Annotated in this window: 51 protein-coding genes, 1 pseudogene and 1 riboswitch (1 of these 53 running past the window's edge); of the genes and pseudogenes, 19 read left to right on the top strand and 33 right to left on the bottom strand. The window is 45.1% G+C overall.

Annotated elements, in window-relative coordinates:
• The 3 genes from ACFO4R_RS02675 to ACFO4R_RS02665 form a co-directional block, all read left to right on the top strand.
• A protein-coding gene (locus ACFO4R_RS02675) for a heavy metal translocating P-type ATPase (protein WP_379787455.1) crosses the window boundary here: on the top strand, nucleotides 1-614 show its final stretch. Its footprint begins 1,477 nt before the window's first position; only the last 614 of its 2,091 coding nucleotides appear in the window; the start codon falls outside the window, past its left edge; it ends in the stop codon at nucleotides 612-614.
• 9 nt (nucleotides 615-623) lie between these two features.
• Nucleotides 624-1,148 carry a transcription repressor NadR gene (locus tag ACFO4R_RS02670; protein WP_379787454.1) on the top strand — a complete coding sequence of 175 codons (525 nt, stop codon included), beginning with the start codon at nucleotides 624-626 and terminating at the stop codon, nucleotides 1,146-1,148.
• A gap of 71 nt (nucleotides 1,149-1,219) precedes the next feature.
• Complete coding sequence (locus tag ACFO4R_RS02665; RefSeq protein ID WP_379787453.1) at nucleotides 1,220-1,690, top strand: DUF4259 domain-containing protein; 471 nt, start codon at nucleotides 1,220-1,222, stop codon at nucleotides 1,688-1,690.
• A gap of 508 nt (nucleotides 1,691-2,198) precedes the next feature.
• Here the strand turns inward: ACFO4R_RS02665 and ACFO4R_RS02660 are convergent.
• The 13 genes from ACFO4R_RS02660 to kal all read right to left on the bottom strand — a co-directional run bounded on the left by ACFO4R_RS02660 (nucleotide 2,199) and on the right by kal (nucleotide 18,080).
• Entirely contained in the window at nucleotides 2,199-3,701 is a 1,503-nt protein-coding gene (locus ACFO4R_RS02660) for a 4Fe-4S dicluster domain-containing protein (protein ID WP_379787452.1), read from the bottom strand.
• Between the two features lie 156 nt (nucleotides 3,702-3,857).
• Entirely contained in the window at nucleotides 3,858-4,103 is a 246-nt protein-coding gene (locus ACFO4R_RS02655) for a (2Fe-2S) ferredoxin domain-containing protein (RefSeq protein WP_379787451.1), read from the bottom strand.
• 46 nt (nucleotides 4,104-4,149) lie between these two features.
• Nucleotides 4,150-5,748 carry a CTP synthase gene (locus tag ACFO4R_RS02650; RefSeq protein WP_379787450.1) on the bottom strand — a complete coding sequence of 533 codons (1,599 nt, stop codon included), beginning with the start codon at nucleotides 5,746-5,748 and terminating at the stop codon, nucleotides 4,150-4,152.
• Nucleotides 5,749-6,315: 567 nt separating this feature from the next.
• Nucleotides 6,316-6,474: a hypothetical protein gene (locus tag ACFO4R_RS02645; RefSeq protein WP_379787449.1), complete on the bottom strand. Its 159-nt coding sequence runs from the start codon at nucleotides 6,472-6,474 to the stop codon at nucleotides 6,316-6,318.
• Nucleotides 6,475-6,800: 326 nt separating this feature from the next.
• The gene (locus tag ACFO4R_RS02640; RefSeq protein WP_379787448.1) at nucleotides 6,801-8,246 is read right to left on the bottom strand and encodes a Na+/H+ antiporter NhaC family protein; all 1,446 of its coding nucleotides are present in this window, start codon (nucleotides 8,244-8,246) and stop codon (nucleotides 6,801-6,803) included.
• 1,177 nt (nucleotides 8,247-9,423) lie between these two features.
• Nucleotides 9,424-10,212, bottom strand: a complete 789-nt coding sequence (kamE, locus tag ACFO4R_RS02635) for a lysine 5,6-aminomutase subunit beta (RefSeq protein ID WP_379787447.1) — start codon at nucleotides 10,210-10,212, stop codon at nucleotides 9,424-9,426.
• Nucleotides 10,213-10,222: 10 nt separating this feature from the next.
• The gene (gene kamD / locus ACFO4R_RS02630) at nucleotides 10,223-11,773 is read right to left on the bottom strand and encodes a lysine 5,6-aminomutase subunit alpha (protein ID WP_379787446.1); all 1,551 of its coding nucleotides are present in this window, start codon (nucleotides 11,771-11,773) and stop codon (nucleotides 10,223-10,225) included.
• A 4-nt stretch (nucleotides 11,774-11,777) separates the two neighbouring features.
• Nucleotides 11,778-13,238, bottom strand: a complete 1,461-nt coding sequence (kamC, locus tag ACFO4R_RS02625; protein WP_379787445.1) for a lysine 5,6-aminomutase reactivase ATPase KamC — start codon at nucleotides 13,236-13,238, stop codon at nucleotides 11,778-11,780.
• The gene (kamB, locus tag ACFO4R_RS02620) at nucleotides 13,235-14,248 is read right to left on the bottom strand and encodes a lysine 5,6-aminomutase reactivase subunit KamB (RefSeq protein ID WP_379787444.1); all 1,014 of its coding nucleotides are present in this window, start codon (nucleotides 14,246-14,248) and stop codon (nucleotides 13,235-13,237) included. Before kamB ends, kamC begins: the two co-directional genes overlap by 4 nt.
• Nucleotide 14,249: 1 nt before the next feature.
• Nucleotides 14,250-15,497, bottom strand: a complete 1,248-nt coding sequence (gene kamA, locus ACFO4R_RS02615; protein ID WP_379787443.1) for a lysine 2,3-aminomutase — start codon at nucleotides 15,495-15,497, stop codon at nucleotides 14,250-14,252.
• Nucleotides 15,498-15,751: 254 nt separating this feature from the next.
• Nucleotides 15,752-16,792, bottom strand: coding sequence for an L-erythro-3,5-diaminohexanoate dehydrogenase (gene kdd, locus ACFO4R_RS02610; RefSeq protein WP_379787442.1), 1,041 nt, complete (start codon nucleotides 16,790-16,792; stop codon nucleotides 15,752-15,754).
• Nucleotides 16,793-16,857: 65 nt separating this feature from the next.
• Nucleotides 16,858-17,679, bottom strand: coding sequence for a 3-keto-5-aminohexanoate cleavage enzyme (kce, locus tag ACFO4R_RS02605; RefSeq protein WP_379787441.1), 822 nt, complete (start codon nucleotides 17,677-17,679; stop codon nucleotides 16,858-16,860).
• Between the two features lie 17 nt (nucleotides 17,680-17,696).
• Nucleotides 17,697-18,080: a 3-aminobutyryl-CoA ammonia lyase gene (gene kal / locus ACFO4R_RS02600; protein ID WP_379787440.1), complete on the bottom strand. Its 384-nt coding sequence runs from the start codon at nucleotides 18,078-18,080 to the stop codon at nucleotides 17,697-17,699.
• Between the two features lie 91 nt (nucleotides 18,081-18,171).
• A riboswitch (Lysine riboswitch) is annotated at nucleotides 18,172-18,348 on the bottom strand.
• A 664-nt stretch (nucleotides 18,349-19,012) separates the two neighbouring features.
• Here kal and ACFO4R_RS02595 point away from each other — a divergent pair.
• The 4 genes from ACFO4R_RS02595 (at nucleotide 19,013) to ACFO4R_RS02580 (ending at nucleotide 22,079) form a co-directional block, all read left to right on the top strand.
• Entirely contained in the window at nucleotides 19,013-19,384 is a 372-nt protein-coding gene (locus ACFO4R_RS02595; protein ID WP_379787439.1) for a GntR family transcriptional regulator, read from the top strand.
• Between the two features lie 376 nt (nucleotides 19,385-19,760).
• Nucleotides 19,761-20,618: an ABC transporter ATP-binding protein gene (locus tag ACFO4R_RS02590; RefSeq protein WP_379787438.1), complete on the top strand. Its 858-nt coding sequence runs from the start codon at nucleotides 19,761-19,763 to the stop codon at nucleotides 20,616-20,618.
• Nucleotides 20,618-21,217 (top strand): ABC-2 transporter permease, encoded by a 600-nt coding sequence (locus ACFO4R_RS02585; protein WP_379787437.1) that lies wholly within the window; start codon nucleotides 20,618-20,620, stop codon nucleotides 21,215-21,217. The genes ACFO4R_RS02590 and ACFO4R_RS02585 overlap by 1 nt, the downstream gene beginning before the upstream one ends.
• A 217-nt stretch (nucleotides 21,218-21,434) precedes the next feature.
• Nucleotides 21,435-22,079 carry an ABC-2 transporter permease gene (locus tag ACFO4R_RS02580; protein ID WP_379787436.1) on the top strand — a complete coding sequence of 215 codons (645 nt, stop codon included), beginning with the start codon at nucleotides 21,435-21,437 and terminating at the stop codon, nucleotides 22,077-22,079.
• A gap of 287 nt (nucleotides 22,080-22,366) precedes the next feature.
• On the opposite strand, the gene ACFO4R_RS02575 is transcribed toward ACFO4R_RS02580, so the two are convergent.
• The gene (locus ACFO4R_RS02575) at nucleotides 22,367-23,329 is read right to left on the bottom strand and encodes a sugar phosphate isomerase/epimerase family protein (RefSeq protein WP_379787434.1); all 963 of its coding nucleotides are present in this window, start codon (nucleotides 23,327-23,329) and stop codon (nucleotides 22,367-22,369) included.
• A gap of 180 nt (nucleotides 23,330-23,509) precedes the next feature.
• Here ACFO4R_RS02575 and ACFO4R_RS02570 point away from each other — a divergent pair, with 180 nt between their 5' ends.
• Entirely contained in the window at nucleotides 23,510-24,973 is a 1,464-nt protein-coding gene (locus ACFO4R_RS02570) for a flotillin family protein (protein ID WP_379787433.1), read from the top strand.
• A 316-nt stretch (nucleotides 24,974-25,289) separates the two neighbouring features.
• Here the strand turns inward: ACFO4R_RS02570 and ACFO4R_RS02565 are convergent, their stop codons facing one another.
• The 9 genes from ACFO4R_RS02565 to ACFO4R_RS02525 form a co-directional block, all read right to left on the bottom strand.
• A complete protein-coding gene (locus ACFO4R_RS02565; RefSeq protein ID WP_379787432.1) occupies nucleotides 25,290-25,475 on the bottom strand; it encodes a ferredoxin in 186 nt (61 codons plus the stop codon).
• Nucleotides 25,476-26,133: 658 nt separating this feature from the next.
• Nucleotides 26,134-27,084: a DMT family transporter gene (locus ACFO4R_RS02560; protein ID WP_379787431.1), complete on the bottom strand. Its 951-nt coding sequence runs from the start codon at nucleotides 27,082-27,084 to the stop codon at nucleotides 26,134-26,136.
• Between the two features lie 299 nt (nucleotides 27,085-27,383).
• Complete coding sequence (locus ACFO4R_RS02555; RefSeq protein WP_379787430.1) at nucleotides 27,384-28,250, bottom strand: metallophosphoesterase; 867 nt, start codon at nucleotides 28,248-28,250, stop codon at nucleotides 27,384-27,386.
• Between the two features lie 164 nt (nucleotides 28,251-28,414).
• Nucleotides 28,415-29,311, bottom strand: a complete 897-nt coding sequence (locus ACFO4R_RS02550) for a DUF4846 domain-containing protein (RefSeq protein WP_379787429.1) — start codon at nucleotides 29,309-29,311, stop codon at nucleotides 28,415-28,417.
• 59 nt (nucleotides 29,312-29,370) lie between these two features.
• Entirely contained in the window at nucleotides 29,371-30,102 is a 732-nt protein-coding gene (gene ymfI / locus ACFO4R_RS02545) for an elongation factor P 5-aminopentanone reductase (protein ID WP_379787428.1), read from the bottom strand.
• 69 nt (nucleotides 30,103-30,171) lie between these two features.
• Complete coding sequence (locus ACFO4R_RS02540) at nucleotides 30,172-30,312, bottom strand: hypothetical protein (protein WP_379787427.1); 141 nt, start codon at nucleotides 30,310-30,312, stop codon at nucleotides 30,172-30,174.
• A gap of 366 nt (nucleotides 30,313-30,678) precedes the next feature.
• Nucleotides 30,679-31,194: a dihydrofolate reductase gene (locus ACFO4R_RS02535; RefSeq protein WP_379787426.1), complete on the bottom strand. Its 516-nt coding sequence runs from the start codon at nucleotides 31,192-31,194 to the stop codon at nucleotides 30,679-30,681.
• A gap of 188 nt (nucleotides 31,195-31,382) precedes the next feature.
• Nucleotides 31,383-32,216, bottom strand: a complete 834-nt coding sequence (locus ACFO4R_RS02530; RefSeq protein WP_379787425.1) for a thymidylate synthase — start codon at nucleotides 32,214-32,216, stop codon at nucleotides 31,383-31,385.
• 112 nt (nucleotides 32,217-32,328) lie between these two features.
• Nucleotides 32,329-33,000: a hypothetical protein gene (locus tag ACFO4R_RS02525; RefSeq protein WP_379787424.1), complete on the bottom strand. Its 672-nt coding sequence runs from the start codon at nucleotides 32,998-33,000 to the stop codon at nucleotides 32,329-32,331.
• Between the two features lie 370 nt (nucleotides 33,001-33,370).
• On the opposite strand from ACFO4R_RS02525, the gene ACFO4R_RS02520 reads away from it, so the two are divergent.
• The 4 genes from ACFO4R_RS02520 to ACFO4R_RS02505 all read left to right on the top strand — a co-directional run bounded on the left by ACFO4R_RS02520 (nucleotide 33,371) and on the right by ACFO4R_RS02505 (nucleotide 39,101).
• A complete protein-coding gene (locus ACFO4R_RS02520) occupies nucleotides 33,371-34,216 on the top strand; it encodes an NAD(P)H-hydrate dehydratase (RefSeq protein WP_379787423.1) in 846 nt (281 codons plus the stop codon).
• Nucleotides 34,217-34,949: 733 nt separating this feature from the next.
• Complete coding sequence (locus ACFO4R_RS02515; protein ID WP_379787422.1) at nucleotides 34,950-35,327, top strand: BlaI/MecI/CopY family transcriptional regulator; 378 nt, start codon at nucleotides 34,950-34,952, stop codon at nucleotides 35,325-35,327.
• A 5-nt stretch (nucleotides 35,328-35,332) separates the two neighbouring features.
• A complete protein-coding gene (locus ACFO4R_RS02510; RefSeq protein WP_379787421.1) occupies nucleotides 35,333-37,399 on the top strand; it encodes a M56 family metallopeptidase in 2,067 nt (688 codons plus the stop codon).
• 334 nt (nucleotides 37,400-37,733) lie between these two features.
• Entirely contained in the window at nucleotides 37,734-39,101 is a 1,368-nt protein-coding gene (locus ACFO4R_RS02505) for an MATE family efflux transporter (RefSeq protein WP_379787420.1), read from the top strand.
• A gap of 185 nt (nucleotides 39,102-39,286) precedes the next feature.
• Here the strand turns inward: ACFO4R_RS02505 and ACFO4R_RS02500 are convergent, their stop codons facing one another.
• From ACFO4R_RS02500 to ACFO4R_RS02455, 10 genes are all read right to left on the bottom strand, one after another.
• A complete protein-coding gene (locus tag ACFO4R_RS02500) occupies nucleotides 39,287-39,523 on the bottom strand; it encodes a hypothetical protein (protein WP_379787419.1) in 237 nt (78 codons plus the stop codon).
• A gap of 185 nt (nucleotides 39,524-39,708) precedes the next feature.
• A complete protein-coding gene (locus ACFO4R_RS02495; protein ID WP_379787418.1) occupies nucleotides 39,709-40,299 on the bottom strand; it encodes an L-2-amino-thiazoline-4-carboxylic acid hydrolase in 591 nt (196 codons plus the stop codon).
• Nucleotides 40,300-40,626: 327 nt separating this feature from the next.
• On the bottom strand, nucleotides 40,627-41,118 hold the full coding sequence (locus tag ACFO4R_RS02490) for a DJ-1/PfpI family protein (RefSeq protein ID WP_379787417.1): 492 nt from the start codon (nucleotides 41,116-41,118) through the stop codon (nucleotides 40,627-40,629).
• 174 nt (nucleotides 41,119-41,292) lie between these two features.
• Nucleotides 41,293-42,000, bottom strand: a complete 708-nt coding sequence (locus ACFO4R_RS02485) for a ComF family protein (RefSeq protein ID WP_379787416.1) — start codon at nucleotides 41,998-42,000, stop codon at nucleotides 41,293-41,295.
• Between the two features lie 616 nt (nucleotides 42,001-42,616).
• Nucleotides 42,617-43,633, bottom strand: a complete 1,017-nt coding sequence (tsaD, locus tag ACFO4R_RS02480; protein ID WP_379787415.1) for a tRNA (adenosine(37)-N6)-threonylcarbamoyltransferase complex transferase subunit TsaD — start codon at nucleotides 43,631-43,633, stop codon at nucleotides 42,617-42,619.
• Nucleotides 43,620-44,078, bottom strand: a complete 459-nt coding sequence (gene rimI / locus ACFO4R_RS02475) for a ribosomal protein S18-alanine N-acetyltransferase (RefSeq protein WP_379787414.1) — start codon at nucleotides 44,076-44,078, stop codon at nucleotides 43,620-43,622. Before rimI ends, tsaD begins: the two co-directional genes overlap by 14 nt.
• Nucleotides 44,075-44,758 carry a tRNA (adenosine(37)-N6)-threonylcarbamoyltransferase complex dimerization subunit type 1 TsaB gene (tsaB, locus tag ACFO4R_RS02470; RefSeq protein WP_379787412.1) on the bottom strand — a complete coding sequence of 228 codons (684 nt, stop codon included), beginning with the start codon at nucleotides 44,756-44,758 and terminating at the stop codon, nucleotides 44,075-44,077. Before tsaB ends, rimI begins: the two co-directional genes overlap by 4 nt.
• A gap of 402 nt (nucleotides 44,759-45,160) precedes the next feature.
• Nucleotides 45,161-45,487: a hypothetical protein gene (locus ACFO4R_RS02465; protein ID WP_379787410.1), complete on the bottom strand. Its 327-nt coding sequence runs from the start codon at nucleotides 45,485-45,487 to the stop codon at nucleotides 45,161-45,163.
• A 170-nt stretch (nucleotides 45,488-45,657) separates the two neighbouring features.
• Complete coding sequence (locus ACFO4R_RS02460; RefSeq protein ID WP_379787409.1) at nucleotides 45,658-46,851, bottom strand: pyridoxal phosphate-dependent aminotransferase; 1,194 nt, start codon at nucleotides 46,849-46,851, stop codon at nucleotides 45,658-45,660.
• A gap of 1,237 nt (nucleotides 46,852-48,088) precedes the next feature.
• Nucleotides 48,089-49,096, bottom strand: coding sequence for a YhdH/YhfP family quinone oxidoreductase (locus ACFO4R_RS02455; protein ID WP_379787408.1), 1,008 nt, complete (start codon nucleotides 49,094-49,096; stop codon nucleotides 48,089-48,091).
• A gap of 636 nt (nucleotides 49,097-49,732) precedes the next feature.
• Between ACFO4R_RS02455 and ACFO4R_RS02450 the strand changes: the two genes are divergently transcribed.
• The 7 genes and pseudogenes from ACFO4R_RS02450 to ACFO4R_RS02420 all read left to right on the top strand — a co-directional run.
• Complete coding sequence (locus ACFO4R_RS02450) at nucleotides 49,733-51,181, top strand: tryptophanase (RefSeq protein WP_379787407.1); 1,449 nt, start codon at nucleotides 49,733-49,735, stop codon at nucleotides 51,179-51,181.
• A 195-nt stretch (nucleotides 51,182-51,376) separates the two neighbouring features.
• Nucleotides 51,377-52,120, top strand: coding sequence for a peroxide stress protein YaaA (gene yaaA / locus ACFO4R_RS02445; protein WP_379787406.1), 744 nt, complete (start codon nucleotides 51,377-51,379; stop codon nucleotides 52,118-52,120).
• Nucleotides 52,121-52,993: 873 nt separating this feature from the next.
• Nucleotides 52,994-53,926 (top strand): NUDIX domain-containing protein, encoded by a 933-nt coding sequence (locus ACFO4R_RS02440; protein WP_379787405.1) that lies wholly within the window; start codon nucleotides 52,994-52,996, stop codon nucleotides 53,924-53,926.
• A gap of 635 nt (nucleotides 53,927-54,561) precedes the next feature.
• Entirely contained in the window at nucleotides 54,562-55,572 is a 1,011-nt protein-coding gene (locus tag ACFO4R_RS02435) for an SPFH domain-containing protein (RefSeq protein ID WP_379787404.1), read from the top strand.
• A 274-nt stretch (nucleotides 55,573-55,846) separates the two neighbouring features.
• Entirely contained in the window at nucleotides 55,847-56,794 is a 948-nt protein-coding gene (locus ACFO4R_RS02430) for an NAD(+)/NADH kinase (RefSeq protein WP_379787403.1), read from the top strand.
• Between the two features lie 88 nt (nucleotides 56,795-56,882).
• Nucleotides 56,883-57,248, top strand: a pseudogene (locus ACFO4R_RS02425) (thioredoxin family protein); the annotation flags it as partial.
• A 155-nt stretch (nucleotides 57,249-57,403) separates the two neighbouring features.
• Nucleotides 57,404-57,671 (top strand): transposase (locus tag ACFO4R_RS02420; protein ID WP_379787402.1); only part of this gene is annotated, 268 nt, incomplete at its 3' end.

Below are 57,671 nucleotides of genomic sequence, written 5' to 3'. Positions count from 1 at the left end.
AACACCAGTCACATTCCTCCCTAATCTACCTCGGTATCGACGGAGTTCTTGCCGGTTTTATCTGTATCGACGATCCTCCTCGACCCGAGGCCGAGAATATGATCGCTTCCCTAAAAGATGACGGAATCAGCAAGACATGGATGATTACGGGAGATGGAAAAAATGCGGCAAGTTATGTAGCCTCTCTTTTGAGGATCGATGATTTTAAGTATCAAGTCCTTCCCGAGCACAAGGTCGAACTCATCGAGACTCTGCGCAGACAATATCCGTCCATCATTATGGTCGGAGATGGGATCAATGACTCTCCCGCCCTCTCGGCGGCGGATGTATCGATCACTTTAAAAGATGCTTCGGACATTGCAAGAGAAGTCTCGGACATCGTTATTTTGTCCAACCGGCTCAACGACATCCTCTTTGTTCGAAAACTCGGAAAAAGTATGCTTCAACGTATTCATTCCAATTTCAGAACGATTATTTTTGCAAACACATTATTTTTAGGTCTGGGAATTTTTCATTTGATTTCTCCAAGAACCGTTGCCCTTCTTCATAATGCAAGTACAACGCTCATAGCCTTGGATTCGACCAAACGTTACTTCCCTGCCGAAAAACAGTAAGGAGATTTTATGGACGGGAACAAACGGCGAAATCAAATTCTATCTTACCTATCTAATTCATCGTCTCCTGTCAACGGAACGGAATTGGCACAACTCTTTTCCATTTCGAGACAGGTCATTGTTCAGGATATTGCTATTTTGCGGGCGGAAAGCCACCCCATCCTGTCTACAAACAAGGGCTATCTCATCCAGAAAATGCCCTACGCTCATCACAGGACCTTCTGCGTAAAGCACGACTATGAAGAGATGGAAGAGGAACTCAACACCATTGTGGACTATGGAGGTTGTGTGCGAAACACTACCATTGAGCACGAAATTTATGGACAGATCACGGTTGAGATGTACTTGAAATCCAGGCGCGATGTCAAAGAGTTTTTAGACTTGTTCCGAAGTACGAACGCTTTGCCCCTCACTTCGCTGACAGGAGGCGTTCACTTCCACACCGTAACTGCAGATTCACAGGAAGAGCTCTCTCAAATCGAGCAGGCTCTGATCGAACTGGGTGTCTATGTCGATCTCAACAAAGATAAATAAGAAATAGAAGTGTCGATCTCCAAGTGAAAGCGGGAGATGGCATATGAAATCAATTTGAATGGAGGAAAGTTATGGGAGCATGGGGTATTAAAAGTTGTGAAAGCGACGAAGGTTTGGATCTGCTTTATTCTTTAGAAGAAGATTACCTTGCTCAACGCAAGGAAATCTCTCTATCCGAGATCATCGAGTTCCTCAAAGAAGAGGATTATTTGGGTGAAACCCTTGAAGATATTGATTTTTCATATGATAACAATGCCATTGCCATTGCAGAACTGTACACATCCTGGTCCAAAGAATCGGGATTTATCGGAACGGACTATGATGACAGTGATGAAGAAGGTCCTTGGAGCAAGGTCAAGGTATTTTCGACAGATCCATCCTCTCTTCGTCTTCTTCTGCAATATCTCTACGACATCAAAAACGAGGTCCCCGACGAAGACGGAGAACGCGAAATCGTTGAGTTGTGGAAGGACAGCAATTCTTATGAAGAGTGGTCGGAACATATCAACACTCTGATCGAAAGGATGGAAGCCTTGTTATAGTCTTCCATTTACGGCAATTCGAACATATGACGCTATCTCTTTGATTGTCCGTTATCGGCGCAAGTGTTTGTTATGCTGTCCTGCGTTATACTCTTCTCCGTTTAAAACGCAGGGTAAACAGAACATATATTTGTCGAAAACATTGAGAGTAATCGTAGAATTCAAACTTCACGACCGGACAATTTTAAATAGATAATAGTATTAACATTCATAAGTTGAACTACATTGTTTTTCCGTAATCCTGTACGTCTCGTACCCGACTCTTCAAACGAAGAGCGACATTAATACTATTCTTCTTTTGAGTTGTGGATATAAACGACCTGCGACCATAAAAGATAAACCAATTTTTCATAGATTGAAAAACAGATATATCCATACTTCTATTGAAAAATAGTATAAGCGGAGAATAGTATCAACGGTATTTTGGCAAATAAAGAGCTCCGACGATCCGTCGGAGCTTTTTTGTTGTTTCTTCAAAGAAGTCGATATTCTCTCGAACTTCCCTCCTTTATTTGTCGTTGCTTACCAGAGGATTTACCGTAGGTGTCCGGTACTGTGCCTGATCCTTGAAGGCCTTTAAAGCCTTTTGTGCTCGAGCCAAAGATGCAAGGGTTCCCGGACCTCCGATGCAACCTCCTTCACATGCCATTCCTTCAAGAAGGTACCCATTCTTTTTGCCTGCCTTCGCCAGACGAAGCATCTTCACGCACTCATGCAGACCGTTGGCTTTTTCATAGAGGACGACTTTTCCGGGATCGAGCTCCGCAATCACGTTTTTGACCGCATTTGCAACTCCGCCGCTTTCTGCAAAGCCTCTTCCCAAGCTGGAACAATCGTTGATTTTTTCGGTTACCTCAAGCTCGCTCAACTCGATATCCTGTGCGGTAAACATTCCCATCAATTCCTCAAAAGTGATGACGAAGTCAACATACTCCTGGACCTTTTCGCCAAGCGCTTCCAATTTCTTGGAGATACAGGGTCCGATAAAGACGATCTTCGCATCGTTGTCGTTTTTCTTAATATATTTTGCCGTTGCTATCATAGGTGTAGCCGAATCGGAGATATACTGTTTCAAATCGGGGAACATCTTATCCACCATCGCCGCCCAGGACGGACAACAACTGGTTCCCATATAAGGAATTTTTTCGGGAACTTCATTGATGTATTCCATTGCTTCTTTTATCGTCTCAATATCTGCACCGAGACCCACTTCCATCACATCGTCGAAGCCCAGTTTTTTAATTCCCTCAAAGACCTGTTCCGGAGATACAATCGGACCGAACTGACTTACAAAGGCGGGTGCGACAATTGCCAGATGTCTTCGTTCTCCCTGCTTGATCGATTTGATCAACTGATAGATCTGAGACTTGTCCGAGATCGCTCCAAAAGGACAATGGGAAATACACATACCGCAAGACACACATTTTTCGTCGTTGATCTTTGCACGACCCAAGTGATCGCTGCCGATTGCATTGACTCCGCAGGCAACCGCACAAGGACGATCATACATAATGATGGCATTGTACGGACAAGCTTCCTTGCATTTTCCGCAACGAATACATTTCTCCTTGTCGATTTCCGTCTTGGTTTTCTTCATTGAAATCGCATTGACCGGACATACATTGATACAAGGGTGAGCGAGGCATTTTCTGCAATTTTCGGTCACCTCGTACGTCTTTGTCGGACAAGCCTCACAGGCGAAGGGGATCACATTTACAAGGGGCGGCTTATACATTCTTACCCCTACGTTTACCTCGTCGATCCCGTCAGCCAAAACACCAAGTTCGGCAGCGGTACGCACCGGAAGTCCAAGAGTCAGACGAAGCCTCTCCCCTACAATGGCCCTCTCTTTGAAGATGGAGTCTCTGTGGTTTGCGACTTCTCCCGGAACAATTTTGATGATTGCTTCCCCCATCGCCTTTGCAACAGGCTCATCCGCATAGGCAAACCTTGCAACCTCGGAAAAAACCTTTCTTCTAATATTTATAATATCTCCATATAATTCGTACATATTACCCTCCCAAATGGTTATGATAGTTTCCGCTCAAAGCGGAAGAAGCGAAAAACATCTTCCATATGATAGAACAACAGAAAGACTTGCTTTACATCCATAAATACACTATTCTACTTTTTATGATAACTTCACTCCCGCCCTCCGGAATTGAAATTACTCTGCATACATTTGGCTGATTTTTTCCATCACTCTTTCCGTTGTGGCATTGGTCATAATCTCATCGTCAAACATAACCACCGGACATTGCTCCTCTTCCTTCTTACAGTGCTTCATACAAACGACAGTTTCGATTGTAAGATCCTCATATCCCATACTTTCCTTCAACTCTTCTACCTGATCCAAAATATTCATGGCCCCTACCATAACACATTTTGACCCCATACAGATTGTAAGTTTCATACGAAATCCCCCTTCGTAAATGTTTGATTTCTTTCTACCACCGTTTCTACTTCAATGCCTTAATAAATTCTCTAAACAACGGATGAGCCTTGGTCGGACGAGACTTGAACTCCGGATGGAACTGGCAGGCCAAAAACCACTTGTGTTCAGGAATTTCAACAATCTCAACCAGGCGTTCATCCGGAGACATTCCGGAGATCACCATGCCCTTTTCTTCTATCTGCTTTCGATAAATATTGTTAAACTCATATCTGTGACGATGTCTCTCATAAATAAGGTGTTCGCCATAGGCCTGCATACAAAGGCTTCCTTCCGACAGTTTGCAGGGGTATACTCCCAACCTCATGGTTCCGCCCTTTTCTTCCACGTCTACCTGTTCGGGCATCAGGTTGATGACAGGATGAGGTGTATCTTCACAGAGTTCCGAGCTGTGAGCTTCTTCAAGCCCTACGATATTGCGTGCAAATTCGATTACTGCAAGTTGCATTCCCAAGCAAATTCCGAAGAATGCCACATTGTTTTCCCTTGCATAACGAATGGCGGCTATCTTCCCTTCGATCCCCCTGTCTCCAAATCCTCCGGGAACCAAGATCCCGTCGACTTTGGAAAAGACTTCGTTGATTTTTTCCTGCGAGTAGGTCTCCACCTCTTCCGCATTGATCCACTTGATCTTTACTTTGACTCCGTTTGCCAAGCCCGCATGATGAAGGGCTTCGATCACGGACAGATAAGCATCCTTGAGTTCTACATACTTGCCGACGAGAGCAACCGTCTTTTCTTGAGTCAGACTTTTTTCCTTTTCCACAAGCTCCAACCAATCGTTCAAGTCCGGTTCTCCCACCTCGAGGCTCAATCGTTCAATGACCAGCTTGTCCAGTTTTTCTTCCTGAAGCATAAGAGGAACCTCATACAGTGTTTCCGCATCCATATTCTGCACCACATGATTGGGCTTGAGGTTGCAGAAGAGGGAGATCTTATCCTTCATTTCCTGTGTCAATCTCTCTTCCGTTCGGCAGACGACGATATCAGGCTGGATCCCGATGGAGCGAAGTTCTTTGACACTATGCTGCGTCGGTTTGGTCTTGACTTCACCCGCACGTTTCAGATAAGGTACCAAGGTAACGTGGATATAGCAGACATTTTCTTCGCCGACTTCGTACTTCATCTGCCGGATGGCCTCAAGAAAGGGCTGGGATTCAATATCTCCGACCGTACCTCCGATCTCGGTAATCACAATGTCCACTTCGTTATGTTTTGCTACCCTTTGGATCCTCTCCTTGATCTCATTTGTTATATGAGGAATCACTTGGATCGTACCTCCCAGATACTCTCCTTTTCTCTCCTTGCTGATCACGCTATAATAGATCTTGCCCGAAGTAACGCTCGAATTGATGGACAGGTTCTCATCGATGAATCTCTCGTAGTGCCCCAGATCCAAGTCCGTTTCTCCTCCATCTTCGGTAACAAAGACTTCTCCGTGCTGATATGGACTCATCGTTCCCGGATCAAAGTTGAGATAGGGATCAAATTTTTGGATCGATACCTTCAATCCCCTCGCCTTCAACAACCTTCCCAAGGACGCTGCTGTAATTCCCTTTCCTAAGGAAGAGACCACTCCTCCTGTAACAAATACATATTTTGTCATCTTTTCCCTCCATCTGATTGAACCTGTAAACTCCGCTCTTTTTCCTGAAAACGGCTCTCCATACTAAAAACTTGACGAAAACACCGATGCTGTAAAGCCTGTAAGTCTCGAGCATATATTCCTTGATTGCAGAACAAAAATCGCCTTATCAAACAATACATCTCTTGTGTTTTGCTCGCAGCGTCTATGACTTTGTTCCACAAACAATCAGGTCTTTTCGGCAGTTATCCTGCCCGTAGTCAATCAAAATCCGTACAAACAGATCGCTTTGTCGACTACTGCTCTGCGTATCTTCCGTTTAAATAAAAAAAGAATATACGTTCTTCACTGTATCGTTCCTTTGAATTATAGATACCAAAGATTTGTACTCCATAGAAGATAAAACGAACGCTTGTGGTCACAGGACAGGTATAACCACGCCTCTATCAGAGAACAGTATGAAACATCCTTCCATAAAAAATAAGACAGTTCCGCCCTCGGTCTCTGGGGGCAATCTGTCCTTATACATCAACCCCCTTTGTTTCGGGGAATCTTCTTATTATTTGTCATGATATTAACTATCTTAATTTACCACATTTCTCCCATTTCTTCAATATGTTGAAAAAAATTTTGTTTGCCTTGTATCGATAATATTTCCTGTTTACAATCGATTTGCAGATAGCCTTCTTTTCCTCTTGCACAAATTCCGCCCATAGAGCCTTGAGCATATCTCTCCTTCTTTTGCATCGCAGAATTTCCGTACAAAGACAATCGACCTTTGTATTCTTTGTGATACAAAAGAGACGCTTATACTACTCTTCCTTTGAGTTGTGGATAGGAACAATCTGTGACCCATAGAAGATTAACCTTTTTTTGTGAGTTAAAAAACAAATATAGCCATACTTCTATTGGAGAATAGTATGAGATACCGGGTATACAGAATACGTCCTTTACGAAAAACAAGTTGGAGAAGGATAGTTCAAAGTATTCAACCTGTCCACCGCAGCGGATAACAGTATTAGGTATAAAAGAAGAACCCTTGCTTTTCAACAAGGATCCTTCTATCTGTTGTCTTATTTCTTAACCAATCGAACCTCAGGCTCTGCCGGCATCCTGAACATGGGAATAAGTCTGTCCAAACCGGTGAGAGTCAATACAATCATCGAGATCACGGCAACCATAGCCATTACGTTGAATCTGATGATATCAAACGGCTGGAATTCATGTAGAGGATAAACTGCACTTGCCATCGAGATATAGAAACCGATGTAAACGTGCCACGGAATAAGTTGTGAACCGAAAACTCCCATCGCATCCGAGAAAGTCGCATTGCGTAGGTGGAGGGTATACATATCTTTTTCGCTTCCTTCCACATTCTCGTCAACCAGCTCACTGATGATAGGTCCGATTGTTACAATCTGAGCCATCTCATCGGACAAGGCTGCATTACCGAGCAGGCAGAAGATTGCATTGTATGTCATAAGTTGTCTTACATTTCCACTGATCTTCAACATAAACTTGGAAATCGGCTCAAAGGCCGCAATTCTTGACATAATTCCTCCAAACGCCGATACCCACATCATCATAACGATAACCCAAGAACCTGCGTCCGCAAAGGAGGAAGTAACCATTTCCAAATAACCTGTTGTAGATTCTACCGTACCTGCTACCAAACCCAAAAGATATGCGCTTAGAACTCCAAGCCCCAAACACAACAAGGTCGGAAGTCCCTTAATAGCAACACCGATAACCAAGATCAACGGAATTACCATATAGTACGGTACTCCGGAAGAAATTTGGTTCAGCAGTGTGATTGCAGCAGGTCGTTCTTCTTCCATGTAAGCATATGCTTCCGGAGGAATGGAATCGATTGCCGCCTGAACCGAACCGACTTCCGTCGGAAGACCTTTAACTGTACTCAAAACAAAGACAATAATGATGGAGAGGATCAAACAGAACAACGACCATGCACCTTGGTGTCTGATTCTGTGAACGATCTCAACTCTTTGTATCCCCGAACTTACAACGGTTGTATCCGAAATCAGTCCGATATTGTCTCCAAAACAAGCTCCTCCCGCAATGGATGCGGTCGTCAACAACAAATCTCCGCCGACAATGTGGTTGAGCCACAAAAAGATCGGCGCACAAGCTGCAAAGGTTCCCCAAGAGGTTCCCGTTGCAACGGATAGAATCGCCGTTACAAGCATACCCACGGATGCTACCGTACGGCCGGTCAGACCCAGTTTCAGTGCCAAGTTTACCACCGCGGCACCTACACCGGTTTGCATAAACGCTTCCGCCATTGCATAAGCAAACATAAGAATAAAAAATACCAATTGGATCTGCTTTACATTTTCAACAGCTACGTCAATGGATTCCGATACCTTGACTTTCTCGGTTATGTACGCAATGATTACCGCATACAGACACGCCAACGGTGCAGCGATCAGCGCATCAAACCCGGCTATCATGAGTGCTGCAAGCACAAAAACCGGAGTTAGTTTTACAAAGCTTTTCATGATAATAATCCCCCTACAACTTTATATAGTTATAACATACCATTAAGTAACACACACCCTCCACAATTATTTAAATTTTTATAATTTTTTTGTAACTGCCGTTCTCTGACGATTGATTATAAATTTTTTATGTAGTGGTGCGAAGTACTTATACTGATGTTACAATTATAACAAAAACAAAAGACGAATACAACTACTTGTTCATATTTTGTTCATATTTTATTCACAAAGATATATACGCGTTTCAAGGATTTGGACTGAATTTTCTTTTTATAATCTTCTCCTGTTCACGCTGTTCTCTTCCCATATTATATAGTTTTGGAAAATTTAAAATATACTATCTTTTGAATTCTTCTCAAAAAAATCCTTGTTTCTTCCATTGGAGACAATATGTATTTCCCTGAAATATTTTGATACTACACCCCAATTAAAATGTCATACTATTCTCCAATAGAAGTGTGGATATATCTGTTTTTCAAATCATGAAAAGTCGGTTTATCTTCTATGGCTCACAGATCGTTTATGTCCACAACTCAAAAGAATAATAGTATCAGGTGTATGGGAAGGATAGAGATAAATCGGAATTGATAGTAAATGAAAATAAAAAACGAAATGAATACTACTGTAGCGGCACGTCGAAATTCACGGTAATTCTGACTTTGATATGAATTCTTTCGGTTTATAACCGAGATAAGAAATAATATTCTTCGATAGAAGTATGGTTATATCTGTTTTGCAACCACGAAAATTCGTCTTCTCTTCTATGGAGTGCAAATCGTTGATATCCATTATTCAAAGGAATAGTAGTATAAAGCCAAATATCAATTTTTCGATGACGAAAAACCATATTGTCCTACATGGCTCACAGATTGTTTATATCCACTATTCAAAAAAATAGCAGTATTAGCAAACTTCAAAACCGGACAATTCTAATAAATAATAGTATAACCATAGTATTATTTATTGTTCAAATAAAGAATAATTATATTATAGTCCAACAAAAAAAGTACAGGGAGCCTTCGCTCCTTGTACTCTTTGTACTTTTTTCCCCTAATGAACATTTTCCCTTATATACTATCCCGTTGAAGTGTCGGAGTCTCCGGTTCTATAAAATTCCGGCGCTTTGTGAAAAGGAACTGCTGATATCCTTGATCAAAACGGGTACTAGTATCGACTCTTAAATCAGGTTTCTCTCCACCATCTCCGTCACGGCAAAGGTAGCTACGTCATCGGCATACTTGCCCGGTCCGAAGCCTGCATCGTAGCCGAGTTCTTTTGCGAGCTCGTAACTGATACGAGGTCCTCCGCAAAGAAGCACAACCTTATCACGCAATCCTTCAGCTTCCATAAGTTCTACAAGTTCCGTAAGGTTTTGGATGTGGACATCTTTTTGTGTTACGGTTTGAGATACCAACAATACATCCGCCTCGAGTTCAATCGCTTTTTGAATAAACTCTTCATTGGTCACCTGGCTTCCGAGATTGTAAGCCTCGATCATCTCATAACGCTCCAAGCCGTAGTGTCCTGCAAACCCTTTCATATTCATGATCGCGTCGATCCCTACCGTATGAGCATCCGTTCCGGTACTTGCACCTATCATAACGACTTTACGTTTGATGTTGTCCTTGATGTACTGATCCACCTCTTCCATGCTCATGGTATCGACTGCTACCGTCTGTACTTCGATCTCTTCATAGTTGACCGTATGACTGATCCCGCCGTAAACTACAAAGAAGGTAAACTGCTTGTCCAACGCTTCGTGATGCGCTACGGAAGGGTCCGAAATCCCCATCGCTTTGGCAATCTGTTTTGCGGCCTCGACAGCCCTCTCTCCGTCTTCTACAGGCAGAGTGAAGCTGAGCTGCACCTTTCCGTCATTCATCGTATCTCCGTAAGGTTTTATCTTCGTCAGGTCAAGGGTCTTATCATAATCTTTCGCTTCTGTTGAATACAATCCTCCGCTCATGTTCTCACCTCTATTTCTTCAGCATTAATTCAATAAACGGGTTGAAGTAGTTTTGCTCTTTTGCCACTACCCCTGCAAGTCCTTTTCCACCATCCATCGGACGCTTCACACCACCGAATTTTCCAAGTGTGATCGTTTTGAACAAACCGGTTTTTTCCATATCCTTCAATAGGTCATGCGCCTCCTGCAATACCTGTTGAGCACGTCTTTGCATAATTCCGTCTTTTTTGAATTCAAACTCGTTGCTCATATCCTTCATAGTGCGGAAGATATAACTTGCATTTTCAATGGAAAGTGCACGGTCGGACAGGAAGGGGGTATGAATCGCCTCCGTCATCATTCCGAGCAGGCAGAGTTTTTGGTTGGTCATTACCGTCACCATGTTGAACAACGCATCTTGAATATGTCCACGGAAGATGTTTCCGGTCATAAACTTCGTAGGAGGCATATATTTGAGCGGAGCTTTCGGGAAGATCTCTCTTGCCATCTGTGCCTGAGCCAACTCGTAGAGGAAGGCGTTCTCCAATTCGGGATCCATTTCGAAGGCGTGACCCAGACCCATTTGTTCTTCAGGCAGACCTGCAAACAATGCAAACTGTTCGTTGATAAACTGAGACGCAAGTACGGTATAGGCTTCTTCGTATGCATCCGCCGTGGTAAGATAGTTGTCTTCTCCGGTATTGATGATTACTCCCGCAAATCCGTTGATGATTCTTGAGAAATACTGGTCAATCATGGTACGCTTCATATTGATGTCACGGAAAAGAATTCCGTAGAGTGCGTCGTTGAGCATAACATCGAGTCTTTCGATGGCACCCATTGCAGCAATTTCGGGCATACACAAGCCCGAGCAGTAGTTGCACAGCCTGATATAACGTTTTTGCTCTTCTCCTACCTCGTCCAAGGCCTTTCTCATCAAACGGAAGTTTTCCTGCGTCGCATAGGTTCCACCGAACCCTTCTGTCGTTGCTCCGTAGGGTACATAGTCAAGCAGAGACTGCCCGGTTGTACGAATGACGGCGATAATGTCCGCTCCCTGTTTCGCACCTGCCACCGCCTGTGTGATATCCTCGTAGATATTTCCCGTCGCAACGATGATGTACAGATACGGCCCTGTCTTGTCTCCGAATTCGGAGAGATAGTTTTCTCTCGCCTTTCTGTTTTGAGCGATCCTATCAACCATCTGTTTTGCGACTTCACCGATTTTCATCTTGATTTCAAAGACATCCTTAATCGGCAGTTCCAGAAGGTTCAATTCCTCACTGCTTACTTTTTCCGCAATCTCCTGTGGATTCAAGCCCGTTTGAAGCATTGCATTTCCGATATAGAAGGCAACCCCTTCTCCGAGACCGCCACCGTTGTGGATATGATCGACAACAACGTTGGGAAGCGGAACCTTGAACTCATCGATCCCGTCGATTCCAAGCAAACGGCAGACTGCACGTTCCACCGTCACCGTGGTGTTCTTATCAATAAATTGCTGGACTTCTTCCGCTATCTTGCGTGCAGATTCCTTTGCTTCCGCAACCAACGTAAAATCCAAGTTTAATTTGCTTTGCATTCTCTCACCTCGTATAAAATTTCTCTATAATTTCAAGGATTTCCTTGTCCAGCCCCAAGAGTGCGGCTATATTGAGCGCATCTTTGGGAACCTCGTGACTTTGTACCTCTTCCAAATGATAGTCCATATGCTGTTGAAGAATATCCACGGACTTGGTTCGGTTCAAGTCTATCATCTTTTTGAGTTTGTCAAAGTCTAAGTACTTCAATCCGTTGACTTCATAATGCCTTGTATCCTCCATATCGATCCCGTCATAGTGAGTCGAAATCAGGGAGAAGGATCCTTTTTCTTTCAAAAACGCGATGACCGCCTGTACGATGTCCTTGCCTTCCTTCGGGTTCGTCCCTCTAGCAAGCTCATCCAAAGCGATAAAGCCCTTTGTGACCCGTGCCGCTCCGACGACTTCCTTGAGTTGAATGATCTCGGCACCGAAGGTACTCAGTCCCTTTTCGACTGATTGCATATCGTCGGAAATAAAGTAGACAAAATCAAAGACCGGAACGATCGCCTTACTGCAAAATACATAGAAACCCAGTTGAGCAAGAAAGACGTTGAGAGTGATCGTGTTGATTGTAACGCTTTTCCCCCCCATGTTTGCTCCCGTAATCAGAGTGACCCCCGTATTCATCTCGATGGATATCCGTGTAAACTCTTTATCTTTCTCCTTGAGGATGTCTTTTACCATTGGATTTGACGCTTCTTCCAAACACAATACGCCACCCTTGGTGACCTCCGGTTTTACCGCCCCCCATTCGACTGCCAGTTGTGCTTTGGCGATCAAAAATTCCAGCTCGCCTATCGAGGAAAGGTTGTGTAGGATGTGATCTGCATAGGGTTTGAGTTCTTCCGATATCCTGCGGCGAACGACCTGTTCTTCTTCCTCTTCGGCAACTACGGTTTCCATCCGCTTATCGAGCAGCTCTTTTTTGCAAGCTTCGTCCTCTTCCCGCACAATCTTTTCTTCCCACTGCCTTTTCTCGTAGCGAATATGTTGGAGTTTCTTGGAGTAAGCTTCATAGATATGAAAGGTCATGACCCCTTTTTCCTCAGGATCCAAAATTGCAAACACCCTCTCCAAAGGATGGAAGGATATATAGTCGATCTCAAGCTTCAATCCTTCATAGAGTCGTTTGAGATCGTCCGATAACTTTGAAAAATATTTGACTTCAAACAGTTCGATATCGTCCAGGGTGGAACCGTTTTTGAGCCGAAGTATGGAGTTGGAGATCTCCTTGACTCGGCAGAACAGTTCCGTGAGTTCCTCAAAGAGTTCTTTATGCTTTCCGATCCGATCGATGACTTCTTCAACATAATCCAGTTCCTTCTTGAGTTCCTCATAGCCTTTTATCCCGTAGGGCATAGCCGATCTTTTTTTCTTTACTCCCATCGGTGTTGTAAGAATCAGATTTTCCAAGATATAATGAAATCCGATTTGTTTTCTCTGTGCTTCATCTAAGTATCTCAAATCATCTCTCCTTTTACATCATACACGGGTAAGGGTATCTGCTGTTGTAAGGCGCGGATCAATCGTCCGCTATCGAGTTTTGCTCCCCTCGGCGAGGTCGGATTGACGGTGATGGATACGACATTGATTTTTTTTAAGGCATAGATTTCCATCTTTTTTATCCTCATCTTCTCCAGTGTCTGTGCCTTGATAAAAAGCTTTGTTCCGTCTTCCACTATGAGAGAGAGCGGCTTCTTCCATGTGACCGATTTCATAATCGATTCCAAAAAAGGATCCGTGATTGCTCCCCTGAGCACAATATGATCCATATCTTCCGTGATTGCATCGAGCACTTCCCGGTTGATCTCAAGTGCCGTAAGAACGTTAAAGGCTTTGATATCACGTTGTTTGTCGATGAGCAGGACTTTTTCTTCACAAGCTTCGATCCTCTCTTTTAACTCCTCGTCTTCCAACTCCGGTATACTGAGCAGGGTGTAGGTGTGAACGGTCTCTTTTACCAACTTGTCGATGGAGGCCACAACGGCAGCTCCCGTAGCGATCACCGTTGCTTCGGCTACACTGGGAGAGGCAAGACTCTTCCTGGACAAGGCTCCGTCGACAAAGACCTTATCCGGAGCGTAAACCTGCATCCTCTCTATGATCTCTTCCAAGTCTTTGTTGATAGACGGACCCGCAATTTCGACATAGCCGTCACTTAGAGCCCGTACAATGATGATGTTACCCATAGGAGTATGGATTTTTGTGGTTTCCAGGATCTCCATGGTAAAGTCCGAATTGTTCAAACACTCCCTACAAGTTGCAACGATAGTCCCCGTATAGATGTAAATAGACGGCTTCGCCGTCTTGGTCACACGGTCAACCGTTTCTCCATCTCTCCCAATTGAAGTAAGTCCAAGGGTATAAATACCCTTGGCCTCTTCAATCAATTGGTTCAATGTCGTAGTCTTTCCCACGTTTTTTTCTAAGCCTGTGATAGATATTGTCTTGTATTTCGCAATATCGGCAATCATTTTATTCGTGATGTCCCCTTTTTTCTCTTTCCAAATCTTTAAGTTCAAGCGACAGCTTCTGTCCGCTCAGCAAGCTTGCTACACCGACTTTTTTGACCTCGCCTTCGTACTCCGGACACTTGACTCCCGGAGTGTAGTTTGCAGGTTCTTCGTAAGTTGTGATAACTCCTTCGAAGTTTCTCAAAACTACTCTGTTATGGCTCTGAGATACAATGTAGTTCGGCATTACAGGAGTCTTTCCTCCTCCTCCCGGAGCGTCGACTACGAAGGTAGGTACGCAGAATCCGGATGTGTGTCCTCTCAAAGACTCGATAATCTCAATACCCTTGGATACCGGTGTTCTGAAGTGCTCCAATCCCAAGGAAAGGTCGCATACATAGATGTAGTACGGACGTACTCTTATTTTTACAAGTTCGTGTACCAACTTCATCATCAAACTCGGACAGTCGTTGACTCCTCTTAACAATACGGATTGGTTTCCTAGAGGAATACCCGCATCGGCAAGCATTTCACAAGCACGAGCACTCTCTTCGGTAATCTCGTTGGGATGGTTGAAGTGAGTATTGAGCCAGATCGGATGATACTTCTTGAGCATCGCACAAAGCTCAGGTGTGATTCTCTGCGGCATAACAACAGGGGTACGAGAACCGATCCTTACGATCTCCACATGAGGAATCTTGCGAAGCTCACTGATGATGTATTCCAATCTCTCATCGGACATCAAAAGAGCATCTCCTCCGGAAAGCAGTACGTCACGCACCTGAGGAGTGTTTCGTACATATTCAATGCATTTGTCGATCTGAGACACGGGAACCGCGGAATCCTGTTGTCCCGCAAATCTTCTTCTCGTACAGTGTCTGCAATACATGGAGCACTGATCTGTAATCAGCATGAGTACCCTGTCAGGATATCTGTGAGTGAGGCCCGGCACCGGAGAGTCGGTGTCTTCGTGAAGCGGGTCTTCGATGTCCGCTGCACTTCTGTGTGTTTCAAGCTCCAACGGAACTGCCTGTTTACGGACCGGATCATCCGGATCATTGATATCGATCAGGGACAAGTAGTAGGGTGTGATAGCCATTCTGAGCGATTGAAGGGTCTTTTTAGCTCCTTCTTCCTCTTCCGGTGTCAAAGGAATCAACTTTTTTAAGTCTTCTACTGTTTCAATCCTGTTTTTTACCTGCCATTTCCAATCGTTCCATTGTTCATCCGTAACATTCGGGAACAATTCATGTCTTCTGTAAACCTTCATTTTTTAATCCCCCTTAAAATTCTCTTTCGGTTCATAATCGTTCGTCACCCACTACAATTATATCATGTTCTTTCAAGTTTGTGTTGCTCGCAAGGAACGGAGCACACGGGTTTTGTAAAGGAAAGAAAGTCCGATCAATAATTTTGCGGTGCTTTATATAAGTTTATGCCGTTCTTCGTTTGGATTTCTTTGATATCGGAAAGGACAACACTCTCCGATATCAAAGTTCCGGTTTTTAGATGGGTATGTCTTTCTTACATATATTTCTTTTCAAAAATCTTTCTGAGTGTTTCGGACTCTCTCAGTTCTTCCAAGGTAATCGCCGCATGGTCTTTGGAGTAACCGTTTCCGATAATCATGGTAACGTCTTTTCCTACACCTTCCGCTCCCAAAGCAGCCTTTGTAAAGGAGGTAGCCATGGAGAAGAAGTATACGATACCGTTGTCACGAACGGGAAGAATGGTGGACATCTCGGTGTTTTCAATGTTTACAACGTTGATTGCAATGTCATACTCTTGTCCGTTGTTCGCATCCAAAGCAGCCTCCAATACTTCGATCGGCTGTGTTGCGCTTGCAATTCTCGCTTCGTGAACAAAGCCCGCTTCCAACAACTCTTTTGCGGATTCTTCACGTCGTACGATTGCTACAACGTTTCCTGTCGGACCTACACGTTTTTTCGCCTCGTAACAGCACATCATTCCGGATTTTCCCCCCGCTCCGAGTACCAGAACGCTGTCTCCCGGTTTTACAAGTTTTGCAGTCTGTGCAGGAGCTCCCGCTACGTCAAGAGCTGCCAAAGCCAAGTTTTCGCTCATATCTTCAGGCAGTTTCGCATAAATTCCGCTCTCGAACAGGATTGCCTGAGCCTTTACTTCCACACGGTCGATGTCCGGTTTTACATCGAGGATCTCTTCGATCTTCAGCGGTGTCAAGGAAAGAGATACCAAGGTAGCGATCTTGTCTCCGACTTTCAAGTCGATCTTACCTTCAAGATCTTTCCCGATCTGTGCAACCGTTCCGATCAACATTCCGCCCGAACCTGTTACGGGGTTTTGTTGTTTTCCTCTTTCTCCTACGATCTCCAGAATCTTTGCCTTGATCTTCTCAACGTCGTGTCCCGCTTCCTCTTCAATCTGTGTAAAGCTTGCAGAGTCAATGTTAAGTGCTTGTACGTCGATAAGGATCTCATTGTCGTAGATATTCATATCGTTGTCGATCTTCTTTGCCGGTTGCGGAAGAACTCCCTTCGGTTCAATCACCCTGTGTGTTCCGTATTTGTTTCCTTTGCCTTTCATAATGACGATCTCCTCTCAAAAATTTTAATTTTTCCTAACCTTTTTAAGTGTCTGTACCGATGTGCTTACTTCAATGGAGCAAGTCCCAAAATCTCTCTTGCTTCTGAGGGTGTAGCGACTTCTCTGCCCAAGAGTTCAGCCAACTTCACTACCTTTTCCACCAATTCTCCGTTGGATTTTGCAAGCACTCCCTTGGAGATAAACACATTGTCCTCAAAACCTACTCTGACATGTCCGCCCATTACGATCGCAAGTGCCGCCATCGGGAATTCGTGTCTTCCCACCCCTGCTACCGTCCAGGTGGATCCTGCCGGAATACTGTCTACCATAAATGCCAAATCTCTTGCACTCGCCGCCATCTGTACTCCAAGTACAAAGTCGAAGTGCATCGGTTCTTTGATAAATCCCTGTTTTGCATACTTGATCGCATAGTCGATCATACCCTTGTCAAAAACTTCGACCTCAGGCTTTACTCCTCTTTCGATCATGAGCTTTCCGAAGTTTTTGATCGTATTCTCCGTATTGACAAAGACCTCGTCTCCTCCGAAGTTACAAGTTCCACAGTCCAAGGTCGCCATTTCGGGATGAAGCTCCGTCGGTTGCAGCCTCTCAAGATCGCTCATTCCTACCGCTCCGCCCGTGGAAGGCTGGATGATGGCATCGGGACAACGCTCCTTGATCGCTTCGATACAGGCTCTGAATCTCTCCTTGTCCTGCGTCGGCGTTCCGTCGTCTTCTCTTACATGAAGGTGAATAATACTCGCTCCCGCCTTATATGCGGACTCCGCCTCCCTTGCAATCTCTTCCACCGTATAGGGAACATTCGGATTGTTTTCCTTTGTTACTTCCGCACCGCAGATTGCGGCCGTGATAATCAGTTTTTCCAATTCCACCCCTCCTTATCCTACTTCTTTCTTTGCTTATCCTTCGGTGTTACACAGATACCGACAGCCTTGCATACCACAATAGGCTCTTCCAATACATCGCAGGCAGAGTCATTGATGTCGGGTCTGGGTACGATGACCTTTCTCGCCTCAAACTCCATCTTTCTGGAGCTGTTGCCCACCTCTACAATCCTTCCTCTGGCTTCAATATAGTCTCCCGCATACACAGGTGCCAAGAAGTCCACTTTTTCATATGCTCTGAAAAGTCCTTCGTCTCCGTCCTGCATGATCAGAAGTTCCGTTGCCACATCTCCGAATAATTGAAGCATTCTCGCTCCGTCCACCAAGTTTCCGCCGTAGTGTGCATCATGTGCACTCATTCTCAATCGAATTACCGATTCCATAAGATGTTCCTCCTTGTACTGAATTTGTTTAATTGTTAACATTTTCTTTCAATTAAAAAACGCCATCTATCGACCCGAACGTGGTCCAGGCTCCATAAATAGCGCTCCATGTAGCTTACATGACAGTAACCCACCCTTTGATGAGTTCCCAAGCAAAGTTTCCGCAGCCCGAAACTTCCTTTCGGCGATTGTCCCTTCTCCTTTGTCTCTCGGCAACTGCTCCTCAAACAAGACATGATACCCCTCCAACCGCACCTCTATTTATTTGCAAAAAAGCATATGTAAGACAAAGTCTTATATGTTCATTATAATAATTTATGCTTTCGTTTGTCAATGTCTATTTTCCCTAATCCCGTTAAATTTTTATTCCCGTTCGAATTTTACGAAGTTTCGTCCTCTAAAGTTTTCTTTTCGGCATCTAGAGAGATTTTGTCGAAGAATTTCCGTGTCCATATCCTCATCCTTCTTTATTTGGATATCGTTTTTCGTTTTATCTCTTCTTTGCAACACCTTATGTTCTATCTCCCTCAAAATCCTCCTTGTTCATTTAAAGGAAAAGACCCTCTCACTTGCAAAAAATCGTTTAGGACAAGTCCCACTGTTCTTTGTGTGTAAAATTACCCTTGACAATTGTTTATACTGTTTATATAATATATATACAGTATAAACAATTGTGATGGAGGATCGTATAAAAACAAAGAGTTTAAACACATTGCTTTCGTAATTTTTTATATTCTATAAAACAAGGGCGGAAGCAAATCATCCCCTTGTGCAGTATTTTATCAGTTTCTACAGAAAGGAGGGGTGAGCCCGGCAAGTACCGGACCCTTGTTGGACCATAGCCGATAGGAAGCGTACACACATCGAGTACAGCTTGTTGAGAGTATACAAAGGCCGTTCAAGAGAGTCTCGTACAAAAGACCGAACAACCTATGAATCTTATTATTTCAAACATTTCCAAGGAACCTATTTACGAGCAGATCAAGAATCAGCTCAAAAAACAGATCCTCCTCGGAGAGATCCGAGAAGGCGATCTTCTCCCATCCATTCGCTCCCTTGCAAAGGAGTTGGGAGTATCGGTAATCACGACCAAGAGAGCCTATGACGACATGGAGGCCGAAGGTTATATCGCGACCATGCAGGGCAAGGGTTCCTATGTCTTGGGAACAAACACCGAACATCTGAGGGAACAAAAATTATGTGAGATCGAAGAACTGCTTCAAACCGCCATCGACAAGGCGGAGAGCATCGGAATGGAGCAGGAACGGTTAGTCGAAATGTTTCTGCTTCTCTATGAAAAATAATACCATTGTCTGTTAAGGAAGTAGCGCTCAAAGACACAAAATGATTTTCCCTTTGTTTTGCGAGATATAAAAAGACTCTAATAATGAGGGATTTCAGAAATGTGTTTGTCCAAGAAAACCTGAATCTCTTCTGCTTTTTTGAATTATGCAGTGTTTTCTTAATTATGGAAAGATCGGGTAAGAGACTACCGCCTATATCCTATCTCTTAGAGAAAAACGATTTGTCAATACAGAAAGATTGAGTGCCTTGAAGTAATCATCCTTCAAGTCATTTTTCAGCGAGAATCTCTTCGGTATCTCCGGCATTATAGCATAAAAAAATACAACAAGCAGAAGAACATCGATACAACCGAATTTTCAAAGGAGGCACAAAGCTATGCTGAAACTGGAACAAGTAACGAAATACAGAGGGACCTTCGGTTTGGAGGACATCTCCTTCCATCTTCCCGAGGGTTATATTATGGGACTGATCGGAGCCAACGGAGCCGGAAAAACCACCTTGATCCATCTGATCATGAATCTGCTGAACAAGAATGCCGGCAAGATCGAAATCTTCGGCTTGGACAATGTCAAAGATGAGAAGAAGATCAAGGATCAAATCGGCTTTGTCTATGACGAAAACTGTTTTTATGAATACTTGAGCATCAAAAATATGAGCAAGATCCTAAGCAAGTTCTACAGTCGATGGGACCGGAAGATCTACCGTGACCTTCTTCAAAGGATGGAACTTGATGAGAACGAGAAGATAAAGAACCTCTCAAAGGGGATGAAGATGAAGTATTCCATCGTTACCGCCCTCTGCCATCACGCAAGGCTGATCCTGATGGACGAGCCGACGGCGGGCCTTGATCCCATAGTGCGTCGAGAGGTCCTCCACCTCTTTCAGGAGTATCTGGAGAAGGAGAAGGCTTCCATCTTATTCTCCACTCATCTGACCTCGGACCTCGACAAGGTCGCGGATTACCTGACCTTTGTCAAGGACGGCAGGCTTATCTTCTCCAAGTCCACCTTGGAGGTGCAGGAGACCTTCGTCCTGATCAAAGGGAGCAATGCTCGGTTCGATGAAAGGCTCAGAAAACTATGTAAGGGGTATGAACAAACCTCCTTGAGCTTCTCCGCCCTGTTGGACAAACGGGAACTTTCAAACTTCGACTTAAATTCTCTGATGACGGAAATCCCCACCATAGAGGATATTATGTACTTCTATGACAGAAAAAAAGGAGGCGAACTCTGATGTATGCCTTATTCAAAAAAGATGTTATGGTATTTTGGGAATGTGAGGTCAAGGAGAAGAAGATACTGCCGAAGGCACTGGTCCTCGTTGTGATCATTTTTCGCCTTATATTAAGGGACAGCCCTCTTACCTCCCCTTCCTTCATCGGCTTTGCCCTGTTTTTCATGATCTCCCGCTCTTCCCTCTACGAGAGATCCGCACAGGACAAACTCCTCCTCTTGTCCCTCCCCCTGGAGAGATACAAGGTAGTGGTCCGTCCCCTTGTGAGCTCGCTTGTCATAGCGACTTTGAGCTTTCTGCTCTCGACGGGGATCGCCCTCCTCTTCAACGATGCAGCTTCCCTATCGCCGGATCTTACAAGAGAAGCCCTTCTCTTCTTTATTATGTACGGCTCCCAAACGGGACTCTGTTCCCTGTTTATGTTCTATGTATCGGAGAAGATCTTTTATATCATCTTGAGCTTCAGTCTCTTTGTTACTCTCGCTGTGTTCGTCCCGCTCTCTTCCGCGGAGCTTCCCTTCCTTATCGGAGCCTGCTTCGTCTGTGTTATTTGGATCGGAATAGGTCTTATAAGTGGCTACCGCATGATCGGAGAATAGAACGATATTTCTATTCAATCATTGATATCCGCAAGTTGCACTGCACAGGAGAAACAATACGTTTTTGTAGTTACAGAATAGATAGAACCATACTTGTATCGGAGAATAGAATGAGTTGCCGATATCTCCGCGGAAGGATGGAGGAGACCCCGTACAAAGCGGAAACTCTCCCTTCATACCTTCCACACAAAACCGATAAGAAAGCAGGTGTTATCCGATGTTACACGCATTTATCCACATGGGTTTTTTCAAAAAAAGAGTTTTTATGATCACCGTCATCCTCCTTATGGTCTTTGTCGTCTTCATCATCATGGGGCTCGATGCCGTCAGTGAGGGCAGTATCCTTGTCTTTGACAAGATGGCGCTCTACGCCGCCTTTATCACGGCCTACTACAGGGACAGAAGAAGGGATCGCAAACAGACGACCCTGTATCGAAGCCTTCCCGTCGATCCGAAGGACATCGTCTACGGGACCTTTGCCGACAATATCGTGATACCGGTTCTCTGGCTGGGGATTGCCTTCCTTCTCTCCCTGTGTTTCAGCCTGACGCTGGGCAAGCTCCCCCATATCGAGAGCTTTGTCCTCGGCCTTCTGCTCGTCGGTATCACCGAGTCCCTTATGTTGCCCACCGAATTTTTAAGAAACTCCAAGGTGGATTCCCTCTACCTCTTCGTTTGGATCATGATCTGCGTTCTTCCCGGGATCCTGACAAGGATATTTGGGGAACATACGGCTTCCGTAGTTACAAGTCTGATAAGACCCAAGATCGGTCTCCTGCTTATCCTGACCTCGGTTTTTGCAGTCCTCTTCCTTATCTCCACCACCCTTACGAGACGCTTCTGCTTCAGGGATGCGGACTGATACAATCATTCATTTGAGCGATGGATATAAACGATGTGTACTTTATGGAAGATAACACGGATGTTCGCGGTCGCAGAATAAATATATCCATACTTCTATGGAAGCACCGCACAAAGGCAAACTCCTAATTCCCTTTTGAGTTTGCAAAATGCGAAAGTTTGTCAAATCAACACATTTAAGAATTTCATCCTTCATATAAACTCAGTTTTATGCTGATTTTTCGAATTATGCAGTATTTTCCCATTGGGGAATCGTAGGCCATTCGAGATTGAGCCTCTCTTATCCCTCTACAAAAAGATCTTCAACTGCTCCGCCAGCTTCTTCTCCCTGTCTTCTCGGTTGTTCGCCCGAAACTCAAAGACGAGGTAGGCGGGGTCCAGGTACTCGATGAGCTCCCTTGTACCCTTGCAGGTCAGGATCTCATGCCTGTCGATTTGAAAAACGTGTTCATAACACTGAGCAAACCTTTCGTAGAAGTCCGTTTTGAGAACGGGGGGTTGTTCGAGAGCCTGTTTGACATAGTCCCCCGATATACTCTTGTGGAGGTGGATGCCCCTCACATAGGGGGCAAGGTCCTTCTCCCTCCTGAAGAAGTCTCCGACATAGGCCACCCCTTCCTCAACCGTTTTTAAGTCGAGGTTCGTGCACATCATATGGCCCGTATCGAGCATAAATCCTTTTTTGGCATAGGCCGTTCCCTCGAGCAGTTTTCGTGCGATCTCCGCCGAAGTGAAGGTCAGCCCCCTCCAATACAGGTTTTCGAACAATAATTCGAACTGATAGTCCTCACCCTCCATCAGGGTATTGACGAGCTCACAGGTCGCAGCGATAACTTCCTCATCCGTATAGGCAAAGTCGCGGGTAAAGGTCTCAGTCACCGATACATTGCAGACGTGAAAGACCACATACTTCGCCCCGACACTGTGCGCATAGTCCAGGTCCCTCTTGTAAAAATCGAGCAGGGTCTGCCTGTCGCTGCCCCCGTAGAAACCTTCCCACACCGATCTGTTGCCGTATTCCCGAAGCAGCCTGTCTTCCTTCCCCAGCCAAAAATCCATCCAATCACTATAATAGGGAAGATGAACTCCTATCGTCTTCTCGTCTCGGATGTAGGAAGTGTCGACCTCTCCGCAACGGATCAGCTCGATCCCATCCAAACCGTATTCTTCATAGAAGGACTCCAAGTCCCTACTGTCCTTATATTCACAGAGGGTATCCCGATACCCTACCAAACTGATCAATCGATACATATTCTTCTCCCGGTTCTTACCAGAACGATACTTTTCACTTTTATACTATTACCCGACCACCACACCGATATAAACTCCAATTTTCCAAACATATTTTTCTGTTGACATTATTTTGAAACATTTTCCATCTCGAGTTATGTTATAATAACTGTAATCAAACTTAAAAGGAGGTTGTTCATTATGGAGAAATTTGCTCCGCTTATTATTGCAATTCCGATTTTGTTGTTAGTGGTAACGGGTTATGTAAAAGCGCCGCCGGACAAGGCGTTTATCATCTCAGGTCTCAAACGTCGGATCATCGTCGGTCGAGCTGCGATCCGCGTGCCCTTCTTCGAGCGCTTGGATAAACTCTCACTCAAAGTTATGAGTGTCGATGTGAAGACAGGTACCGCCGTTCCTACGAACGACTATATCAACGTCAGAGTGGACGGTATCGTCAAAATTAAGGTGCCCAACAACCGGGATATGATCGAACGGGCAGCCCAAAACTTTTTGAACCAGACGGAAGACTACATCATTGCACAGGTCAAAGACGTACTGGAAGGAAATATGCGTGAGATCATCGGTCAGCTCACCCTTCCCACCATGGTTCAGGACCGAAAGTCTTTCGGAGAAAAGGTTCAGGAAAATGCCGTTCCCGATTTGGAAAAGTTAGGTTTGGAGATTGTATCCTTCAACATCCAGTCCTTTGAGGACGAGAACGGAGTAATCGAAAACCTCGGTATCGACAACATTTCAAAGATTCGCAAGGATGCCGCCATCGCCAAGGCTATTGCGGACAAGGACGTCGTGGTCGCGCAGGCGAACGCAAACAAAGAGGCCAACGATGCGGAAGTCGAATCCCAACGCATCATCGCAGAACGTCAGAACGAACTTGCCATCAAGAAAGCTCAATTGAAGGCGGAATCCGACAGACAGAAGGCGGAGGCCGATATGGCCTACGACATCCAGACGGAAGAACGCAGAAAAGACAAGGAGACCAAGATTGCCGAAGCCAACTTAATCCGTGAACAAAAACAGATCGAGATCCAAAAGGCAAAACTCGATGCGGAACAAAGACAGGTCGCCGACGTGGAGCTCTACCAACGTCAACAGGAAGCACAGGCAAAGCTGTTTGAAGAGAGCAAGCAGGCGGAAGCCATCCGTATCCGTGCGGAAAACGAAGCCAGTGCAATCAAGCTTAAGGCACAGGCGGAGGCGGAGGCCAAAAAATCCGTAGGACTTGCAGAAGCCGAGGCTATCCGTGCCAGAGGACTTGCGGAAGCCGAAGCCATCGACAAGAAGGCGGAAGCGATGAAAAAATACGGAGAAGGTGCCATCCTTGAGATGTACTTCAAGGCCATGCCCGAGATTGCAAAGAATATTGCAGAGCCTCTGACCAAGGTTGACAAAATCACGATGTACGGGGACGGAAACAACAGCAAGCTCGTCGGAGACATTACCAAATCCCTTACCCAGATCACCGACGGTCTCAACGACTCGATGGGCTTGGATCTGAAGTCCCTGCTCTTAGGTGCGGTCGGAACGGGACTGATGTCCAAACAGGTTACCGTCAACAATATCCTGGAAGACGACAGGGAAACAGAAGACAAACCGCCGATCTGCCTTGCACAAGAGAAAGAAGAAGGCGATACTCAGCAATAGGAGAGAATATGGATAAGATGGAAGATGTCCGCAGTTCAAACGGATAACAATGTAGGTGTTATAGGCTGTATCCTTTTCCCCAAGAGCTCTAATACTATTCTTTTGAGTTGTGGATATAAACAATCTGTGACCCATAGAAGATAAACCAACTTTTCGTAGTTTGAAAAACAGATATATCTATACCTCTATTGAAAAATAGTATAAACTCCTTGCAGATCGGATATTTCTGTCGCATAAAAGTAGGTACAACTAAAAAGTGAGGACCGTCGGAGGAACTTCTATTCCTCCGACAGTCCTCACTTTCTTCATAAGAAAATCAATCCTCCCATTCGATCGCATGTTCCGGACAGGACTCGATGATGACCCGAAGTTGCTCCGTCATCTCCTCCGGTTGTTTTTGGACATCGGCTTCCTTGTTCTCATTGATAAAGAAGATGTCCGGCATAGTCCGTACGCATAGCTTGCAACCGATACATTCTTTTCCGTTTACTCTCAATTTCATACTTCCCCCTATTTATTTTCAATCAGTTACCCTCAGACTTATCCTACCCCGAAACCGCTCCTTAAAAACCTTTTTACCGCAAAAAATCAGCCTTCCCTCCTCAAAAAAGGCGGGTTTTCTTCAGAGGAAAGACAAGGCTTATGAACGTGTTTGTTTTGAACGGCCCCAGCCCTATTATCCCGGAGTGTGTCTAATACTACTATTCCTTTGAATAATGGATATCAACGATTTGCACTCCATAGAAGAGAACACGAATTTTCGTGGTTACAAAACAGATATTACCATACTTCTATCGAAGAATAGTATAAAAACTTCTTAGGCGGACGAAACAAATCGTTGAAAAGAAATGAAGGAAACACCGCACAAAGGCAAATTTCCAATTTTTCTTCGATTTGATAAAACACAAAGGTTTGTTATATCGATATTTTCAAGAATATCATCCTTCGTACAAAAGTCATTTTATGCTGTTTTTTTCGAATTATGCAACATCGCCTTATACTATTTTTCAATAGAAGTACGGATCGTTATTGTATGACCACAAACATCCGTGTTATCTTCTGTTGAGTACAAGTTTCCGATATCCATAGCTCCAATGAATAAGAGTATACAATCAAAAAACAAAACCCTCGAAAAGCCGCTTCACACCATCGATACTCCGTCATACCATAGCTCTGATCTTACGAACATTGCTGTAAAACAGGATCGCCGAACCCACCAGCATAAATCCCAGCCCGACGAGAGAACGTACCGGGATCTCCTCTCCCAAAACGAGGTAGGCCAGAACGGGAACAAGGACCGGCTTGATAAAAAAGACCAAACTCGTCATCGTAACTCCCACCGTATCGATGGCGAGGAAGTAAAACGCAAACCCCAGCCCCGTTACTCCGATCGAGATATACAGGAGATAGGGCAGATTGTCCATGCTGACAGCTCGAATTACGGGAATATCGGCAAAAATAGGAAGCCCCTTTGCAACAACATATCCCGAAATCCCCTCCATTCGACTCAACACAATGAGAAGGGCAAGTTGCAAACTCCCGAAAATAAAGCTGTAGCAGGTGGTAACGACTCCTCCCGTAGGCTTTCCTCTGCTGAACAGCTTCGCCAAGACCCCATAGAAGGCAAAGGCAATCGCCGAGGTCAGGCAACTGATCACCCCTATGGCACTTCCTTCAAAGCGAAAGGGATTGATCAGGATCATAAGACCCGTGAAGGAAACTGCCATCGCTGCAAGGTCGAAGCGAGTGATGACCTCCTTGAGGATGACATAGGCGAAGAGAATCGAAAAATAGATGTTGCCCGCGAAGATCAGTGCGGACTGATGTGCGGGAATATAATTGACACTCAGGGTGAAAAACGTCATTCCGAAGGTGGTGCAGACAAATCCCAAAAGGTTGAATTGAGCGTAGTCCTTCGCCGTCAAACGATACCCTTTTGCACTTAACTGCCTGCGTGCTAGAGGATAGAGAATAACGGCACCTATGGTAAAACGGATGAGGTTGAGTTGAATGGGGTTGAAGGCTCCGTTCGTTGCCTTTATGGCAATTTCCATCCCCGAAAACATCAAAGTTGCCATCAGTATGTAGATCAAACCTTTGTTATTGTTCATAAGTTCCTCCGTCAAAGCATGTTTTCATAAACTTGTGTGCTCTTTACATAAGTGTTTTTCTTTATCTATCTACCATACACTATTTGGTCCGGAGTTTCAACAGGGAAGAAGGATGAAGAAAAACCTTCCCCCTACCGTCTCCAAGAAGATTGCGCACAAAGATGCTTCTCTCTAATCGTTTCGAGGAGAAGGACAGGTCGCTAAAACGAATGCTTTTACCATTTTTTGTGTCGGACGATGTCCTCCCCGTCTTTTTGAATTTCGGTATTGATCCGGCAACATCCCGAAAAGACAGGTTTTTATGTCCTCATCGAAGCTCTCGTTGTCTGTATTTCCTTCTTAAATTCCACCACGACAATATCGGGATAGTTGTTGATTCGAAGAGGAATGATGCTCCTTCCCAAGCCCGCACTCACAACAAGGGAGGATGTACCGCTGTGGTAGATCCCCTTTTGATACTTAGGAAACAAGCCCTGTTCCGGAGAATATAGTCCCTTTAAAAAGGGAAGTCGGATCTGGCCTCCGTGGACATGACCGCTAAAGGTCAGATCAATCCCGCAGGCTTCGTAGACAGCAAACCTTTCCGGTCTGTGAGAAAGCAGGATCTTCAGTTCCTCTGCCCCAAGACCCTCCACCAAGTTAGACAGCAGGCGGAAAAACCTTTCCCGTCTCTCCCTCCATGCAAAACAGGTAGGGTCATCGACTCCCAGGAGGACGAGTTCCCCGCCATCCCTATGAAGACGCACACACCTGTTGTTATGGATGTGGATTCCTTCTCCTTCCAATCGTCGATACAGTTCTTCCCTCATCTTTTCATCCTGCTTGAACTCGTGGTTTCCGCTGACAAAGTAGGTCGGTGCAAGCTCCGAGAGTCCCGCAACGGATTCGATCGCCTTGTCGATATCCGGGGTGTAGCCGAAGAGAACGTCTCCCGTAATCACGATAAGATCGGGTCTCTCCTTCTCCACCCTCATCAAAAGGCGTTTGTTTCCTCTTCCGAAGGTCTTTTGATGAAGGTCCGACAGTTGAAGGATCCTGTATCCATCGAAGGAACTCGGAAGTTTAGGACTGCTCCAAACATAACGGGATACGGTCAACCTGTTGTTTTGGACATAGGCCAAAGCTCCCAAAAGAAGAGGAATTCCTACATATTTCAACAGATTCATAGTCTTGCCTTCTTTCTTTGTTCGCACCGTACGGCTCAAGCACGGAGCCGAGATGCCCAAAACTTCTTCATACCTGTCCTCCCTTTTACAATCTCACAGGAAGGTCCGACGTTCACCCGTATACGGTGCTTTCCAAGTGTAGACCCGATACCGAAGATCTCCTCTTAATCCAAGTAGACCACCCTTCTGAGTTCATCGACGGCAAATCCGTACTCCGGTGTCGAGAGCTCTTTTTGCCCCTCTTCCAGACGATACCAGGGATTTTTGTTATTCTGAGGATTTTTGAGCAGGTGGAACTCCTGCGCCGGCATATAGCCCTGTGCCAGGAGAAAGAGCAACTCGCCCTTCCGGTTTTTGCAGGTATCGACGACCATCACGATATGTCCGGGGCTTCCGCCTCGCAGGAAGACATCTCCGATTTTGAGATCCTTGGGGGAGATCTTCTTTGTTTCTTCAACCATGGACAGGGTCGAAGAGTAGGCAAAGACAACATTGAGATACTTCTCAAAAACCTCCCTGTCATCCTTGACCCCCGTTTTTTTGCTCCAATAAGGTTTTCCGTTTTTTTGGAAGGCTACGCGATATCCTTGCCTCCAATGCTTGTAATCACAAAGGAAACCGTCAACAAAGTGAAAGGCGATCTTATCCTTCTGCCCGCTTTGGTACAGGTATTCCGCATAGACCCTCATAATGGAGTCCGCACACTGTTGCAGGTCTCTGCTTCCCAAATTCATCTGAAATACCGCCTCGTGTGCTCCCTGGTTCCGCTTTTTCTTCTTGTCAAAGAGGAGGACGGGACTTCCATGAGGTTTCAGAGGGTAGGCTCTGAGAAACTCTCCCAGACTCCCCTTCTTCTCCTGCGTTCTTTGAAATCCCTCCGGGGTCTTTACCCTACTCTCAAGGTTCGTCCCTTCCCTGACGATGAGTTCCTGTATAACTTCTTCCTTTTTTTCCTGTTTTTTCAACGGTTCGGAAGAAACCGTCGTCTCCTGTCTCGGAGCTGCCGCACAAGCGGACAGAACTCCCGCAAGAAGCAGCAGGCCTATAACGATCTTCTTCATCTTCTCTCCTCTCTGTTGCATCGATATCAATCTAAACCGTGTACTTCCGTGACATCCGCCTAGATCACGAGTCCTCCGTTCATACTAAGGACCTGACCCGTGATAAAATCGGCCTCCTCCGATGCCAAGTACAGTACCGCACCTGCAACGTCTTCGGGCTTGCCCAACACTCCCAGCGGAGTTTCGTCCACAACCATATCGAGGACGGCCTTGTCGAGTCCCGCTATCATATCGGTCATGATCGCCCCGGGCGCAACTGCATTGACTTGGATGTTGGAGGGACCTTCTTCCTTTGCAAGGGCCTTGGTAAAGGCAATGATCGCTCCCTTCGTCGCGGAGTAGTGCGTTTCACAGGAAGCTCCGACCAGCCCCCATATCGAAGCGATGTTGATAATCTTTCCCTTCTTACGGGAGATCATCGAGGGCAGGACATACTTACAGCAGTGATAAACCCCGTTGACATTGACGGCAAAGATTCGGTTCCACATCTTCGTATCGATGTCATTGAACATCGTCATACTTGCAATCCCTGCGTTATTGACCAATACATCGATTGTTCCGAAGCTTCTTTCAACCTCTTGGACCATGTCCCTGACCTCTTCTTCACAGGAGACATCCGCCCTTATGACCATGGCACTCTTTCCCGCAGCCAACAGTTCCCTTTGAAGGCTCAACGCCTTGTCTTCGCTCCGGTGGTAGTTGATGACGACCCTGTCGCCCTGCATCGCAAAACGTCTTGCGATCTCCCTGCCTATTCCTCTTGAACTTCCGGTTACCAATACTGTTCTCATCTATCACTCAGCCCTTCTCTATCGTTCTTGGAAAACGCCACACAAAAATTTCCGGCGACAGGAGGTTTTTCACAAAATAACCCCTTGTACCGTCAACATCTTCAAAAATATGCCCTCTACAACTCTTCCTCCCAATCGATCATCCTCTTGAACGATTTGAGTCATGGCCCGTACTCTACAAGCACACAGCTTCTTTCTTATGATCGGCAATATACTCTCCGTTTGAAATGTCGAGTTCTTGGAAGATATCCTTCGAAAAAAACAATCTGAGACTTATCCTTTAAAGTACCCAAGACAAGACTGCACAAAGGCAAACTTCCGATTTTTCTTCGATTCTATAAAACACAAAGATTTGCCATATCAATGTTTCCAAGAATTTCATCCTTGGTATAACATCGATTTTATGCTGATTTTTTGAATTATTGGGTATCGCCCTAATCTATCAATTTAAAATAGGTAATCGTATAAGGAAGTCCCTTCCATACCTAAGAGGAAGTAGGGCTGTCTTGTACCTTGATTTTTTATGCCGGCACACGGAGGAACCAAACCGATGAAGTCTCCTTTTCTCACAGGTCCTTATTTCTTCAGCTCCCATACGGTAAAGGTGTAGGGAGGTGCATTCTCAGGCACCTGCCTTCCCGCTTCTTCGCTGACCTGAACCCAAACATCCTCATCGATCTCGGGAAAGAAGGCCTCCGCTTCCACCGCAGAGTCCTCTCGGAGTATTGTAATATAGAGTTTGGATACATAGGGCATAAACTGTCGATATACGGTATCTCCCCCGACGACAAAAATCTTTTCGTTCCTATGTTTCCTTGCATAGTCCAAAGCCTCTTCAATGCCGTGGAGGATCTCCGCCCCCTCCAGGACCCTATCGTATCTGGTCAGTACAATGTTCTTCCTGTTCGGGAGAGGACGCTTTGGAAAACTCATATAGGTGTTATATCCCATCACTATCGTATGATTGAGAGTTGTTTCTTTAAAATAATTCAAATCCTCGGGCAGGTGATAGAGCATATCGTTTTTTCGCCCGATTGCCCTTGTCTTCTCGGTCATTGCCACTATGGAATACAAGTTGTCCAGTCTTTGCATGTTCTTCTCCTTTGTTTTATCCTTCTTATCTCTTTATACTATTCTCCGTTTGAACCGCAGGGGTTGAAACCTGTCTCATCACTGAAACGCCACTTGGAGAATAATATGCTTCAACAGGTTCAACCTGTCCATTCGATTTTTACGGTATTGCCCTAAGAGAGCACAAGAACACCCGTATCGGCGGTCATCTATATCGCCAGTTCAAAACTGAGGTTCGGTCTGTCCGGTTCGTAGCCTTCCATCTTAAAATCATCAATATCAAAACGATAGAAGTCCGTTTTGTCGGTATCGAGTATCAAACGTACCTGATCGGCTTCCTGCCCTTCCCTTAACAACAATTCCTGTACGGCATCAATATGCCTGTCGTAGATATGGGCATTTTGAACCAGATGACAAAATCTTCCCGGCTCCAGACCGACCGCCTTGGCAACCATAAGCTGAAGGGCGGTATACTGGATTTTGTTGATGGCATTTGCCACGGGAACATCGGAAGAACGCTGGATCAAGGTCATATCGAGCAGACCCTGCCTTACATTCCAGTGCGTTTCCATGGCACAGGGAAAAAGTCCGCCCGTCTCTTCAAAGTCCCCATACTGATAGAGGTTGATAATATGTCTCCTCCCGTAGGGTTGCTCCTTCAAACCGTCGAGTAATTTATTCATCAGATCGTAGCGTTTGACGGTAGCACCGTAACGTTGGCCGATCGTCCTCGTAGCCTCGACCTCCCAGTCATTCCACCAATGGATGTCATACTTTTCCTCCAAGACGTCCAAACTGTTGGTCTGGTCCTGATAGATCCAAAAAATCTCCTTAATGGCAGACTTCCATGCAATCGGTCTCAAGGTCAAAATAGGAAACTCCCCCTTCTGAAGATCGTATTCCTCCCACACTTGGTTGATAAAGTAGGTGTGAGACGGTGTTCCGTCAGCGTACTTGGGTCTGACCTTCTCTCCCAAGGTATGACTGCCTTGGGTCAGTATCTTGGTACATAAGTCCTTAAACATTCTATCTGCCTTTGTCATGATCATCCTTCCTTTTCCACGTTACAGCCCTCGGATTCGGAGCTCAAATCGCTAAGGTCTTCATCCTCCGCTTCCGAGCGGCTTTCCGTATTTTCTATCTGTGTTCGCTTTTTCAATAACTTCTGCCCCTGTTTATCTTCGTCAATATAAGCAGAACAAAGAGTCCTGCCAAAACAAGGTAACCTATCCCTCCTTGAAAAAGAGGAGTTTGAACCTCTTCCTCAGGAACTTCTTCCGTCTTCACCTCTTCTGTCGAACCATGCTCCTGCTCCTTGGGAGATGTAGGGAAAAACTCGATCTTCTGCCCCTTGGAGTTGATAAAGACTTCGATCGTTTTTGCTACGGATTTTTCATACTCATTCATCCCCTCATGAGAAGCAAGATGAAACTTTCCTTCCTCGTCCTTCTCGAGTTTAAAGATTCCCCATTCCACCCGGAAGTCCTCTCCATCTTTGTTCAAGGATACCAAATAAGGCTCTTCGACCTCAAAAAAGTCACCCTCCGGTCTCTGACCCACCATATTGATCTCGGGAATCGCCGAATACTTCAGGCGAAAGTGATTGATCTCCAGAGGCTCCCACTTGTCCTGCGACATATTCTCCACACTTACAACGCTCTCCTCCACACGAAACGAAAGCTCCGTGTCATCCATCTTCTCCAAAATGGCAAGGTAGAGCCCGTCCTGATCGTTGTGGGTCAGACGGTGCAAAGCATCTCCCGCAAACACGGTTACAGGGATCAAGCCTATGAGCAAAACAAACACTAATCTTCTCAAAACTCTCATTCTTATCATCCTCCCCTTCTTGTTCGATCTTTTGTCCGCCCCTTATCAAGCGGACCTCTTTCGTCCGAATCACGAACGGAACAAACCGTTTCTTCGGCCGTCACAATAAGTTTCTTTACTTATTATACCTGATTTGTGTGAAGAATATATACCTGATTTGTGTGAAAATCTTATATTCTTCTCGCCCTTTGTTTTAAACCGAAGTCCAAAGTGATATAATTCTGTATAAGAAAAATAAGGAGTTTATCTTGTGCAGTATTTTTCTAAAACAGTATAACAACATGGATTCGAATTTCGAATCGCCGATGACAATAAGATATTCACATCCCCTTCTATTCAAGGCTTTTGAGATCTGCAAAGGAGGTCCCTTATGACAATCACATTGACTCCCGAATTTATCCGAACCCTTATTCCCATAAGACAACGATCCTCCCACAAAGGAAGTTACGGACGGGTCCTCATCGTTGCGGGAAGTCCGCGTTTTCCCGGAGCTCCCTGCCTCTGCGCAAGGGCCTGTATAAGAAGCGGGAGCGGCCTTGTTACCCTTGCGGTCGAAAAGGAGATTTTTTCTATTGTAGCCCAAAAGCTCAACGAAGAGATGGTTCTGGACCTCCAGACCTATGAGATGGATTTTTTTCAACTTCTCCACTCCGCCGACTGTGTCGCCTTCGGTTGCGGGAGCGGAATCCGAGATTACAGCAGAAGAAAACTCTCCCTCCTCCTGAACCGCGTAAACTGCCCCCTCGTCATCGATGCCGACGGTCTGAGCCTTCTTGCAGAGAAATCGTCCCTCTTGCGGACGGATAAGACCCTGATCCTGACTCCTCACGAAGGAGAGTTTTCTCGCCTCAGTGCAACAAGTATCGAAGAGATCAAGGCAAACAAGGTGGAGCTTGCCGAGACCTTCGCTCAAAACTTCAACCTGATCCTTGTCCTCAAGGGCGAGACCACCGTTATCACCGATGGGAAGACCACCTACCTCTCGGATGTCGGAGTTCCCGAGATGGCGACAGGGGGCATGGGAGATGCCTTGACCGGAATCATCGCCTCCTTTGTCGGACAAAAACTCTCCCCTCTCGAAGCCTGTGTCCTCGCAGTCTACCTCCACTCCTACACGGCCCGAGAACTCTCTAAGACAATGTACAGCGTACTTGCCGGCGATGTGATATCCCGCCTGCCTTTTGTGATCAGGGAGCTGATGTTAAAGAAAGACTGATGCTGGTATTCCTCTTTGAGTTGTGGACATAAACAATCTTTGACCCATAAGAAGATAAAACAATTTTTCGCGGTCGAAAAATAGCTATCCATACTTCCATTGAAGAACAGTATAACCCCGTTGTCGATCTCAAATCGGGATTTTTGTGAAACCCCGTACAAACTCGGACTTCCTAGTTCCTTCGGAATTTACCGAATACGAATATTTGTCGAATCAACGGCTTCAAAAACCTCCTCTCTCGTACAAAAATCAAATTTACAGCGACCCTGTTTGAATTGCCGTGTTGCAAAAAACGATATTGCATAACGGCTCAAACAGTTGACATCCTATTCCTTTTGGCGGAGAGCATCTTTGATCAAGGAGTCTCATTATCTTGAAATTACACGTTGTTTCCCCTAATATCCAAACCATGTACTCCATGGTTTTGTAGATGTGGATATGTTCCTCCTTCGATCAAAAAATCCTATCCCTTCTTTTTCTCAAGCTTTTTCCCGGATAATAAGGCAATTTTTTGTTTTTCTGTTTGATTTCTCCAACAAACGGTAAATATAAGCTAACAAACTCGTATATCCAAAATCGGCCTTGTTTGTATGACCAAATTGTAAATTCTTCTCTTCATTGCTATTTCCTTGTTTTGGAACGAATCCCAAACTTTTTCGGGAAAACCTATTGAACTTTTGGATGCGACGTTGTAGAATATAGTTAAGACAGTTGTAGAACAAGGAGAGAAGTCATGAAAAATATCCAAAAAAGATTGCCCGATACGGAATTTACGGTTATGAAGGCCATTTGGCATTCGGAAGCACCCGTTACAACGCATACAATCATGGAGCAGCTGGATCCAGATGTCAGTTGGAAACCCCAAACCCTGCTTACCATCTTGGCTCGCCTTACGGAAAAAGGATTTTTGAGCAGCTCAAGGGTGGGAAGGGAACGTTGCTACACTCCCCTCATCTCAGAACAGGATTATCTTGAGGTTGAGACGGGAAGTTTTTTGAAACGATATGCGGGAAATTCCATCGGAACGCTTATCAAAACATTTTGTTTGGAAGGAGATTTATCTTCCGACGACTTGGACGAGTTGCGAGAGTGGTTTAAAGAAAGGAAGTGATCCTTGTGCAATTTTTGATTACACTGTTGTCTGTCAGTGCGGTCATGTCATGTATTATGCTTTCTCTTTTCCTCCTATCTTCCATAACGCTTAGGAAGATAACGGCAAAGACACGCTATATGATGTGGATCGTCTTGCTGATAGGTCTTATAATTCCATTTCGCCCGATTTTGGGCAAGGGCTTGATCACTCTAAATTCCCCTTCGGTAACCCCGCCGGTGGAAGAACGTATTCAAGTCGAACAACCGGAAAAAGAGCCTCCGGCAGCCGAGTTTACCGTAAAAAACTCCGATCCGGAACATTCTCAGGTACAGGAGTCCGCTCGGCAAGAAGAAGGGCCTTCTTCCGATCCGGATGTAAGGTCTTGGTTCCATGTGTTCTTTACCCTTAACACATTGATTGTGATATGGGCGGTAGGAGCCATTTTTGTCTTCAGTCGCTATATGCTGCAATACCGAAATTTTCGACGTATGATCAGACGTTGGGGCGAAAAAGTAAGAGAGGCCGAGACTCTGGTGCTCTTCGATGAAGTCAAAGCCTATATGGGACTTGACAAGAAACGCATAGACCTTGCTGTCTGTCCCTTTATCAACACTCCGATGTTGACCGGGATCTTTAAACCCGTCGTCCTTCTTCCTCAAAGAGCCTTCAGCGAAGACGAGTTGGAATTGATTTTTGAACACGAACTGACCCATTATAAGCACAAGGATCTGTGGGTCAATTTCCTGACTGTTGTGACCTTGGCGGTGCACTGGTTCAATCCTCTGTTGTACCTCTTTGTTCCGACTGTTTACAACGACGGAGAGTCCTACTGCGATGAAACCGTTCTGTTTGGAAAAGACAGTAATTACAGACGGTTTTACGGAGAGGTCATCATCAGTATGATCGATATGAATGTAAAGCGTCCGATTGCACTTTCGACTTGTTTTTATACGAAAAAAATCAACCTGAAAAGAAGACTCTTTCATATTATGGAGTCCAACAAAAGAAAACAACAGTATTCCATGGCAGGAATCGCATTGGCTCTCGGTTTGACCTTGGCCTCGGGTTCCGTCTTTGTATTCGCTTCGCCGGTACAAAACAATATCGGGCTTCAGAAGGCAAAGAGGATCGCTCTGAATAACGCAGGCTTGCAGGCCTCAAATGTATCCTTTGTAAATGCACGTCTTAACAAGGACGGAGCAACAAAGGTCTACGAAATCGAATTTTTCAGCAATGGCATAGAGTACGATTACACGATTGATGCAATATCCGGAGCTGTCTTAAATAAAGACACCGATATTGACAACTTCTCGATTCCACAAAACAATAAGACTCCTCAAGGATCCACTCCTGTAAACACTTCAGGAATCTCCCTTGAAAAAGCGAAAGAGATTGCTCTTAAGAACGCGGGCTTGAACTCTTCCAACGTATCCTTCATAAAAGCCAAACTCGACAATGACGATGGTCGAAAGGTGTACGATATTGAGTTTTACAGCAATGGAAAAAAATATGATTATGAAATCGATGCAACATCCGGCTCTATCTTGGACAAAGATACCGATATCGAGAGGTTCTCTCCTTCTCAGAATAACCAAGTTGTCCAAGGGCCAAATTCCTCCAACGCCTCAGAAGTTGCTCAAACATCAGCTTCTTCAAATACCTCAGGAAACTCTCCTGACAGAGCGAAGTCCGCAGCTGTTAATCAGGCAGGCTTGAACAGTTCTAAGGTTGAGTCCATAAAATCGACATCCGGTAATGAAGACGGAAGATCTGAATTGCGTAACAATGACAAGGTCGATGCTTCCTCTGAAAAGGTTCGCGAGCAGGAGAGCGGAAAAATCAAGAGCCGAGATAACGACAAAAACGATGATCGTGATAAGTCCAAGAATAATAATGACAAGGTACAAGACAGTAAGAACGATGACAGCAAGATAAAAGACAATAAAAACGACAACGGCAAAGTAAAAGAAAGCAGGAACGACGACAACAAAGTAAAAGACGACAAGGATGACGATGACGATACAGACGACGATAATGATGACGACGAGGACCAAGATGATGATAAAGACGACGATAATGACGATGATTAAATCCCTTCCTTGTTGAAATACGAATAAACCTATATAGGGCTCTCGGAATATAGACAGGGTCCCTTCTTTTCCGATACCGAACCATCTTCCGGCATGGTTCGGTATCTTTTTGCTTCGTTTATTCTATAAGGATCCCGATACCGTATCTGATATTATTCTCCGTTTTGTCTTTTGACATTAAGCTCCCTCTTATAGTATTATATTAAAATACGGTAATAGACTCCACGATCATATATAAACCCTATTTTTCAGTAGGCTTGTGAGCATCGTAATCCGGAGACCGAATACACGTTATATATATTTGATCTATCGTTTTTATCAGAAAGGAGTTTGGATGAAAACAACAACCGAAACACAAAATAAAATGGGGGTAGCGCCGGTACTGCCTCTTATTATCAAAATGTCCCTGCCGGCGATGTTCGCAATGTTGGTACAGTCCATGTACAACATTGTTGACAGTATCTTTGTTTCCCGTTTGGGAGAGAAGGCTCTTACAGCGGTAACCCTCTCGTTTCCCGTTCAAATCCTGATGATTGCGATCGGAGTAGGTACCGGCATCGGATTAAACTCCGTCGTTTCACGAAGGCTGGGAGAACGCCGTCACGAAGATGCGAGCAGAGCTGCAACCCATGCCGTCTATCTGGGCTTTCTCAATTTCTTGGTATTTGCCCTCTTGGGCATCTTCTTTGTAGAGCCGTTCGTCTCCATCTTTACAGAGGATGAATATATCTTTGCAAACACAGTGTCTTATCTGAAGATCATCACTGTTTTTTCGATAGGAATCTTTCTTCAGATCAACTTTGAAAAAACCTTACAAGCAACGGGGAATATGATTTATCCGATGATTTTTCAAATGTCCGGAGCTTTGATCAACATCATCTTGGATCCGATTATGATCTTCGGTCTCTTCGGTTTTCCGAAAATGGGAGTAGCCGGAGCCGGAGCCGCAACCGTTATCGGGCAGACGGTGGCACTTATCTTTTCTACCTATGTGATTCTGACAAAGGAACATGAAGTCCATATCAGTCTCAAGTCCTACCGCTTTGACCGCAAGACTGCCAAGGAGATTTATGCCGTCGGTATCCCTTCGATTGTTATGCAATCGATCGGAGCATTGCTGATTACAGGACTGAACTCTATTTTGATCTCCTTCTCGGAAGCTGCCGTGTCCGTTATGGGTGTCTACTTCCGCCTGCAATCCTTCGTCTTTATGCCGGTGTTCGGTCTCAATCAAGGGCTGATGCCTATTTTGGGTTATAACTACGGTGCCAAAAACAGAGATAGGATGATGCAAGCTCTAAAATACGGGATCATGATCGCACTGGGCATTATGTTATCGGGAACGGTGGTCTTCTTCCTGTTTCCGGCAAAACTGATGGGGATCTTCCATGCAACCGACGAGATGCTTGCCATCGGTGTTCCCGCCCTTCGCATCATCTCACTTCACTTCGGATTGGCAGCGGTCGGCATCGTTATCTCCGCCTTGTTCCAGGCAGTGGGCATCGGAAAATACAGCCTCTATATCTCCGCCATCCGCCAAATGGTAGTTATCCTTCCATTGGCCTATCTGTTCTCGAGACTGCTCCCCTTCCGATATATATGGTATTCCTTCCCTATCGCGGAAGTGGTCTCCATTATGTTCAGCTTCTATTTTCTCAAACGGCTCTACGATACAAAGATCCGTTTTCTCTCAGTCGAATAGGGGACAATTTTGCAATCCCCCTTCAAAACTCCTTTGACCTTGATACTCAACTCTTCGAACAAGGCTTCAACTGAAAAACACATCCACGCGTCAAACGCGTGGTTGTTATTTTGCGGGCATAGCCCTATGCTCCTCGCGTACACGTCAAACGTGTAAATACGACTGTCAGTCGCGTTACCTGTTTGTTACTTTTTCTTTGATTTAAAAGTTCCTACTTCACTCATTACTAACTGTTCTCCTAACTTATCCTCCTCTAACTGCTTTGCTATATACTCCGCAATTCGTACTTCATTTTTTCCTACTGTATCTACATAATATCCTTTACACCAAAACTCTCTGTTTCGATATTTAGGTGCAAACACTACATGATATTTGCAATTCCACTTCGTATGCGATAAACTATTTATGTCATTTATCCCCATAAATGACACCTCCTTGTGTTAAATTAAGTTGCTCTGACAGTCGCAACTTAATTTTAACACAAGTGTTTATGTCTTGTTCAAATGTGTAACATTTTCGGAACCACACGTCTAACGTGTGGTTTTCTATATACAAAAAAAGTGTTGTAAGATGATTCCCTCTTCTTACAACACTTTTTTCCTATCCGTTATCGCTTGTTTGAAGTTTTTTTAAATTCAAAAAGGAAGTCGCACTTATCCCCTTCCATTCCCAGGGTCCGGTTCCTCTTGAAATCCAATTTGCCGATATTACCGAACACAACGTGATCGCTCAGGCAGAAAATCTCACAGATCTCGGGGGTACCGAAGTAATCACAGGTATCCTTCCACAGACATTTGGTTATGTCTATCGCGAACTCTTCCTTATTGTCGCAAAGAATGTTACTGTCCCAAAAGTCGGTACCGCTCATCGACTTTCTCATAATCGTACGAAACAACTTCGGAAAGCCCGGAAGATGAAACATCTTCTCCAAAACCCCATGAGCCTTTCCCGCTCGATAGAAGGCACGTTTTTTAACAAGTTCTTTAGCTTCCTCCTTGGAAACTCCGAGTTCCACAAGACTCTTATACAGACAGATGTTAGGCAGGATGCTGCTTTTTTGTCTCTTTTTTTGCATTTTGCTCCAAGGGCCTCGTTGGATCGAATCAAGCATAGTTTTCATATTCTTTGCATATCCCGCATCCAACTGTTCCAGAACCTGCACATTCAAGTCCGAAGCATAAAAATCTTTGAATTTCATTTTACTCCACCCCCTGATACAATCTTTCTTGTTATTTCAGTGAGTTCCCGTTCCGATAGAGAGCTCCATCCTCAATTGTTGTCGTTCTCTCTCAATGTCCTTATCTAAAGTGTATCATAAAAAGATAGGATTATGCAAAGTATATGAAAAATATTATCATTTTCTTATGAAAAATATTTTTATACTGAAACCCGATTAAAATATCAGGTGTATGGGAGGTATAGAGATAATACTATTATTCTTTTGAGTTGTGGATATAAACAATCTGTGCCCCATAGAAGATAAACCGCTATAATCTTAACAAGATTCCATGTTATTTTAATATCTCTATTTAGAAACAAAAAACTCCACAGTTTCGTTATAATCATCTTCATCTTCGTATATTTCAAGATGTTTGCCAACTATAATTCCAAACATAGCATATTTATTCGGAGAGCTGAAAATTACATTGTCGCATACACATTCAACAGTATCTCTAATAGTATAGTTTTCTTTTAATGCCAGATTTACCAAATCTCTGCCCGAACAAATTCCAGCTACAAGCCTATTTTTATTCCTAAACTCATCTATACATTCAAGTATACGATCATTATTATATCTACTATACTCACCGCCACAAATTATTAAGCCATCAAATTCATCAACATTGATTTCATTCAAATACAAATTTGATTTTATAAACACTCCTTCTGATGTTTTTATAATGGGTAGATTGTCTGTAACAATACAAACTTCATACTGAGTGTTTAACAAATATGCTATTATTGAAATTTCAAACATGGGTGCTGTATCGTACATATAAATTGCAATTTTTTTCATAGCTTTACACACTCCATTCTTTATTCATCTTTCTACCTTTCGAGCGTTCATATAATCCTACAAACCATAAAACCGACTCCTAATGCTCCCAATAAAATTAAATCCTCTAAACAATTACCGTTCAACAAGCACTTCACCCTTTGTGCGATCCTGTTTTTTTCGAGGGATAAAGTATCAGGTCCTCGCATTACATACCGCCATTGCGTCCACCGTCGCATCGGGGATCCTCTTTTTTATCGCCTTCGCCGTCAAACTCAGGGTCGCCCCCGAAGTTATGATATCGTCGAGCAGGAGGATGAGGCTGTTCTCTTTGAGTACGATCTCCTTGGGCTCAAAGGCCTCTTCCAGGATCAACATCCTCTCGAAAGGTTTTTTCTCGGAGAGGAAGGGCGTGTTCTTTCTTCGTATAACCATGTCGATGACGGGAAGCTCCAGCCTTTCACCAAGCATTTCAGCCATAAGTTCGACTTGGTGAAAACCCCGGGTCTTGATTCGTGCGGGATGAATCGGAACATAAGTAAGGTAGTCATAGCTCATGCCCTCCCTTCTTATCTTCTCTTCGAGTAGTTCGGCAAAAAACTCCGCCAAATAGGTCTTCTGCCCGTACTTATAGCGGTAGACTAGCTTCTGTGAAAAACTGTTGTACGCCATCACGGTCGAAACACTGTCATAGTAATAGCGTTCATCCGTACAGTAACAGTAACCTTCTTCCACCGTCCGTCGTCCACAATGTCGGCATACACTGTCGGTAAACACGATGTTTTTATAACAGGAGTGGCAGAGAGAATAGGGATTTTGCTTGGATATACTCTGCATACAACCGATACAACTGATGTTGGAGGGGAACACCGCCTCTCCTAGGATATTCAGCCACTTCTCCATCCTTCCTACCTTCTTTCACGATATTCTCCGATCGTTGTGTCCAAACAAGCTCTGTTTCTTGGTTCCATAAAACACAAAAGGGATTTTCGATTATCCGTCTACCGCCCTGTCTGTTATGGAGATCCCGTACAGTTGCAAAACACAAAGCAACACTGCTACCGTGATTTATTTAAATCATTGATTTCCACTGCTTTGTATTTCATACTATTCTTCGATAGAAGTATGGTTATATCTGTTTTGCAACCACGAAAATTCGTTTTCTCTTCTATGGAGTGCAAATCGTTGATATCCATTATTCAAAGGAATAGTAGTATCATTAAGAAACAAAACGGATTTTCGCAGTCGCCGGAGTCGGTATGACCTCTCTTCTATCGAATAACAGTATCCTACCAAAGCTAAGGTCCTTGCCGGTTTCCATCTTACAGGATACTCTACCGAATAACGTGACAACAAAAAAAACAGGATGTTGCTTTGTGCGGTATCGACTCATCGTTGCTTCGCTGCGAAATCGGATACTCCAAAAGACCGAAGAACCTGAGTTGCCCGCTCTTTCGCCACTACCCCGTCTTGAGAAAATCTTCCCCCAATTGTTTTTGCAGGATGTTCGACTCCTCTTCTACCTCTGCCCTATCTTAAGGTTGGGTCTTGCACTGAGGCTGAGGTCGCTCGTATAGCCTTCGATCAGATGGTAATAGCCTGCTGCCGCAATCATCGCCGCATTGTCCGTGCAGAGCGATAGGGGCGGATAGTAGCAGGTAATCCCTTCCCTCTCACAGTCTTCCTCCATCTTCCGCCTCAGCCTTGAGTTCGCTGATACTCCTCCACTCAACACGAGAGAGGTGTAACCCCTATCCTTGACTGCCTTGAGAGCCTTATTGAGCAGGATGTCGACTACCGTCTCCTGGAACGAGCAGGCGATATCTTCGGCAACAACGGACTCTCCCTTCATTTTTGCGGAGTTGATATGGTTGAGCACCGCAGACTTCAACCCCGAAAAACTGAAATCATAGTTGTCATCCTTATAAAACGCCTTGGGAAAGTCTATAACATTTCTTCCTCTTTCGGCGAGTTTGTCTACCAGAGGACCTCCAGGATAACCGAGGCCGATGGCACGTGCCACCTTGTCATAAGCCTCTCCCGCAGCGTCATCCTTGGTCTTGCCCAAGATTTCAAACTCATTGTAGCCGAGTACCTCCACGATATGTGTATGTCCCCCCGATACGATCAGGGAGATAAAAGGAGGTTTCAATTCGGCGAAGGCAAGATAATTGGCAGCAATATGTCCCTCAATGTGGTTGACACCGATCAGGGGTTTGTTCAAGGCAAACGAGAGGGCCTTTGCCGTGGACAGACCGACCAGCAAGGCTCCCGCAAGACCCGGACCGTAAGTCACGGCAATACCGTCGATCTCACAAATCGGTCTGCCCCAGACTTGAATTGCCTCCTCCACGACACGATTGATGTCGACGACATGATTGCGGGAGGCAACTTCAGGTACGACCCCTCCGAATTTTTTGTGTATCTCGATCTGCGTTGAAACGATATTGGAACGGATGATCCGCCCATCTTGAATCACCGCTGCCGCCGTCTCATCGCAACTACTTTCGATTCCCAATATATTAACTTCTTTCAACTTCTTCCAACAGCTCCTTCTTCATTACAATCGCATCTTCTCCGTTGTCGGAGTAATATCCCCGCCTCATACCGATGACCTCAAAGCCTTTTCTACGATACAGACGTTTCGCCGGTTCGTTGGAGGATCGGACTTCCAAAAAGAAGCGTTGCAGGTCGTCCTCTCGCCCCAATCGAAAAAGCTCCTCTATGATCTTCCCTCCCACTCCAGACCTTCTCTGTTCAGGGTGTACGGCTATATTGTTGATATTGCCTTCGTCAACGATCTTCCAATAACCTCCGTAGCCTATAACCCTGCCATCCTTGAGGGCGACAATATAACGCCCCTCTTCTCTTTTTTGCTCGGCATAAAGCGATTCCCTGCTCCACGGAACGGCAAAGCAGATCTTCTCCATCGCATAGATCTCCTCCACATGCTCTTCCTTCATCCTCTCAAAGTATATCATAGGCTCTTTCCCGTCCTCTCCTCAAACTGAAGTTCCGCCTGGGATTTTCTCAGGTAGACCGGTTCAATATAGCCCTTCCCCTCTTTTTGGAGAGAAAGCAGACAGACAGAAGAAGCTCGCGGAAAGCGGAGATCACAGGGGGCCTTGACCACATTGCTCGGAACATCTTCCCACAGCTTGACCGCATCTCCAATCAGAATTACCTGCGGATATTGAACAATCTTCTCCTCCAGATCCTTTACGGACAGCACAGCCTCCTCATCCAGGACCTTAAGGGTTTCGGGGTGTTCCTCATCCCGCTTGTAAAATGCGGCATAGAAGTTGCCCCTCTGCGCATCGGTGGTTGCCAAGAGGACATCCTCGGAGAAGCGATGGGAATATGCCATCGCCTCCAAGGTCGATACCCCCACCACTTCTTTGTTCAGTGCAAGAGCAAACGCATTGGCGACGCTTACCCCGATTCTTACTCCCGTAAACGATCCGGGACCTACCGTACAGGCAAACCTGTCGACCTCGTCCATTGAACAGCCGATTGCCTCCATCATCGTTGCGATATAGGGCATAAGTCGTTCGCTGTGAGTGAGGGCATGGTTTTGATTCAATTCGTATTTTAAGACACCGTCCACCATAAGGGCTACGCTCAGCGATGCCGTGGACGTGTCGATTCCCAGTATCTTCATATACCTTCCTTCCATAATCCGTATTCATTCCCTTGTTTGATGTTGTCAACAACTACCCGACCGACATCGTTTTCCATTTCGTTTCCACGAACTCGATGTGGAAACATATCCATATTCATCCTTCTTTCACCGTTCCATTCTGATTCAAAAGAGTTCATGGCACAACCCGTGTGGAGAAAGTCCCGCTCAAAGATACAAGAGTATCGTTCTCTTGTTTTCCAAAATACAAAAACTCTGCCAAATGTACACTTTTAGGAACGTATTTATCCAAAAAAGGGATTTGGTCCGTTTCCGTAAATGACATGATGCTTCCCTATGCAATAAAAACATTCCATGTATCAATACACCGATCTAGGTTGCAAGCTGTACCGACCTTTTGGACGACAAAGTCCGGCATATCGCTCAAAATAGGATGAATTTCCAAGGGACAAAGGGCAGGATCGCTTTTAAAATCAGATATACAGGACCTGCCAAACCTCCCATCAGAAAACCGAAGCACAGAAAGGCAAAGGGCAGAAGATTGGTCATGATCGCCAGAACCTTCCATCCTCGCTTTTTCCATACAAAGCAAGACAGAAGGCATCCATAGAACCCTATCCACAGATAAGGCGTGATGTCAAAGTCAAGGATCAAGCCTCCAAAAAATACGATCGCCCAAATAGGGATGACAAGCACCATAAAAAACGCAAGAAAAGACAAGGTCTTTCTATAGTTAAACCCTATGTTCATTCTATCTCCTCCATTCTGTCTGCTCTCTGTAACCCGGACCGTGCGAAACCGCCTCACAAAGATAAAATGACCTTTGCGCAGTTTCCTGAAATACAGAAATTCTATCAAACGAATCTGTTCGAGAACAGGTGCAGGCAAGCAAAATCGATTTCAAATTATACGGTATTATCCTAATCTTCCAACTCTTTCAGCACCGCTGCGATACGATCGATTCCTTCTCTTATCTTCTCTCTCGAGGTCGCATAGGAAATACGCACAAAGTCATCCACTCCGAAGGCCGCTCCCGGAACCAAAGCCACATTGGCATATTCGAGAATCAGCTCCGAGAATACGAGGGAATCCGTGATCTTCCTTCCCTTGTAGGACTTGCCCTTACATGCTTCGATATTGAGCATAACGTAGAAGGCTCCTCTGGGTTTTCTCGCACTGACGTAGGGCAGCTCCTCGATCAGATCGATGATGAGATCCCGTCTTTGTTCAAACTCCCTCTTCATCTCCTCTACGGTGCTTTGATCTCCGTTCAGGGCCTCGATGGTCGCATACTGTGCCAAGGTGTTGGGATTCGATGTCGTATGACTCTGCATTCCGGAGATGATCTTGGCAATCTGCGAATTAGATGCCGTGTAACCAATCCTCCATCCCGTCATCGCATAGGCCTTGGATACTCCGTTTATCACAACGGTTCTATCCTTAATCTCCTCTCCCAAGCTTGCAATACTGATATGCTCTCCGTCATAGATCAGTTTCTCGTAAATCTCATCGGAAATCACGATCAAATCTCGTCTGATTGCCAAGTCCGCAATCTGTTCAAGTTCTTCCTTGGTATAGACCGCTCCCGAGGGATTGCAGGGGCTGTTGAGAATGATTGCCTTGGTCTTGTCCGTAACAACAGCTTCCATCTGCTCGGCACTCACCTTAAACTCATCTTCTTCCTTCGCTTCAACGATGACGGGTACTCCCGCCGACATCTTGACAAGTTCCGCATAGGTAACCCAGTAGGGACTGGGCACGATGATTTCATCTCCCGGATTGGTGATCGCTTCGACCGCATTACGAAGTGCGTGTTTCGCTCCGTTGGATACGATGATGTCGCTGATCTTGTAGTCAAGACCGTTATCCTGTTTCAACTTCTTGGCGATCGCCTCTCTGAGCACGGGCAGACCCGATGCGGCGGTATATTGGATATGTCCGTCCTTCAAATACTCCTGTGCCACCGTTCGAATGTTCAACGGTGTCGGAAAATCGGGTTCTCCTACACTGAAACTTATGATATCGATGCCTTTTGCCCTCAACTCTCCCGCTTTTGCTGTAATCGCCATTGTAACGGAGGGCGAGATCTGTTGATACTTTCTTGAATATTCCATGGTATCTTCTCCTCTTCTTGTTTGAAATTTCCTGCTTCCTTCAACAAAAAACCGTAAGAACATCTCCAAAAGCCCCAAAATTCTCCTCTCACTCTCTTTGCAAAAAAGAACCCTTTGTCAGAGGAATGATTTGAGAATTACGGGCTATTGCCCCATATAAACAAGCACCCTCAAAGACACTCTCCTCAAATACCCTTTGTCTTTATTTCAGGGATAGAAGGTAGGGCAACTGCTTATTCAGACGGTTCCCGGTTTAAATCAACTCCGGTCGGAGTCCTTTCTCAAGTCCTGCTTTCAGTCAGCTTGAAGGCTTCCTGTATCCGGGACTCTTTATCTTCTTATTCTATCATAAACAAAATGAAATTGCAGTTCATCCTCCAAATTTCATACAGGAAGCACAGGCCTCTTTCCGTTTCACCGTCTGTGTTCAAGCTCAAGTCCACGATTCCGCGTTGTAGTTATCCCTCTGCACTCAATCGACTTCAAGATATCAGAGCAGATGTTTTCCCACCCTTTTTTCCGGGGACCTGTCACATCATTGAAATCCGGTTCCTACAATCTGTCTTCTTGGATAAACACTCCTACCATTCTTCCTTTGAACGATGGATATAAACAATCCGTGACCCACAGAAGATAAACCAATTTTTTGTAGGTTGAAAAACAGATATATCCAAATTTTGATCCAAGAATAGTATAAATAAAAATCTTCAGAAACAGTTCTCCCTCTCACAAGGGACTGCTTCTGAAGATCAGAGCAAGACTTCACAAAGGTGAACTCTTGATTTTTCTATGGTTTTGCAGGAAATCGAAGTTTGTCAAATCCGTAGCTTCAAGAGACGCATCCTTCCTGTAACATTGATTTTACGCTGATTTTTTGAATCGTGTGGCATTTTTGCAGACAAGTCGATCTCAACTGAGGAGCGGTATCTATGCTGCGATCCAATGACCTTCCACCCTCGGAAAGGATATCTTCGCCTGAAACCGTTGTATCCTAATAGTGTTTGAAAACGACGGCCCCCTCCTGATTCAATGTCGCATTTTTGAAAGAAACGATATACAACCTTCTTCGCACAAGCAACAACTTTTTGAAGTTTCCCCACACTTTACCAAACGATGGAGATTCATTGTGTGCCCCGTCGGCGTTTCGATAATTCTCATAACTCTCGTAGGAAACTCCTGTATATGGGCAGAAAAACCTCTCTTTATCTCCCGCCTACATCCTCCTTCGACACAGATCCTACCAAGAGCTCATATTGACAACGGTGCGTCCCTGATGTCTTCCTTCCTTCAGTTTAACAAGAGTTTCCGGAAGTTCTTCCGGACCTATTTCATTTACCTCCAAGGCATCCATAATATGCCATTCGTCGGCAAACCTCTTCCAAAGCTTGAGGCGTTTTTCCCGATCGATCTGAACGGAATCGACTCCCAACACCTTGTTCCCCCTCAGAATAAAGGGCAGTACCGTCGTTGAGAACTTGATCCCACCCGCATTTCCACACATGGACATCGCTCCGTCATAGTTGAGCTGAGGAAGAAGATGAGAGGCCACTTCTCCTCCGACGGTATCGAGGATGTAGTCGTATCGACTCTTGAGAAGCAGAGGGTTTTCCTTCAAAAAAACGTCACTCGGCTCAACGATGTCCGTTGCTCCCAATTTTTGCACAAGGGTTTTCTGATAGTCTTTGCGTACAAGGGCTTTAAGGTCCTCGTAACCCTGTACCTTAAGCAGGGGAAGGGCCACACTTCCCACTCCGCCGCTGGCGCCGGTCACGAGGACAGCAGGCTTATTCTTTGCAGACATTCCTGCTTCTTCCAAGGCCTGAACCGACAATCCCGCGGTAAGTCCCGCAGTCCCGATTACCATCGCCTCCCTCATGGAAAGCCCTTCCGGCAGAGGGATGACCCACTCATGAGGAACACGAGCATACTGAGAAAAACCTCCCGTATGTGAAACACCGGTTCCGTAACCCGTGACCAGGACCTCCTGCCCCTGCGAAAATTCAGCCGTCTTTGAAGATACCACGGTACCCGAAAGATCGATACCCGGAATCATAGGATAGGAGCGTATGACCCCTCCGTTTTTTTGAACGGCCAACATATCCTTAAAATTTACCGAGCTGTATGCGACCTTGATTACCACATCTCCCTCATCCAAAGCCTCGAAACCGATCTCTTCCTCACGAAACGCGATCTCTTCCGCTTCCTCTCTTACCACCATTGCCTTAAACTTCAAATCCTTATCCATTCTTTGACCTCCTATATCCTTTGCCGGTTTGTTTCCACCTCTTCACGATCCGCTCTCATCCAAGCCTTATCAAAACCGAAGTTTTTATCTTTTTTGCGGAACAATGCCCATCTCACATAATCAAGCTCATCCATCCTTCAAAAAATAAAATTGTCCTTTTATTCAAAAAATTCTTGACTTTTGATCCGAGCAGTGGTACGATGGACAAAATATTTTTTAAGGAGAGGTATAAGATGCTTCGCACTACTTTAAAAACAACATACTATTATTACTACTATACAAAATGCTCTGTCTCATAAGACTGTAACGGTTTATGGGCGAGCAATATTTTGCGTGCGCCCGTAAGTGTGTAGTAGTATAGCTGTTTCAGATACCAACCACTGTCGGGAATTTATCGATAGTGGTTTTTTTGTACCCTTAATTCGGAGGTGATAAACATGAGGAGGTTCCTCATTGCTTACAGCTTCATATCCTTACCTGATCCAACCGCCGATGAAAACTCGTGTAAAGGTTTGAAGAAGCGGTTCGATTGCAGAATTTGGAGCTCTATCTGCATGAAACCATAACACCATACATCCAAGAAGAGATGTAAATACTGAAAAAGGAGGGCACACGAAAGTCGTGTGTTAAGAAAAAATGAAAAAAATCAAATGGATGTCAAACGAAAGTTTTCCCCTGGAAATGCATAAGGCGAGAGTAGTTCAAAATCTGAACCTCCTCGAACCCCAAAAAAGATTGGAAGCCATGGAAGAGGCGGGCTTCAACACCTTCCTTCTCAAAAACAGAGATGTCTTCCTCGATATGCTCACCGACAGCGGTGTCAACGCCATGTCTGACAAACAACAGGCTGCAATGTTGCAGGCCGATGACAGCTATGCCGGCTCCGAGACCTTCTTCCGCCTCGAATCCTCGGTCCGAAAAATGTTCGGCACCGAGTTCTTCCTCCCCGTCCACCAAGGCAGAGCCTGCGAGCACATCATATCCCGCAGCCTTGTAAAACAGCAGCAGACCGTGCTTATGAACTACCACTTCACGACCTCCAAGGCCCATGTCATGCTTGCCGGAGGACAAGTAGAGGAGTTGATCGGCAAGGAAGGACGGATCCTCAACTCCGACTTTCCCTTCAAAGGAAATATGGATATCGAACTGCTGAAAAGAAGAATATCAGAGCTTGGAAGCGACAATGTCTCCTTTGTTCGTATGGAGGCGGGAACCAACCTGATTGGAGGTCAACCCTTCTCACTGAAGAATTTGGAAGAGGTCAGCAAGGTGTGTCGCGAAAATAAGATACCCTTGGTCCTCGATGCAAGTCTCCTGTCGGACAACCTGCACTTTATGAAGACGAGGGAGGAGTCCTGCCACCCCATGAGTATCAACGAAATCAGCTTGAAGATCGGCGAATTCTCGGACATCATCTACTTCTCGGCAAGAAAACTGGGCTGTGCCAGAGGAGGAGGTATCTGCACCTCGAATGAGGCCCTCTTCAAAAAAATGCAGGGTCTCATCCCCCTCTTTGAAGGATTCTTAACCTACGGCGGAATCTCCGTCCGCGAGATGGAAGCAATGGCAGTAGGTCTGGAGGAGACCATGGACGAAGATGTCATCTCCCAAGGCCCCATCTTTATTGAATTTATGGTCAAAGAACTGCTCAAAAGAGGTCTTCCCGCAGTTACTCCCTCAGGGGGGCTGGGCTGCCATGTCAACGCCATGAAGTTTCTTGAACACATTCCTCAGGAAGAATATCCCGCCGGTGCTTTGGCAGCGGCCCTCTTCATCGTCAGCGGTGCGAGAGGAATGGAACGGGGTACCCTGTCGGAGCAGAGGGACGAAAACGGCATAGAACCCCTTGCAGATATGGAACTCTTGAGGCTGGCCCTACCGAGAAGGGTGTTCAGCGTATCCCATGTAATGTTCGTCGTCGACCGTTTGGAATGGCTGCATAAGAACAGAACACTCGTCGGAGGATTGGAATGGGTGGACGAGCCCGAAATCTTGAGATTTTTCTTCGGACGTCTCAAAGCCAAAGGAGATTGGCCACAGAGACTTCTTGAGAAATTCCGCGAAGACTTCGGTGACAGCCTCTAAAAAAACCGACCGATCTTACGACCCTCCTTCTTTGTTGCTGCGAAGTCCTTGCCCTCAACACAGATCTATAGTACAATGAGATTGAAATTTCCGAAGCTGCTGTCGGCAAAAAATCATCCTCTTACAAAAAGTTTCATGCAAAAGAACAGGTATATGACCTCTTCGGATAAGATCTCTTGAAAGAAAGGACTTCTTATGAACATTATTATCTCTCCGGCAAAAAAAATGAGGGTCGACAACGACAGTTTGGAAGCAACAGGCCTTCCTATTTTTCTCGATGAAGCCGAGGAGATTAAGACCCTGCTCCAAACCCTGAGCAAGGAAGAATTAAAAGAACTCTATCATTCAAACGAGAACATTGCCGCCTTAAACTATGAAAGACTTCAAGAAACGGATCTCAAAAAGAACCTGACTCCCGCCCTCTTTGCCTACGAGGGCATCCAGTATCAATATATGGCTCCTCAGATTTTTGAAGAGGGACAGCTCGATTATGTACAGAGGCATCTGCGAATCCTTTCCGGTCTTTACGGAGTTCTTCGCCCTTTTGACGGTGTCGTGCCCTACCGTCTTGAGATGCAGGCCAAACTCCGTATCAATACCTGCAAGAACCTCTATGAGTTTTGGGGAGGACGCATTGCGGAGCGTCTTGTGCAGGAGACCGACTGTATCATCAACCTCGCTTCCCTCGAATACAGTAAGATCGTATCCAAACATCTGCCGAAGGACTTCCGCTTTATCACCTGTGTTTTCGGCGAAAAGATAAAGGACAAAATCGTTGAAAAGGGAACGATGTGCAAGATGGCAAGAGGACGGATGGTTCGCTTTATGGCGGAAAATCAAATCACGGAGCCGGAGCAGCTCAAATACTTCGACTCGGACTACGCGTACAGCGAAGAAGACTCCAACACATCAACCTATGTGTTTGTAAAGAAAGAATAGTATCCATAGGTAATCGCCCGACAAAGGGATATCTCGTTGTCTAAGGCTATATCGTACAATTCGAAAAATCATCACAACATCAACTCCGCCCAAAGGATGAAATTCCCGAAGATGTTGATTTGACAAGCTTTAGTGTTTTATAAACTCGAAGGAAGATCAGGAATTTGCCTTTGTGCAGTCTTTCCCTGACACCGAGAAACCTTTGTGAAATCGACATTTCCAACAACTTTTTTGAGGAAAGCTTCGGGAACTCGGAGAACCATCGAAAGATCCGTGGTCTTCCCTAAACAGAAAACTTTCCCCACCTTGACAAAGAGCGGAACTTCGACAAAAACTCAGATACGAAAAATCATAGGAATCGGGTCGCACGGATAAATACCGTCCGACCCGATTTTTTGTCAATTTTTGCTGTCTATACCGAAGTCCGATCGAAGCGTTATACTATTATTCTTTTGAGTTGTGGTTATAAACAATCTGTGAGCAATAGGAGATAGAACCATATTTTGTAGTCGAAAAAAATAGATATATCCATACTTCTATCGGAGAATAGTACTATGCTGCTACTTGTTCTCTACGCACCCGAAATACTTTTTTGAGATTTGTTCCGCCCTTCTTCCATCGAGGTTTCCCTATCTCTCCGTCAAAAAATTTGATCTTTCCCTCTTGACAAAAACTCTTATTATCTTTATGATAATATCATAAAGATAATAAGTATAGCGATCCCGATTGATGTAATACTGCTATTCATTACACCATTGATATCAGTGATCCGTGGTCGAAACATAGATATCTCCATACTTCTATAAACTCAAAGAAAGATCGGACAGTTTGTCTTTGTACGGTGTCGTCTTAGATTGCAGAAAGGAGGAAAAGATGAGCAAAAAACAGGAAGATACTATCCGGAGCAAGTCTCCCAAGTCCCCTCTTCCTATTCAGGAGGACTTGCTGACCGAAAAGGAGTTCTTGGAACAATATCGTTCCTCGGATTACGAAAAACCCTCGGTTACCGTCGACATCGCTTTGTTTACCGTCGATGAGGAAGCAAGCGGAAACCATCGTAAGAACGAAGAAAAAAAACTGAAACTCCTTCTGATGAGGAGGGAACATCACCCCTTCAAAGAAAGGTGGGCGCTTCCCGGGAGCTTCGTCGGCATGGAAGAAGATCTCGAAGATGCCGCCCGTCGAATTATGAAGGAGAAGACCGCGGTACCAACCGCCTACCTCGACCAACTTTACGCTTGGGGCGAAAAAGAAAGGGATCCCCGCCTGCGGATCATCAGCGTCTCCTATCTGGCTCTGCTGAGACAGGGCTGTCTTTCTCTTCCCGGAGACAAGGCCTCTCTTTGTTGGTTCGATATCGACATGAAGAGACTTTCCAACTCCTCTTCTCACACCGATAGGGGCGAAGAGATCCGGCAGGTCGATGTTCTTTGTTTCACCTGTGAAAAAAACTCCTTTGAAGTTCATGTCGAAACCAGGATTATCTTGGAGGAAGGTATCGTGCGACGTAGTATGCACATCCTCAAAGACGAATACCTTGCCTTCGATCATGCAAAAATCATCGCTCATGCCCTTCAAAGGCTACGTCAGAGAATTGAATACGACAATATCGCTTTTTGCCTAATGCCTGAAGAGTTTACCCTGACACAGTTACAGCAGGTATATGAGCTCATCCTTGATCAAAAACTGCTCAAGGCCAACTTTCGGCGCAAAATCGCTTCTATGGTCGAAGAAACCGACAACTACAAAAAAGATGCGGCTCACAGGCCTTCGCGTCTGTATCGATTTGTCAACCGCTTCTCTTGATGCTGACGGAAAGACGATGATCCGGCAAGACGGTTTTCTGTCGATGTGCTCTTTCTATCGTTTCAGAAAGTACAATGAGGCCGTGAAACGGACACTTTCGCAAACCTTGCTTTTCGTTTGTAATAGGTCGTGCTGTATTTTTCGAATGATACGCCTCTTCCCTGAGTTTAGGGTCGGAACTTTATTGTATAATCGATACGCATTTAATACTATTATTCACTTAATACCGAGCGTTATCTGTAATACTGCTATTGATTTGAACAGTTGACATCAACGGCTTTTATTTCTTCAGACCTGAAACGTTTTGTTTTGACAGATCCAAGTCGGATGCAGCCATCTTTCTATTGAAAAAAAGTATAAGAGTGTCTTTTATACTCTTATTCTGTTCGAATTAACAGGTTGAAGGCTTGGAAGCATATCATCCTCCAAAGGATTTTTCGGTAAAGAGATATGTTTCCCTCCCGGCACTTCTATCAGAAAATCGTTTCGCAAGGATACCTCTTATTATCATGGCATTTCCATCAGGTTTTAGTATACGGATTCATAAGACAACAGACGTACAATCGTCCAATTTAAACAGATGGCAATACAAGGTACTGAAACCACAGTATAATATCCTCAAGGAGGGGAGAAACATGTTCGGAATAAAGTATATGAAGTTTGAACCCAACGACTATGTAATTCTTTACAAAAAAGGTAGACCCGTTCGTAAAGGAGCAGGGATAAGTTTTTGGTACTATAGTGCCTCCGAGAGCATTATCAAGATCCCGACCGATGTGAGTGACGAAACCTTTATGTTTGAAGAAACCACCCTCGACTTCCAAACCGTTACCATCCAAGGAAGTGTAGCATTTCGAATCGATGATCCGGAGAAGATCTCAAAATATCTCAACTTTACCCTAAAACCCAATGCAAAGAGCTATATTTCCGATGTAATGGAAAACCTGTCCAAAAAAATCAAGACCGCCGTAGCGGTATCCACCAACAAAACCGTAAGCAAACTCCCCCTTCACTCCGCAATTACACAGCGGGAAGAGATCAAAAACCTTATTTGGAACGATTTAAGGGCGGATGAACAGCTCAACCACTTGGGTATATCGGTTTTGGACCTCTCCATCCTGGGGATCAAACCCAATATCGAAACGGCTCGCGCATTGGAAGCGGAGGCAAGGGAGAAGATCCTCAAAGCCTCGGACGATGCCATCTACGCCCGTCGCAACTCTTCCATCGAACAGGAGAGGAGCGTCCGAGAGAACGAGTACAACACCGAGATCGCCATCGAAGAGAAAAAACGGGAGATCGAAGAGCGAAAACTCAAGGCAAAACAGGGCTTGCAACAACAACAAAACCACTTGAAAGAGCAGCAGGTGCAGGCGGATATCATTCTGGAACAGAAAAAAAGGGAACTGATCGAGCTCTCTTGTGAGAACACTCGTGTCGAGGCCCAAGCCAAGGCTTACGAACTGTCCTGCACCATGCAGGCCTTGGAAGGCACCGATCACGAAGTCCTCCGTGCCCTTGCAAGCATGGGCATGGATTCCAACCGCCTTATCGCGGTAGCCTTCGGAGAACTTGCCAAAAAAGCGGGAGCGATAGGACAACTGAACGTTTCGCCCGATCTGTTGACGGAGTTGATGAACAAGTAGCAACTTATACTACTATTAGAGATACCCCCTAATTGGAAAAATTAGAACAAAACCAATGCTATACAAAGGATGAGATTCTTAAAAATATTGATATAACTTTCGTATCTTATAAAACCGGATGAAAATCAAAAGCTTGCCTTTGTGCCGTGGTTCCCTATCTGTTAAAATTGACGGATAAAACGCTTTGAAGTATAAAAGCCTAATTGTTTTTTTGATAATGATACAGCCTATAAATACGATATTTCAAACGGAGAATTGTATAAGGAGAAGGAAGATGAAAGATGACCTGAAATTTGTTGTGATCACAAGGGAAACCCTCTTGGAGGAGCTGATCAAAAGATACAACACCCTCGAACAGGCCCGCTTCTATGTGACTCACCTCGGCGAGGACTTTGAAGAGTACCAACGCCAACATCGGCAGTACCGCCGTTCGCTTGAGCAGACTCTCCGCATCCTCGGAGAAAAAGGTCGGGTCCAAGTCATCGAGCGTCGCTACCTCCCGAACTTCCTGTTCGGATCGGACGACATCATCGTAGTCGTAGGTCAGGACGGCTTGGTTGCCAATACGATGAAATACCTTACCTCACAGAAGGTCATAGGCATCAATCCGGACAAAAGACTGTGGGACGGTGTCCTCCTCCCCTTCGATCCTTCCTCGCTCAAAAAACTCCTCCCCGATATTCTCCGAGAAAAACGGGAAATCCGGGAAATTACCATGGCAAAGGCAAGCCTGAAAAATGGACAATATCTCTATGCCGTCAACGACCTCTTCATCGGTCCCAAGAGCCATACCTCCGCCAAGTACAGGCTCTTCTTCGACAAAACGGAAGAACTCCAGTCCTCCAGCGGTATCATCGTCTCAACGGGCCTCGGAAGTACGGGCTGGCTGAAAAGTATCCTCTGCGGAGCCTTCGGGATCGTAAACGGAGCGAAACATCTACCCGTACAAGCCGAAACCGTATTCAAAGACTCTTCGCCCTCCCTGAACTGGGACAGCCCCGAACTGATCTTCTCCGTGCGAGAGCCCTTTCCAAGCAGAAGTTCGGGTGTCAGCTGTGTCTTCGGCTCCATAGACGGCAGGCGTTCTCTTCGTCTTATCTCCTACATGCCGGAGAACGGCGTTATCTTCAGCGACGGCATCGAAAAAGACTTTTTGGAATTCTCCTCGGGAATGGAAGCCTGCATCACCGTTGCGGACAGAAGGGGCCATCTTGTGGTATAATGTCAGGGAAGTCGAAACTTCGATATGACCTCATCCGTCAAATAGACTGATCTCCGTAAATTTAAACGGGTAGTAGTATCAAACGGATTATAGTATTGAACGGTATCAGAGCAAGGAGGAGATTTTAATGAAGAAGATGAAAAGCACGGAGGAACTGGAAGCAACAAAGAAGGAGCACCCTTTCTTTCTACTCTATGTCGGTATGGAAGGATGCAATATCTGCCACAGCGACAAGCCCAAGGTCGAAGAACTTTCACGGAAGATGAAGCTGCCGGCCTACGAGATCGACTACAACGAAACTCCTTCGATCCGAGGCTGTCTCAATATCTTTACCGTGCCCGTCGTCCTGCTCTTCCGAGAGGGGAGAGAGGTACACAGGCAGGCTCGGATCATCGCCCTTGAGGAACTTCGCTACCGTATAGAGCAGATGGGGGAGGGACTTGAAACATATTGACAGGGGAACACCGCATAATTCGAAAAGTCATCGTAGAATCACTGTATATGAATTCTGATTTTCTTGAGAGTATTTATTTAGAGCGTGTCTACGCAATACTTTACAAAACGTAAAAAATGTGAGATACTCGTATAAAACAGAGGAGGTTTTATACGATGGAACAACTACAAAATAGACATGATTTAACCGATGCACAGTGGAATAGAATTGAACCGATTATCAAACAGCACTTAAATAAACGAGGTGGATCAAACGCCAATGACAACAGGGTGTTTGTCAACGCCTGCCTATGGATCATAAGAACCGGCTCTCCTTGGAGAGATCTCCCTCCTCAATACGGTAAGTTCAATGCGGTCCATCGCAGATATAAACGATGGTGTGACAACCACATTTGGGAATATATCCTTGCAGAACTCATAACGG

Origin of the sequence: Filifactor villosus, assembly GCF_042652965.1 — a bacterium.
Classification (GTDB): Bacteria; Bacillota; Clostridia; order Peptostreptococcales; family Filifactoraceae; genus Filifactor; species Filifactor villosus.
This window is presented reverse-complemented; position numbering and strand designations above follow the sequence as displayed.

Bases quoted from the DNA above. Each gene is read 5' to 3' on its own strand.
- ACFO4R_RS02565 (WP_379787432.1), bottom strand. From the start codon at position 25,475: ATGAAATTGAGAGTAAACGGAAAAGAATGTATCGGTTGCAAGCTATGC.
- yaaA (WP_379787406.1), top strand. From the start codon at position 51,377: ATGAACATTATTATCTCTCCGGCAAAAAAAATGAGGGTCGACAACGAC.
- ACFO4R_RS02455 (WP_379787408.1), bottom strand. From the start codon at position 49,096: ATGGATAAGGATTTGAAGTTTAAGGCAATGGTGGTAAGAGAGGAAGCG.
- ACFO4R_RS02535 (WP_379787426.1), bottom strand. From the start codon at position 31,194: ATGCAAAGACTGGACAACTTGTATTCCATAGTGGCAATGACCGAGAAG.
- ACFO4R_RS02555 (WP_379787430.1), bottom strand. From the start codon at position 28,250: ATGAATCTGTTGAAATATGTAGGAATTCCTCTTCTTTTGGGAGCTTTG.
- ACFO4R_RS02655 (WP_379787451.1), bottom strand. From the start codon at position 4,103: ATGAAACTTACAATCTGTATGGGGTCAAAATGTGTTATGGTAGGGGCC.
- ACFO4R_RS02450 (WP_379787407.1), top strand. From the start codon at position 49,733: ATGAAAAAAATCAAATGGATGTCAAACGAAAGTTTTCCCCTGGAAATG.
- ACFO4R_RS02595 (WP_379787439.1), top strand. From the start codon at position 19,013: ATGAATCTTATTATTTCAAACATTTCCAAGGAACCTATTTACGAGCAG.
- ACFO4R_RS02590 (WP_379787438.1), top strand. From the start codon at position 19,761: ATGCTGAAACTGGAACAAGTAACGAAATACAGAGGGACCTTCGGTTTG.
- ACFO4R_RS02570 (WP_379787433.1), top strand. From the start codon at position 23,510: ATGGAGAAATTTGCTCCGCTTATTATTGCAATTCCGATTTTGTTGTTA.
- kal (WP_379787440.1), bottom strand. From the start codon at position 18,080: ATGGAATCGGTAATTCGATTGAGAATGAGTGCACATGATGCACACTAC.
- ACFO4R_RS02530 (WP_379787425.1), bottom strand. From the start codon at position 32,216: ATGACAAAGGCAGATAGAATGTTTAAGGACTTATGTACCAAGATACTG.
- ACFO4R_RS02580 (WP_379787436.1), top strand. From the start codon at position 21,435: ATGTTACACGCATTTATCCACATGGGTTTTTTCAAAAAAAGAGTTTTT.
- ACFO4R_RS02505 (WP_379787420.1), top strand. From the start codon at position 37,734: ATGAAAACAACAACCGAAACACAAAATAAAATGGGGGTAGCGCCGGTA.
- ACFO4R_RS02440 (WP_379787405.1), top strand. From the start codon at position 52,994: ATGAGCAAAAAACAGGAAGATACTATCCGGAGCAAGTCTCCCAAGTCC.
- ACFO4R_RS02650 (WP_379787450.1), bottom strand. From the start codon at position 5,748: ATGACAAAATATGTATTTGTTACAGGAGGAGTGGTCTCTTCCTTAGGA.
- ACFO4R_RS02430 (WP_379787403.1), top strand. From the start codon at position 55,847: ATGAAAGATGACCTGAAATTTGTTGTGATCACAAGGGAAACCCTCTTG.
- kamA (WP_379787443.1), bottom strand. From the start codon at position 15,497: ATGAAGGTTTACAGAAGACATGAATTGTTCCCGAATGTTACGGATGAA.
- ACFO4R_RS02465 (WP_379787410.1), bottom strand. From the start codon at position 45,487: ATGAACATAGGGTTTAACTATAGAAAGACCTTGTCTTTTCTTGCGTTT.
- ymfI (WP_379787428.1), bottom strand. From the start codon at position 30,102: ATGAGAACAGTATTGGTAACCGGAAGTTCAAGAGGAATAGGCAGGGAG.
- ACFO4R_RS02645 (WP_379787449.1), bottom strand. From the start codon at position 6,474: ATGCAAAAGAAGGAGAGATATGCTCAAGGCTCTATGGGCGGAATTTGT.
- ACFO4R_RS02495 (WP_379787418.1), bottom strand. From the start codon at position 40,299: ATGAAATTCAAAGATTTTTATGCTTCGGACTTGAATGTGCAGGTTCTG.
- ACFO4R_RS02665 (WP_379787453.1), top strand. From the start codon at position 1,220: ATGGGAGCATGGGGTATTAAAAGTTGTGAAAGCGACGAAGGTTTGGAT.
- kdd (WP_379787442.1), bottom strand. From the start codon at position 16,792: ATGAAAGGCAAAGGAAACAAATACGGAACACACAGGGTGATTGAACCG.
- ACFO4R_RS02515 (WP_379787422.1), top strand. From the start codon at position 34,950: ATGAAAAATATCCAAAAAAGATTGCCCGATACGGAATTTACGGTTATG.
- ACFO4R_RS02525 (WP_379787424.1), bottom strand. From the start codon at position 33,000: ATGAGAGTTTTGAGAAGATTAGTGTTTGTTTTGCTCATAGGCTTGATC.
- ACFO4R_RS02660 (WP_379787452.1), bottom strand. From the start codon at position 3,701: ATGTACGAATTATATGGAGATATTATAAATATTAGAAGAAAGGTTTTT.
- ACFO4R_RS02435 (WP_379787404.1), top strand. From the start codon at position 54,562: ATGTTCGGAATAAAGTATATGAAGTTTGAACCCAACGACTATGTAATT.
- ACFO4R_RS02560 (WP_379787431.1), bottom strand. From the start codon at position 27,084: ATGAACAATAACAAAGGTTTGATCTACATACTGATGGCAACTTTGATG.
- ACFO4R_RS02575 (WP_379787434.1), bottom strand. From the start codon at position 23,329: ATGTATCGATTGATCAGTTTGGTAGGGTATCGGGATACCCTCTGTGAA.
- kamB (WP_379787444.1), bottom strand. From the start codon at position 14,248: ATGATTGCCGATATTGCGAAATACAAGACAATATCTATCACAGGCTTA.
- ACFO4R_RS02640 (WP_379787448.1), bottom strand. From the start codon at position 8,246: ATGAAAAGCTTTGTAAAACTAACTCCGGTTTTTGTGCTTGCAGCACTC.
- ACFO4R_RS02485 (WP_379787416.1), bottom strand. From the start codon at position 42,000: ATGGAGAAGTGGCTGAATATCCTAGGAGAGGCGGTGTTCCCCTCCAAC.
- tsaB (WP_379787412.1), bottom strand. From the start codon at position 44,758: ATGAAGATACTGGGAATCGACACGTCCACGGCATCGCTGAGCGTAGCC.
- ACFO4R_RS02500 (WP_379787419.1), bottom strand. From the start codon at position 39,523: ATGGGGATAAATGACATAAATAGTTTATCGCATACGAAGTGGAATTGC.
- ACFO4R_RS02585 (WP_379787437.1), top strand. From the start codon at position 20,618: ATGTATGCCTTATTCAAAAAAGATGTTATGGTATTTTGGGAATGTGAG.
- ACFO4R_RS02520 (WP_379787423.1), top strand. From the start codon at position 33,371: ATGACAATCACATTGACTCCCGAATTTATCCGAACCCTTATTCCCATA.
- ACFO4R_RS02550 (WP_379787429.1), bottom strand. From the start codon at position 29,311: ATGAAGAAGATCGTTATAGGCCTGCTGCTTCTTGCGGGAGTTCTGTCC.
- ACFO4R_RS02490 (WP_379787417.1), bottom strand. From the start codon at position 41,118: ATGAAAAAAATTGCAATTTATATGTACGATACAGCACCCATGTTTGAA.
- ACFO4R_RS02670 (WP_379787454.1), top strand. From the start codon at position 624: ATGGACGGGAACAAACGGCGAAATCAAATTCTATCTTACCTATCTAAT.
- rimI (WP_379787414.1), bottom strand. From the start codon at position 44,078: ATGATATACTTTGAGAGGATGAAGGAAGAGCATGTGGAGGAGATCTAT.
- kamE (WP_379787447.1), bottom strand. From the start codon at position 10,212: ATGAGCGGAGGATTGTATTCAACAGAAGCGAAAGATTATGATAAGACC.
- kamD (WP_379787446.1), bottom strand. From the start codon at position 11,773: ATGCAAAGCAAATTAAACTTGGATTTTACGTTGGTTGCGGAAGCAAAG.
- ACFO4R_RS02460 (WP_379787409.1), bottom strand. From the start codon at position 46,851: ATGGAATATTCAAGAAAGTATCAACAGATCTCGCCCTCCGTTACAATG.